This is a genomic window from Chitinophagaceae bacterium, from assembly GCA_007695095.1.
Lineage (GTDB): Bacteria > Bacteroidota > Bacteroidia > Chitinophagales > REEL01 > REEL01.
Genome location: REEL01000112.1, coordinates 1 through 56734, shown reverse-complemented (window position 1 = coordinate 56734; position 56734 = coordinate 1). Strand labels below are relative to the sequence as shown.

41 protein-coding genes are annotated in these 56734 nt (G+C 36.0%); 24 read left to right on the top strand and 17 right to left on the bottom strand.

Annotated elements, in window-relative coordinates; genetic code table 11:
- Nucleotides 1–307: 307 nt before the first annotated feature.
- Both EA412_07610 and EA412_07605 read left to right on the top strand, forming a co-directional pair.
- Nucleotides 308–2056 carry a T9SS C-terminal target domain-containing protein gene (locus EA412_07610; protein ID TVR78950.1) on the top strand — a complete coding sequence of 583 codons (1749 nt, stop codon included), beginning with the start codon at nucleotides 308–310 and terminating at the stop codon, nucleotides 2054–2056.
- Between the two features lie 72 nt (nucleotides 2057–2128).
- A complete protein-coding gene (locus tag EA412_07605; GenBank protein ID TVR78949.1) occupies nucleotides 2129–2743 on the top strand; it encodes a PorT family protein in 615 nt (204 codons plus the stop codon).
- 2 nt (nucleotides 2744–2745) lie between these two features.
- Here the strand turns inward: EA412_07605 and ruvB are convergent, their stop codons facing one another.
- Entirely contained in the window at nucleotides 2746–3786 is a 1041-nt protein-coding gene (gene ruvB / locus EA412_07600; GenBank protein ID TVR78948.1) for a Holliday junction branch migration DNA helicase RuvB, read from the bottom strand.
- 148 nt (nucleotides 3787–3934) lie between these two features.
- Between ruvB and EA412_07595 the strand changes: the two genes are divergently transcribed.
- Together EA412_07595 and EA412_07590 are read left to right on the top strand one after the other, a co-directional pair.
- Entirely contained in the window at nucleotides 3935–5203 is a 1269-nt protein-coding gene (locus tag EA412_07595; GenBank protein TVR78947.1) for an NADP-dependent isocitrate dehydrogenase, read from the top strand.
- A complete protein-coding gene (locus EA412_07590) occupies nucleotides 5181–7379 on the top strand; it encodes a hypothetical protein (GenBank protein TVR78946.1) in 2199 nt (732 codons plus the stop codon). Before EA412_07595 ends, EA412_07590 begins: the two co-directional genes overlap by 23 nt.
- A gap of 5 nt (nucleotides 7380–7384) precedes the next feature.
- On the opposite strand, the gene EA412_07585 is transcribed toward EA412_07590, so the two are convergent.
- The 8 genes from EA412_07585 to EA412_07550 form a co-directional block, all read right to left on the bottom strand.
- Entirely contained in the window at nucleotides 7385–8338 is a 954-nt protein-coding gene (locus tag EA412_07585; protein TVR78945.1) for an L-histidine N(alpha)-methyltransferase, read from the bottom strand.
- A 9-nt stretch (nucleotides 8339–8347) separates the two neighbouring features.
- Entirely contained in the window at nucleotides 8348–9550 is a 1203-nt protein-coding gene (locus EA412_07580) for an ergothioneine biosynthesis protein EgtB (protein ID TVR78944.1), read from the bottom strand.
- A 21-nt stretch (nucleotides 9551–9571) separates the two neighbouring features.
- On the bottom strand, nucleotides 9572–11092 hold the full coding sequence (locus EA412_07575; GenBank protein TVR78943.1) for an aldehyde dehydrogenase family protein: 1521 nt from the start codon (nucleotides 11090–11092) through the stop codon (nucleotides 9572–9574).
- A gap of 128 nt (nucleotides 11093–11220) precedes the next feature.
- Nucleotides 11221–12360, bottom strand: a complete 1140-nt coding sequence (locus tag EA412_07570) for an acyl-CoA dehydrogenase (protein TVR78942.1) — start codon at nucleotides 12358–12360, stop codon at nucleotides 11221–11223.
- A gap of 35 nt (nucleotides 12361–12395) precedes the next feature.
- Complete coding sequence (rfaE2, locus tag EA412_07565) at nucleotides 12396–12896, bottom strand: D-glycero-beta-D-manno-heptose 1-phosphate adenylyltransferase (GenBank protein ID TVR78941.1); 501 nt, start codon at nucleotides 12894–12896, stop codon at nucleotides 12396–12398.
- A 44-nt stretch (nucleotides 12897–12940) separates the two neighbouring features.
- Nucleotides 12941–13879, bottom strand: coding sequence for a UPF0104 family protein (locus EA412_07560; protein ID TVR78940.1), 939 nt, complete (start codon nucleotides 13877–13879; stop codon nucleotides 12941–12943).
- Between the two features lie 81 nt (nucleotides 13880–13960).
- Nucleotides 13961–14308: an aspartate 1-decarboxylase gene (locus EA412_07555; GenBank protein ID TVR78939.1), complete on the bottom strand. Its 348-nt coding sequence runs from the start codon at nucleotides 14306–14308 to the stop codon at nucleotides 13961–13963.
- A 10-nt stretch (nucleotides 14309–14318) separates the two neighbouring features.
- Nucleotides 14319–15164 (bottom strand): pantoate--beta-alanine ligase, encoded by an 846-nt coding sequence (locus tag EA412_07550; protein ID TVR78938.1) that lies wholly within the window; start codon nucleotides 15162–15164, stop codon nucleotides 14319–14321.
- A 348-nt stretch (nucleotides 15165–15512) separates the two neighbouring features.
- Between EA412_07550 and EA412_07545 the strand changes: the two genes are divergently transcribed.
- From EA412_07545 to glmS, 3 genes are read left to right on the top strand one after another with little or no spacing between them, the layout of a single operon-like run.
- Nucleotides 15513–16325: a starch synthase gene (locus tag EA412_07545; protein TVR78937.1), complete on the top strand. Its 813-nt coding sequence runs from the start codon at nucleotides 15513–15515 to the stop codon at nucleotides 16323–16325.
- Between the two features lie 14 nt (nucleotides 16326–16339).
- Nucleotides 16340–17665 (top strand): DUF4270 family protein, encoded by a 1326-nt coding sequence (locus tag EA412_07540; protein ID TVR78936.1) that lies wholly within the window; start codon nucleotides 16340–16342, stop codon nucleotides 17663–17665.
- Between the two features lies 1 nt (nucleotide 17666).
- Nucleotides 17667–19505 (top strand): glutamine--fructose-6-phosphate transaminase (isomerizing), encoded by a 1839-nt coding sequence (glmS, locus tag EA412_07535; protein ID TVR78935.1) that lies wholly within the window; start codon nucleotides 17667–17669, stop codon nucleotides 19503–19505.
- Between the two features lie 3 nt (nucleotides 19506–19508).
- On the opposite strand, the gene glpK is transcribed toward glmS, so the two are convergent.
- Complete coding sequence (glpK, locus tag EA412_07530; GenBank protein ID TVR78934.1) at nucleotides 19509–20990, bottom strand: glycerol kinase; 1482 nt, start codon at nucleotides 20988–20990, stop codon at nucleotides 19509–19511.
- A gap of 254 nt (nucleotides 20991–21244) precedes the next feature.
- On the opposite strand from glpK, the gene EA412_07525 reads away from it, so the two are divergent.
- Complete coding sequence (locus EA412_07525) at nucleotides 21245–22114, top strand: RNA polymerase sigma factor RpoD/SigA (GenBank protein ID TVR78933.1); 870 nt, start codon at nucleotides 21245–21247, stop codon at nucleotides 22112–22114.
- Nucleotides 22115–22137: 23 nt separating this feature from the next.
- On the opposite strand, the gene EA412_07520 is transcribed toward EA412_07525, so the two are convergent.
- Together EA412_07520 and EA412_07515 are read right to left on the bottom strand one after the other, a co-directional pair.
- A complete protein-coding gene (locus EA412_07520) occupies nucleotides 22138–22665 on the bottom strand; it encodes a shikimate kinase (GenBank protein ID TVR78932.1) in 528 nt (175 codons plus the stop codon).
- A gap of 105 nt (nucleotides 22666–22770) precedes the next feature.
- Complete coding sequence (locus EA412_07515) at nucleotides 22771–23676, bottom strand: hypothetical protein (GenBank protein ID TVR78931.1); 906 nt, start codon at nucleotides 23674–23676, stop codon at nucleotides 22771–22773.
- 116 nt (nucleotides 23677–23792) lie between these two features.
- Between EA412_07515 and EA412_07510 the strand changes: the two genes are divergently transcribed.
- The 3 genes from EA412_07510 to EA412_07500 all read left to right on the top strand — a co-directional run bounded on the left by EA412_07510 (nucleotide 23793) and on the right by EA412_07500 (nucleotide 29013).
- Complete coding sequence (locus EA412_07510; protein ID TVR78930.1) at nucleotides 23793–25487, top strand: M3 family oligoendopeptidase; 1695 nt, start codon at nucleotides 23793–23795, stop codon at nucleotides 25485–25487.
- 64 nt (nucleotides 25488–25551) lie between these two features.
- A complete protein-coding gene (htpG, locus tag EA412_07505) occupies nucleotides 25552–27366 on the top strand; it encodes a molecular chaperone HtpG (protein TVR78929.1) in 1815 nt (604 codons plus the stop codon).
- Entirely contained in the window at nucleotides 27367–29013 is a 1647-nt protein-coding gene (locus EA412_07500; protein ID TVR78928.1) for a mechanosensitive ion channel family protein, read from the top strand. It begins immediately after the preceding gene.
- 55 nt (nucleotides 29014–29068) lie between these two features.
- Here EA412_07500 and EA412_07495 read toward each other — a convergent pair whose 3' ends face one another.
- The 5 genes from EA412_07495 to EA412_07475 form a co-directional block, all read right to left on the bottom strand.
- Nucleotides 29069–31624, bottom strand: coding sequence for an ATP-dependent Clp protease ATP-binding subunit (locus EA412_07495; GenBank protein ID TVR78927.1), 2556 nt, complete (start codon nucleotides 31622–31624; stop codon nucleotides 29069–29071).
- 134 nt (nucleotides 31625–31758) lie between these two features.
- On the bottom strand, nucleotides 31759–32112 hold the full coding sequence (locus EA412_07490) for a heavy-metal-associated domain-containing protein (protein TVR78926.1): 354 nt from the start codon (nucleotides 32110–32112) through the stop codon (nucleotides 31759–31761).
- Nucleotides 32113–32126: 14 nt separating this feature from the next.
- Complete coding sequence (locus EA412_07485; GenBank protein ID TVR78925.1) at nucleotides 32127–34361, bottom strand: TonB-dependent receptor; 2235 nt, start codon at nucleotides 34359–34361, stop codon at nucleotides 32127–32129.
- A 144-nt stretch (nucleotides 34362–34505) separates the two neighbouring features.
- Nucleotides 34506–34958 (bottom strand): hypothetical protein, encoded by a 453-nt coding sequence (locus tag EA412_07480; GenBank protein ID TVR78924.1) that lies wholly within the window; start codon nucleotides 34956–34958, stop codon nucleotides 34506–34508.
- Between the two features lie 114 nt (nucleotides 34959–35072).
- Entirely contained in the window at nucleotides 35073–40778 is a 5706-nt protein-coding gene (locus EA412_07475) for a PKD domain-containing protein (GenBank protein TVR78923.1), read from the bottom strand.
- 464 nt (nucleotides 40779–41242) lie between these two features.
- On the opposite strand from EA412_07475, the gene mraZ reads away from it, so the two are divergent.
- Genes mraZ through ftsZ form a run of 13 tightly spaced genes read left to right on the top strand, consistent with a single transcriptional unit; the run spans nucleotide 41243 to nucleotide 56457 of the window.
- Nucleotides 41243–41710 carry a division/cell wall cluster transcriptional repressor MraZ gene (gene mraZ / locus EA412_07470; GenBank protein ID TVR78922.1) on the top strand — a complete coding sequence of 156 codons (468 nt, stop codon included), beginning with the start codon at nucleotides 41243–41245 and terminating at the stop codon, nucleotides 41708–41710.
- Entirely contained in the window at nucleotides 41697–42641 is a 945-nt protein-coding gene (gene rsmH / locus EA412_07465) for a 16S rRNA (cytosine(1402)-N(4))-methyltransferase RsmH (GenBank protein TVR78951.1), read from the top strand. Before mraZ ends, rsmH begins: the two co-directional genes overlap by 14 nt.
- A gap of 3 nt (nucleotides 42642–42644) precedes the next feature.
- Complete coding sequence (locus EA412_07460) at nucleotides 42645–42980, top strand: hypothetical protein (protein ID TVR78921.1); 336 nt, start codon at nucleotides 42645–42647, stop codon at nucleotides 42978–42980.
- Nucleotides 42970–45066: a PASTA domain-containing protein gene (locus EA412_07455; GenBank protein TVR78920.1), complete on the top strand. Its 2097-nt coding sequence runs from the start codon at nucleotides 42970–42972 to the stop codon at nucleotides 45064–45066. Before EA412_07460 ends, EA412_07455 begins: the two co-directional genes overlap by 11 nt.
- Nucleotides 45063–46532: a UDP-N-acetylmuramoyl-L-alanyl-D-glutamate--2,6-diaminopimelate ligase gene (locus EA412_07450; protein ID TVR78919.1), complete on the top strand. Its 1470-nt coding sequence runs from the start codon at nucleotides 45063–45065 to the stop codon at nucleotides 46530–46532. Before EA412_07455 ends, EA412_07450 begins: the two co-directional genes overlap by 4 nt.
- Entirely contained in the window at nucleotides 46532–47797 is a 1266-nt protein-coding gene (locus EA412_07445) for a phospho-N-acetylmuramoyl-pentapeptide-transferase (GenBank protein ID TVR78918.1), read from the top strand. The genes EA412_07450 and EA412_07445 overlap by 1 nt, the downstream gene beginning before the upstream one ends.
- Entirely contained in the window at nucleotides 47798–49138 is a 1341-nt protein-coding gene (gene murD, locus EA412_07440; GenBank protein TVR78917.1) for a UDP-N-acetylmuramoyl-L-alanine--D-glutamate ligase, read from the top strand. It abuts the gene before it with no gap.
- Nucleotides 49139–49141: 3 nt separating this feature from the next.
- Nucleotides 49142–50296, top strand: a complete 1155-nt coding sequence (locus tag EA412_07435; protein TVR78916.1) for a cell division protein FtsW — start codon at nucleotides 49142–49144, stop codon at nucleotides 50294–50296.
- Complete coding sequence (murG, locus tag EA412_07430) at nucleotides 50277–51383, top strand: undecaprenyldiphospho-muramoylpentapeptide beta-N-acetylglucosaminyltransferase (GenBank protein TVR78915.1); 1107 nt, start codon at nucleotides 50277–50279, stop codon at nucleotides 51381–51383. The genes EA412_07435 and murG overlap by 20 nt, the downstream gene beginning before the upstream one ends.
- Nucleotides 51383–52777, top strand: a complete 1395-nt coding sequence (locus EA412_07425; protein TVR78914.1) for a UDP-N-acetylmuramate--L-alanine ligase — start codon at nucleotides 51383–51385, stop codon at nucleotides 52775–52777. The genes murG and EA412_07425 overlap by 1 nt, the downstream gene beginning before the upstream one ends.
- Nucleotides 52764–53540 carry a hypothetical protein gene (locus tag EA412_07420; GenBank protein ID TVR78913.1) on the top strand — a complete coding sequence of 259 codons (777 nt, stop codon included), beginning with the start codon at nucleotides 52764–52766 and terminating at the stop codon, nucleotides 53538–53540. Before EA412_07425 ends, EA412_07420 begins: the two co-directional genes overlap by 14 nt.
- 10 nt (nucleotides 53541–53550) lie before the next feature.
- Nucleotides 53551–54870, top strand: a complete 1320-nt coding sequence (ftsA, locus tag EA412_07415) for a cell division protein FtsA (protein ID TVR78912.1) — start codon at nucleotides 53551–53553, stop codon at nucleotides 54868–54870.
- A 27-nt stretch (nucleotides 54871–54897) separates the two neighbouring features.
- Entirely contained in the window at nucleotides 54898–56457 is a 1560-nt protein-coding gene (gene ftsZ / locus EA412_07410) for a cell division protein FtsZ (GenBank protein ID TVR78911.1), read from the top strand.
- The last annotated feature ends 277 nt before the right edge of the window (nucleotides 56458–56734 follow it).

Sequence of the window (56734 nt, the reverse complement as noted above, 5' to 3'; positions counted from 1 at the left end):
CCTTTAGAGAAGGCAAATAGAGACTAAGCAGGAAAGTTTGACCGAAACTGCTGAAAAACGTCAATAAAATTCCAAAGGCTAAAACTTCTTTATTTTTCCTAAACAGTTCAAGGTACTCTTTCATCAGATTATCTATCAATTTTGATTTGAAATGCAAAACTACTTTTATAATTCAACAATTTTATTTTTTTAATGAGTAGTTAACATTCACATAAAATAGTATTTTTGAATACCAATGATAATTACATTAATTTTGTTGCTTAAATCAAACTAAATAAAACATTCTCACTCTGATTAAACTACACCTATGAAAAAACTAATTTTATTATTTGTATTGGCTTTTACTATAAATTCTTCATCTTTTTCACAAAGCAGCCCTACCCCATTTGATTTATCTACCGGCAGCTACAACTTTACATTTTGGGATTCACTGGCTTTTGCCGGCACCTATCCTGCAAATATGATTTTTCATCAGTTTTTAAATGTCTCTAATCCCGGATTTACTGACGAGCCGGACTCAGATTGGGCATGTGTATATAATTTAAAAAACAGATCCAGAATTATTGGTTTAGGTGCAAATGGTTTTGTTTTCATAAACACAAATACAGCTCAGGATCCTTCAGATTGTGGAAATGCTGTTACCGGACAAAATTTGGGTGCAGCAGTTTTAGCGTTAAACACTACAGACAGGGAAAATATAGAAGTAAGTTTTGAAGTTTTTTTGGATCAACAAGGCTTAGGTACACCAACACCCAGAGAATATCATCTAAGGTTTCAATATAGATTAGGTGCTTCAGGAAGCTGGCAGGATTTAAGCACTCCTGTGATTTATACAAGTAGTGGAAAGAATGATGGAGATACGGAAAACTTCAATGTTACCTTACCGGGTGATGCTGAAAACTTTCCAACAGTTGAATTAAGATGGTTTTACTATCAGGAAGCCGCAAATGACGGAGGAGCCAGACCAAGAATTGGTATAAACCAAATTCAGGTAAACTCACAAAGCCTTAGCGGACCATCTATAACTGCATTACCATTAAGTGTACCTACATTCAATACAGAAGCAGGAACACCTTCTGACCCGTCAACCATAAGTGTTAGCGGTACTTTATTAACAGATAATGTAAATTTAACGGTCAATGCTCCTTTTGAAATTAGTGAAAATGCCGGTGGCCCTTACTCAAATTCACTTGTTTTAGACGAAACAGCAGGTTCTGTCGGTCCCCTTGATATTTTTGTAAGATACTCACCTGTAAGTTCCGGTACTCATTCTGAAGTTCTGCTTATTGAAAGTGCATCTGCTACTCCGGTTCAAATAACTTTAAACGGACAGTCATTCTCTGTTACTACATTTCCTAATCTCTTTGTTAATGAGTTTATGGCATCTAACAACAATACAATAGCTGATGTGACAGGCGAATATGAAGACTGGATAGAAATTTATAATGCTGAAGATACGGCTGTGAATATCGGTGGATTTTATTTAACTGATGACCTAAGTGAGCCGGATATGCATCAGCTTCCAATAGGAATTCAGGAAACAATTATTCCGGCCGGTGGTTTTTTATTAATTTGGGCAAGTGGAGATGTATCAAGAGGTCCATTACATACAAATTTCAGGCTTTCTGCCGGGGGTGAGCAAGTTGGAATTTATGCACCGGATGGTCTCACTCCAATAGATACACTAACTTTTGGTCCGCAAGCAACAGATATCTCTCAGGGACGATTACCGGATGGTGGTCCAACATGGGTATTTTTTAGCGAGCCGACTCCCGGAACAACGAATACTCCTACCGGTATATCTGAATTTTCTTCTTTTAAAAATTTAAACGTTTTTCCCAATCCATTTACAAATCATATTTCAATTAGTGGTTTGCAAGGAAGTGATTATCTTGTGGAATGGTTTAATCTGACCGGACAAACTTTGTTTAATAAACATCTTAGTGGAGAAAATACCGTACTGGATGTTTCTAATATGTCAGCTGGAGTTTATATTTTAAAAATTACCGACAAACAAAACGGAGAGTTTTACTTAAAAAAGTTAATTGCTGAATAATATTTTTCGATTCCTTTCTTTGTATATTAAATCTTATTTAACTGATTTAATTTTAAAGCAGTCCATTCCACTATGTTTAAAAACCTAATAATATTCATCCTATTCATATCATTTTCAAACTCTGCCTTTACTGATAATAACAGCATTTTCAGGGCAGGTTTTGTAGCCGGTTTTAATGCCAGCCAGGTAGATGGTGACCGAATAAGAGGGTATAATAAGTTTGGCTTTAATGGCGGAATTACTTCTATGATAAACCTAAGTGAAAAATTCTCCCTGAATATTGACATTGCATATTCACAAAAAGGTGCAAAAAGCACATTGGAAAACACAGCTCCGGACAAATCTTATTTTCTTCAATTGGATTACATTGATGTGCCTGTTGTTTTTCAATACCATGACTTTGAAAGGGTTCTCTTAGGTGCAGGATTATCAGTTAATGCACAAGTCCGGTATCGGGAGATAATAAATGATTTTCCGGTTCATGAAGTTGAATCGACACCTTATTCCAGATTTGACTTAAATGCACTTGCGAGTGCAGGTTTTTTATTTACAGAAGATTTTGGGGCACAACTACGCTTTGCCTATTCAATAATTCCGGTTAGGCCGGCACCACCTTCTCAACAAGATTTCTGGAGAAGTATACAATTCAATAACTTATTTTCTTTGAGAGTCTTTTATTTTCTTTAAACTCAAAGCAGTTCATCATCAAACAGAGATCCCGGTTTGCCGGGTATTTTTTTTCCAAGATGCTTATATGCTTTTGGAGTAGCGGTTCTTCCCCTTGGAGTTCTTTGGAGATAGCCTTCCATGATTAAATAGGGTTCATAAACCTCTTCCAGCGTCCCAGCTTCTTCACCTACAGCTGTAGCAATAGTTGTGATACCTACCGGTCCACCGGCAAACTTATCAATAATGGAGACTAAAATCTTATTATCCATCTGATCCAAACCATTTTCATCTACATTTAAAGCTGTAAGGGCAATCTGAGCAATTTCCTTATCTATGGTTCCATTTCCTTTTATTTGAGCAAAATCGCGAACTCTTTTCAGCAATAAGTTTGCAATTCTTGGAGTACCTCTGCTTCTTCTGGCAATTTCTTCGGCTCCGGCATCTTCAATAGGTGTTTTTAAAATTTTAGAAGAACGAATAATTATTCTTTTTAAAACATCTGCACTATAATATTCCAGACGGCAGGTAATACCAAAACGAGAGCGCAAAGGAGCTGTCAATAAACCGGAACGAGTGGTTGCTCCTACTAGAGTAAAAGGATTGATTTGAATTTGTACCGATCGCGCACTAGGACCGGACTCAATCATAATATCAATCTTATAATCTTCCATTGCCGCATATAAATACTCTTCAACTACCGGACTCAAACGATGAATTTCATCAATAAATAAAACATCTCTGTTCTCTAATCCTGTAAGTAAGCCGGCTAAATCACCCGGTTTTTCAAGTACCGGACCGGAAGTAATCTTAATTCCTACGCCCAGTTCATTAGAAATTATATGTGATAAAGTAGTTTTACCTAAACCCGGAGGGCCATGCAAAAGCACATGGTCTAAAGCTTCAGCTCTTTGTTTGGCAGCAGCGATAAAAATTTTAATATTATCAATTATTTGCCCCTGCCCCCTGAATTCATCAAGCTGATCGGGTCGCAAAACATTTTCAAATTCTTTTTCCTGTGGATCCAGGTTATTTTTTTCAGCATCTGTAATTTGATCACGCATGAAATTGATTTATGACAAAATTATACTAAAAAGTTTGAAAGCAGGCAACTTAATTTTATAAGTGAAGATATTTTAGAGTGTGCAGTCAAAAAATTCTTTAATTAATCTTAAATTTGCACACAATTCTAACAACAAAATAAAATTTAACATGTCTCAAGCTTCTAAAATTACCATTAAAGACGGAATATTAAACGTTCCTTCTAATCCGATTATTCCATTTATTGAAGGAGATGGAACAGGTCCTGATATTTGGGCATCCTCCAAAAAAGTGATTGATGCCGCAGTAAATAAAGCTTACAACGGCGAAAAAAAGATTGAATGGAAAGAAGTTTTAGCAGGAGAAAAGGCTTTCAAACAAAGCGGAAGCTGGTTGCCGGATGAAACATTAGATTCTATTAAAGAATATTTAGTGGCTATCAAAGGTCCTTTAACCACACCGGTTGGTGGCGGAATACGCTCACTAAATGTCGCATTAAGACAGCAATTAGATTTGTACGCTTGCATCAGACCGGTAAGATGGTTTGAAGGCGTTCCTTCTCCTATGATCAATCCGGGTTGGATAGATATGGTAATTTTCAGAGAAAATACGGAAGATATTTACGCTGGCATTGAGTGGATGGCAGGAACTCCGGAAGTAAAAAAAGTGATTAAATTCTTTCAGGATGAGATGGGCGTTAATCAAATTCGCTTTCCTGAAACCTCATCCATTGGTGTAAAACCGGTTTCAATTGAAGGAAGTGAGCGCTTAATCAGATCAGCAATTAACTATGCAATTTTAAAAGGAAGAAAGAGCGTAACACTCGTACACAAAGGCAACATCATGAAATTCACCGAGGGAGCTTTCAAAAGCTGGGGTTATGAACTGGCTGAACGCGAATATGGTGATAAAGTATTTACCTGGGCTCAATATGACAGGATTAAGGATGCAGAAGGTGAAGCTGCTGCAAATAATGCACAAAGCAAAGCAGAGTCTGAAGGAAAAATAATTATAAAAGATTCTATCGCAGATGCTTTTTTACAGCAAATACAGTTACGACCAAAAGAATACGATGTTATTGCTACACTAAACTTAAATGGAGATTACGTTTCTGATGCTCTTGCAGCTTCTGTTGGTGGAATAGGAATCGCTCCCGGTGCAAATATTAATTATCAAACCGGCCACGCTATTTTTGAAGCTACACATGGAACAGCTCCTAAATATGCGAATCAGGATAAAGTAAATCCGAGTTCAGTTATTTTAAGTGCGGCAATGATGATGGAATACTTAGGTTGGGACGAAGCCGGAGAATTGATTCAGAAAGGACTTTCCGGAGCAATTGCTTCTAAAAAAGTTACTTATGACTTTCACCGCTTGATGGAAGGCGCCGAACTAAAAAAATGCAGTGAATTTGGTGATGAGATCATCAAAAATATGTAATAATTATTTCATAATATTTTACAAAGGGTTGCCCAAAAGCAACCCTTTTTTTATATTTTTAATTATGAACCGCACCATCTTTTTTTTGCTTTGCTTTTTAATTTTGTTTTTAAATAAAGCAAATAGTCAAAACACTCATGCTCATAACGGATATTGGCTGCCGGTACAAGATACGCTCAGAATTTTACTCATTTATGCAGAACTTGATAACTATGATGGTGACTTAAGAGGTAATCCCAATTGGCCAAAAGGACAATTACCGTCAAATCCGGATGTTTATCTTTCTCCATTTGCTGATACTACTGAAAATGCCGGTTTTTTGACCCGGTACTTTTATCAGGCATCATTTGGAAACTACTTTGTTTTAGGCGATTACATAGATACCATTGTCACCTTAGATTACAGCAAAGGTCAAACCCGGGACGATGATGTTATCAGATTTCTGCAAAACCTTCCGGGTGATGATATAATTACTGCAAATGGTTTTAGTTTAAATAGTAATGCTTTTGACAAAATAACGGCCACAGACAGAAATGTAAAAGGAATACAAAAAGAATTTGCTCCCGATGGCATGATAGATCTGGCAATGATTATATGGAGAAAAAATCCTACTATCAGTCGTTCTGATAATAGTGGGAGTATCAGTTTATGGGCCAGGAAATTACCTTTGAAAGAAATGAAAGGCTTTGTCTCTATGTCCCGCTTTGTCAGCTCCAGAAATAATGGTCTCAGAATTATACGCCACGAGTTTGCACATGCTTTAGTCGGAGGAAATAATTTCCATACTCAAGGCGGAGCAGGTAACAGAAAAGTTTTACCAATTCCCGGAGGTTATGGAATATTGAGTAGCCATGCTTCCATATCAGGCAGCTTTAATGCTTATGACAGATACCGTTTAGGATGGGTAAATGAAGCAGAACACTCATCTCCGGTCAGCGGTTTAAACCCGGAAAACAGGACTTCAGTAAATACTGATTTTACATTAGACAATTACCCTGAACAAGATACTATAGAAATTTTATTAAGAGACTTTGTCACTTACGGAGATGCTTTAAGAATTGAATTACCCCACCTTCAAAAGGTTGATTCAACAGTTGACAGGCAATTTCTTTGGTTAGAAAACAGACAAATAGTAGACCGGGTTGTTGACCATGGTGGGAGCTCTTCCAAAGGAATATATGCATACCTGCAAATCGGCAAAGAAAATCTAAAAACTTTTGATGAAGCCAATAATTACATATGGTTTCTAAATGCTAAAGGCAATTTCGATATAGATTTTCAAAATGAAGAAAGTATTCTTTCAATCGACACCTGGAAACAAAACCCATTGACGGGATATAATATGTCTAAAGAATACGCACTTCCACAGGAAGGAATGAATGTAATCAGAGGTGAAGATCATTTTCTTGCTCAAAAGGTCTATATAGATGGAACTGAAGTTGATGAGTCTAAATTTAGATACAGACAGTATACTATATTTGGAAATGACTGGGACACCTTTCAAAATGGAAGAGTAATCAGCATGGGAAGCAATCCCTCTTCTTCACCTATTCTTACATACGAAATGCCCAGAAGAGGTCTACCCCGAAATACAGCCCGAACTTTTGATAACAGACATATACATTTAAACGGCATAAAAGTAGAAGTAAAAGATGTTATAGAAAACAATCAGAGTAAAGGAAGTGAGGTTTTAATCAGAATCATCTTTAACAATACTTTTTTAAATGAAAATGTAAGATGGTGCGGGCCGATTTTACTTCATGATAGTCTTATTGCTCATAATTTTGACAGAATTTCTCTGGAAAGAGGATTTACTCCTACCCGTCCTGTTGAACCGGACAGTTTTAACTATCAAAAGGTTTTTAGCAGTCCCACATTTCTGCAACTTACCGAAGATGCTTATTGTGCATTCAAAGATGACAGCCGTTTGCACATAAGAGATGATTCAGAGTTTATTATCAGCGAACATTCATCAGCTGAAGTTCAGGATTATGCAAAAATCATCATTGAAGATAATGCCAAAATGATAATAAGAGGGAATATTACTTTCGGTAAATTTTCTGAAGTTCTGGTTAAAAACAACGGAAAACTCATCATTGAACCAAGTGCAGAAGTAATTTTACAACCCGGTGCTATCTGGTCTTTTGAAGATAACGGGAAAATTGAAACAAATTAATAGAATCACTTCTTCCAAAGAGCATCACAGAAATAAGATTTCGAATCAAAAAAGTTTTTCACTTCCCTGAATTTTGATTTTTTAGCCATTACAGATATATCCTGTAAATTGAATTTCCTGGAAACCTCTGTAAAAATAGTCTCTCCGGTATAAAAATAAAATGTTTCATCATATTCTTTAATGTAAACATTTTGGTCTGTCAGACTCACTAAAAAACTTTTAGCTGTTTTTTCAATAGGATCATATACCGGGTAATGGTCAAAGTTTTCAACTATAAAATTTGCCTGTAACTCTCGGTTCAACCTTTTTAACAAATTTAAATTAAATTCTCTTGTAATTCCTTTAGAATCATTATAAGCATTATAAATCAACCAGGGGTTTTTCACAAGGTCAAATCCTGTAAATAAGTAGTCTCCTTTTTCAATAAAGGAATTTATTTTTTTTAAGAATTTGTTGTTAACCTCCGCACTAAAATTACCGATATTTCCACCTAAAAATAAAATCAATTTAGTCCCCTCTATCTCTGTCAATCTATTTAAACCTTCAAAATACTCACCCACCTGCGGATTCATTTCAAGATCAGGAAATTTCGATTCCATACGTTTTGTTATAAAATCTATAGCATTATTTGAAATATCAATAGGGATAAAAACCGGTTTCAAATCGGATTTTATAAATGCATCTAATAAATATTGAGTCTTTGCTCCGTCTCCGGCACCTAGTTCAATGATATTTACCTTTCCGTCAGGTGCATCTATGTTAGAAACGATTTCCTTACTTTGTTTTTTTAAGATTTCTGATTCACAATTAGTCAGGTAGTATTCAGGCAAATTCATAATTTGCTGAAAGAGTATATCTCCTGATTTATCATAAAAATACTTTGAATTGAAATATCTCGGCTGAGATGTTAATCCTTCCAGGATTCCCTGCTTAAAACTATCTTTATTTTTTTTATTCATGACATGCAATTATTTAGCCAGGCGGATTCCACTCATTTGCCAGGAAAGATAAGGGTGAAAAAAATTTCTGTACGTATCACGTGAGTGTCCTTCAGGAGTAAACTTTGAGGCACCTCTCAAAACCATTTGATTAATCATAAACTTACCATTATATTCCCCCAGTGCACCTTTGGCAATTTTGAAGCCGGGATAAGGTAGATAAGCACTATTTGTCCATTCCCAATGACTTCCTTTTTTAAATTTGCCGGAAGCGGCTTCCCATTCAAACTCAGTAGGCAACCTTAATCCTTTCCATGAAGCAAATGCAGATGCCTCATAGTAAGAAATATGCTTTAGTTTATCATTTGGCAAAATGGGATGAATACCTTGTAATGTAAATTGAAACCAACCATTTCTCTCCTTTATCCAATAGAGAGGTGCTTCAATATTATTTTCCTGTACCCATTTCCACCCTTCATCGTGCCAGTGAACAAAATTTTTATACCCTCCCTCACTTATAAACTCAGCAAAGTCCTTATTGGTCACCAAAGCAGAAGATATTTGAAAATCATTTAGATAAACTTTATGCTTCTCCAACTCATTATCATAACAAAATTGATTGCCTGAATGTCCGATATCATAAACCCCTTCTTCCATACTTATCCACTCAACAACTTCTTCATTATTAAAATCCGGCTCATCAACTTTTGATTTGGAGTCGAATACCGGTTTTAGCGGATTATAGAAAAAAGAATACTTAATATCCATATAAAGTAATTCCTGATGCTGCTGCTCATGGTTTAATCCAATTTCCAGCAAATATTTAAGTCTTTTCAAATTGCTGTCATCAATTTGAAACTCGGTAAGTTTCAATAAATGTTTATCCACGTAATCTCTGTATTCATAGACTTCTTTAACAGTAGGTCTGCTTATATTTCCCCTTTTATCACGGGCTACTTTTTCACCGGCAGACAAATAATAGCTGTTAAAGACAAATCCAAATTTGCTGTCAAACTCTTTATATTCAGGATAAAATTCTTTGAGGATAAAAGTTTCAAAAAACCAGCTTGTATGACCCAAATGCCATTTTGCCGGACTGGCAAAATCGCTTACCTGTAAGACATAATCCTCAGTTTTTAGAGGGCGGCAAATTTCTATAGTATCATTTCTGACCTTTAGAACTCTTTCTGTTAGCAATTTAATTAACTTTTCTTCCGGGTATTGAAAAGACATAGGTTTCACTTCTATACGTTCTTAAATATCAAATTTTATTCCCTGAGCAAGTGGTAAATTTTTAGAATAATTGATGGTATTTGTTTGTCGGCGCATATATGCTTTCCATGCATCAGAACCGGCTTCTCTTCCTCCACCTGTTTCTTTTTCTCCACCAAATGCTCCACCAATTTCAGCTCCGGAAGTTCCAATGTTCACATTGGCAATTCCACAGTCAGAACCGGCGTGAGATAGAAAGGTTTCGGCTTCTTGTAAATTATCCGTGAAGATAGCTGATGAAAGGCCTTGCTTAACTCCATTCTGCATTTGTATAGCTTCCTCGAGTTTTTTGTACTTCATAATGTATAAAATCGGAGCAAAAGTTTCTTCCTGAACAATTTCAAAATGATTTTGTGCTTCTGCTATACAAGGTGTTACATAAAACCCATCGTGAGCATTTTCAGCTAACTCACCACCATATAATATTTTCCCACCTTCTGATTTTAAAGTTTTTTGTGCTTTCAAAAATTGATTAACGGCATCTTTATCAATTAAAGGACCTACATGAGTTTTCTCATCTAAAGGGTGACCTATTCTCAATTGTTTGTAAGCTTTTATCAATTTTTCTAAAAAGCTGTCATATACATCCTCCTGTATAAAGACTCTTCTGGTTGAAGTGCATCTTTGTCCGGCAGTTCCAACAGCACCGAATAACACTGCCATTAATGCCAAATCTCTGTTTGATTTATCTGAAATAATTAATGCATTATTTCCTCCCAGCTCAAGTATTGTCTTGCCTAACCTCTCACCAACAGTCTGTGCTACAATTTTACCCATACGGATTGAGCCTGTAGCAGAAATTAAAGCAACCCTCGGGTCTTTTGTCAACCACTCTCCTACTTTATAATCTCCATTTACCAGATTTATAATACCTTCATCTAAATCATTTTTCTTAAGTACCTCTTTCATCAATTTTTGGATAACAACAGCGCATAAGGGTGTTTTCTCAGAGGGTTTCCAAATAACTGTATTGCCACAAACCATCGCAATCATTGCATTCCATGCCCAAACGGCTACCGGAAAGTTAAAGGCAGTAATAATACCTGTTATTCCAAGTGGATGCCATTGTTCATACATCCTGTGAACCGGTCTTTCAGAATGCATAGTGAATCCGTAAAGTTGTCTGGATAAACCAACGGCAAAATCACATATATCAATCATTTCCTGTACTTCGCCAAGACCTTCCTGGTAAATTTTACCCATTTCATAACTGACCAAACTGCCCAGTTCATGTTTGTTTTCACGTAAAACATTTCCAATCTGTCTGACGATTTCTCCTCTCTGAGGAGCCGGCATCAATCTCCATTTCTCAAAGGCTGTTTGACCGGCTGCAACTACTTCATTATATTGTTCATTAGAAGTAATTCCTACTTTACCAATCAATTTTCCGTCTGCCGGCGAGAAAGAACTTATATAATCCTTACTGTCATACCAATCAGAACCGGTTGAAGTTCCTTTATTACTTTCCTCAAGATTCAGTTTTTTTAAAAATGTTGTATCCATATTTTATTAATTTTTCATTTTCCGGCATAAAATCATTCCGGACAGATTATTTATTGAATTTTTTCTAAAATTAAGCAAAAAAAAGCCACCCTTTAAAGGTGGCTTACAAATTATAAAAACTTTTTAGATTATTTTAGAAGAGCCCTTGAAATTACAATTCTTTGTACCTCGGAAGTGCCTTCATAAATTTGCGTAATTTTTGCATCACGCATTAATCTTTCCACATGATATTCTTTCACATAGCCATAACCGCCATGTACCTGGACTGCTTCAGTAGAAACTTTCATAGCTGTTTCAGAAGCAAAAACCTTAGCCATAGCGCTGGCTGTAGTATAATCTTCTCCATTGTCTTTCAGCCAGGCAGCTTTTAAACAAAGCAAACGCGAAATCTCAACCTCAGTAGCCATATCTGCCAGTTTAAACTGTATAGCCTGATGATTAGCAATTTCGGTTCCAAAAGCTTTTCTCTCTTTGGAGTAAGCTATACTTAATTCCATAGCTCCTGATGCGATACCTAAAGCTTGTGCCGCAATTCCGATACGACCTCCGGAAAGAGTTTTCATGGCAAATTTAAAACCGAAACCGTCTTCGCCGATGCGATTTTCAACCGGTACTTTTACATCAGAAAAGTTTATTGAGTGCGTATCAGATGCCCTGATTCCCATTTTATTTTCCTTTGGATTAACCGTTACGCCATCCCAATTTTTTTCCACTATAAAGGCATTTATACCTTTATGCTTTAATCCTCTGTCACTTTGGGCAATTACTAAATATACAGAAGCTGTACTCCCGTTTGTAATCCAATTTTTTGTACCATTTAATACATAATGATCTCCATTCAAAATAGCCTCAGTAGATTGCTGAGTTGCGTCTGAACCTGCCTCAGGCTCAGAAAGGCAGAATGCTCCGATTATTTCTCCGGTTGCTAAACGTTTAAGATATTTTTCCTTTTGCTCTTCTGTTCCAAAAGTTTCTATACCCCAGCAAACAAGGGAGTTGTTAACAGACATCATAACAGATGCTGAGTTGTCCACTTTAGAAATCTCTTCCATCGCCAAAACATAAGAAATGGTATCCATACCACCTCCGTTATATTTGGGATCTACCATCATGCCCATAAAACCCAATTCACCCATTCTTCTCTTTAGTGAATCGGGGAATTCCATTTTCTCATCTCTTTCTATAGCTCCCTGCTTCAACTCATTTTGAGCAAAGTCTCTGGCAGCTTTTTGTATCATAAAGTGTTCTTCCTGTAGTTGAAAATTCATTTCTCTTTTTTTTTATTTCAAAATTAATAGGTTTCTCAAGATTCTGAAGCATTTCTAATTTTTTCTTCAATACTGGATGTAGCAAACCCTTCCAGTAAATCAATTATTCTGACCTCACCATTATATTCCTTTATAAAATCGGCACCAACAACGTCTTCTTCCTTATAGTCTCCACCTTTGACTATAAAATCCGGTTTGATAAGTTTTATTAACTCTAAGGGAGTATCTTCTTCAAATAATATCACTGCATCCACGTAAGATAATGAGGCAACCAATAACAGTCTGCTTTCTTCATCCATTATTGGCCGGCTTGAGCCTTTTAATTTGCGAACCGACTTATCTGAATTAATGGCAACAATCAATTTTTCATCAGAATTTGTTGCATTTAAAAGTAAATGTAAATGACCTTTATGTAACAAATCAAAACAGCCATTAGTAAATACAATTTTATTAGATTGAAATCGCCAAACATTTATTAGTCTCATTAATGCATCCGCATCGGCAATCTTGCTTTTTACAAAATCAATTTTAGGCATGTTTATTTTTTTAATGAACAAAAAAAAGCAGGAATAGTTAAAGCTTATTTAACGATTTTGCGATTTATCAATGGCAAATATAAAAAAGATATTAATCCTAAAACTAAAATACTTACTGTTTGTGCTGTCCATAATATCCAACCAAAAGCAAAACCGGAAGCCGAAGATAAGCCATAAAGATGGAGAGTTTCCATTACCAAGACAGGGTAAGCCCCTATTCCACCGGGTGCTGCAATAATTCCAAAAGTTCCAAATACTAAAGAAGCTAAAGCAGGCATAAGCCCAAAAGATGATAATTCTTCAAGTGCCTGAAAAGCAATTAAAACTGAAGCTATATATAAGGCCCAGATAAGTACAGAATGAAAAAGAAATAATCCGGGTTTTTTCATTTTTTTAAAGGACTGAATACCCTCCCAAAAACCAACTAAGATCATTTTAACCTTGTTTCCAAACTTACTTTTTCGCTTACTGTGAATATATATACCTACCAGAAAAGTTATAATCAAACCTGCAAATACAATTAACCAAAAAGAAAAATTTCCGGTTAAATTTCCGAACTTCTCACTTAAAGGAATAAATACTTTTTGAGTGGCATAGTTGCTTAACAAGCTAAACTGTGTGATTAATACTATGCAAAATAAAATAAAAAGAGTTGCCGTATCAGCTACTCTTTCAGCAACTACAGTACCCAAAGATTTGTTAACAGGAATATCTTCGTATTTTTTTAAAATAGTACATCTCACAACTTCTCCCAGCCTGGGCAATGCAAGATTAGCAACATAGCTTATCATTATAGCTGCAAAGGTATTCCAAAAGCCAACTTTCTTTCCTAAAGGTTCCAAAAGGATTTGCCATCTGATAGTCCTGCTGACGTGACTGAAAACACCCAGAATTATGCAGACTAAAACCCAAAAGTAATTGGCCTGAACAAAGGAATCTCTTATCTTTTGATAATCCGATTCATCCATCGGTCTCAAAGCCAACCAAATCAGAAGTGCTGCTATCCCTAAAAAGAATGAAATACGTAGAAATGTATATAGATTTTTTTTCAAGGCTGGCTGGTCTTAACTTAAACGGTTATCCTCATCGGGAAAAACAGCTGAGGGTTTAAATTTTTTCGCTTCTTCGATTTCCATTAAAGCGTAAGAAATTATAATTACCAAATCTCCCTTGCAGGCTAATCTTGCAGCAGCTCCATTTAAGCCTATAACACCACTGCCTTTTTCACCTTTTATCACATAAGTCTCAAAACGTTCCCCGTTGTTAATATTAACCACTTGTACTTTCTCGTTCTCTATTAAATGAGCAGCATCCATTAACTCTTCATCAATGGTAATACTTCCAACATAGTGCAGTTCACACTGAGTTACAGTAGCTCTGTGAATTTTTGATTTAAATACTTCAATCATCATAAATGCAAAATTACGAAATAATGAGATTATCTATCAACCTGACATCTCCAACTTTAACAGCTACACAAACAATAGCTTGTTTTCCGGGTTTATAATCAATCATTTTATTTTTTAGTTCCAAATCATAAACTTCCAGATACTCAACCTCACCGGCTGTCTTCTCCTCTATCAACTGTATAGCTTTTTTTTCAGAAACATTCAAAGGCTCGTATTCTAAACTTTCAATTAAAGCTTTTAGTGCCTCATATATATAAGAAGCATTAACTTTCTCACTTTCAGAAAGTCTGGTATTTCTGGAACTTTTCGCTAAACCGTTAGAATTTCTAACCGTTGGACACATATAAACTTTTGTCTGTAAAGTAGTTTGATTAATTAAAGATTCAATAACTTTGACTTGCTGGTAATCTTTTTGACCTAAAAAAAGTTTGTGAGGCTTTAGTAAATCTAAAAAACGATAAACAACCTTAGCTACACCTTCAAAGTGACCCGGACGGTAAGATCCCTCCATTATTTTATCTAAATGTGCCAAATCAAACTCCGGAAATGTTAAATCAGATGGATAAACCTCTTCCACATCCGGTATAAAAACTATATTACAACCTACTTTTTCAAGTAAAATCAAGTCATTTGAAATAGTTCTCGGATAATTTTTTAAATCATCAGAATTATTAAACTGAGCAGGGTTTACAAAAATACTTGTCACAACTATGTCACTAAGTTTTTGAGCTTCCTGAACTAACGACAAATGACCCTGATGTAACGCTCCCATAGTTGGAACAAATCCAATAGTCATTTTTTGATTTGTATAAAAACGACATATTTCTATTAATCTATCTGATTTTTTTATAACCTGCATATATCTGCTTGAATTTTAGCAAAGTGTGCTCAAAATTAAACTATTTTAATCTTTACATAAAAGGCTAAATTAGACAATACTTCAAGCAAAAACAATACAACTAGTAGTAAATCAATATTTTAAGATTAAAAATAGACTTGAAACTAATTTTTTAAAATAATTATTTTATTTTTAGTAACTGTATTATATAATTATTTTAGTGTATTTGTATTTTTCTGTATTATAGCAATTTAAAAGATAGAGGTTTCGATTTGTTCAAAACAATTTCTTTTATTTCTCCTTTTTTTTTACTATTTTTGTATTTGGAATTTATTTTGAATTTCAGTATTTCTAACACAAAGTTAAAGTATGGAAAAAAATCGCGTTCTTTTCGTAACACAAGAAATGAATCCTTATCTAAGTTTGACTAAAATTGCAAATGTTGCAAGAGCTCTTCCACAGCACATGCAAGACGCAGGAATGGAAATAAGAGTTTTAATGCCAAGATTCGGAACTATTAATGAAAGAAGACACAGACTCCACGAAGTTGTTCGTTTATCCGGTATCAATATAGTCATGGCAGATGATGACTACCCTTTGATGATAAAAGTAGCTAGTATGCCGGGTACAAGAATGCAGGTTTACTTTTTAGACAATGAAGACTTTTTTAAAAGAAAAACGGTTTTTAGGGACGAAGAAAAGAATTTCCACCCTGATAATGCCGAAAGAATGATTTTTTTCTGCAAAGGTGTGTTGGAAACCGTTAAAAAATTTGGATGGGCTCCGGACATCGTTCACCTTCACGGATGGATGACAAGTATACTCCCTCTTTATTTGAAAACAGCCTATAAAAATGACCCGATTTTTATGAATAGTAAGGTCGTTTACTCTCTTTATGATAATGATTTTTCAGAAAAATTAAATGAATCTTTCTTACTGAAAGCGCCGGTTTCCGATTCAATTGATGTAAATGCGTTGAACTTATATAAGAATGCAGATTGTTCTGCGTTAAATTGCGGGGCTATTCAATACTCTGACGGAGTAATTCTTGGTTCGCCTTCTTTACATAATGATGTTACCAGTTTGCTGAAAAAGCATAACAAACCAACATTAGATTACCGTGAAGATGAAGCTTTGATTGAAGCATGTCCCGAATTTTATGAATCTTTGTTAAAAGTTTAACTATTTTAAATTCTATGAATCTTACTTATTTGCATCGACTACTACCGATGCTGTGTTTAATATTGTTATTTTCTTGTAAAAAAACAATAATTGAAGATGATAGCTTATTGGGTGATGATGAAAATTTAAAGTTCAATCTTACTGATACCTTAACGATTAATGCAACAACTGTAAAATCGAATCCCCTAAGAACAGACAATCTATCTTCTTATACTCTTGGAAGGATAGATGAAAATGTTTTCGGAAGTACAAATTCTTCGATTTACACGCATTTAAGACTACCTTTTAACAATGTTGACATTGGTAATAACCTCTCGCTTGATTCTGTTGTATTAATGCTTAGAGTAACCGGTGCTTATGGAGATATATCTGCGCCTTCCACCTTTGTAGTTAAAGAGATGACTGAATCTATGCTATCCGGAGAAGAATATTTTTCAAATAAAACTTTCAGTACCGGATCTACAGAAATCGGGATGTTGGAAAATACCATTATCAATTTTGAAGACAGTATCAGTATTAATGGAGAGCTTAAACCTCCTCATATTAGAATTCCTCTTAGTCAGAGCTTCGGAAATAATATCCTAAGTCAGTCAGGGACATCTAACATGACAGGTAATACAAACTTTTTAAACTTTCTAAACGGCATACACATATCAGCCGACTCAAATACAGTAAACAGCGCTATTTATTACATAAATCTGGTATCACCTTTTTCAAAAGTTGTGTTTTATTACAGAGACAGTAATAATGAACCTGAGACATTCGAACTTCAAATTTCAAATGAATCAGTTAAGGTAAATAACCATAAGCATAACTTTCAAAATGCTGTGATAAATGATTTTATTCAAGAAAGTGTGGAAGGGCAAAATGATTCAGTTCTATTTTTAAAACCATTGACAGGAACTGTTGGAATGTTGAAATTTCCACATTTAGGAGAATTAAAGGGCAAGGCTGTTAACAGAGCAGAACTAATTGTAGAACTAAAATCTGACCCTCTTGGACTTGACTCTTTATATACCGCACCGGACAGAATGTCTTTAAATGCAGTAAATGAGGATGGCAGCAATGATTTCATTTTAGATCAATTCCTTAGTGTTGATTACTTTGGAGGATTTAAAGAAGAAACAGAGGTTGATGGCGTAAATAAAATAATTTATCGGTTTAACGTAGGCAGACACATTCAGGAACTTTTACGTAAAGATAACCTTGAAACTCATGAAAAATACTTGTATTTATTTAATTTTCCGGGTGAAAGAACGGCTAACAGAGCATTAGTGGGAGGAGGATCTGAGTTTTCAAGTGCAATACGCTTAAAAATTACTTATACAAATATAGATTAACATGTGTGGAATAGTAGCTTATATAGGTGAAAGAGAAGCATATCCAATTTTAATAAAAGGCCTAAAAAGGTTGGAATACAGAGGATATGACAGTGCAGGTATAGCTTTATTAAAAGACCAACTTAATGTATATAAATGTGTTGGAAAAGTAACCGAACTGGAAGAGTTTACAAAAAGTAGTGACATAAGAGGCACTATAGGTATCGGGCATACTCGCTGGGCAACTCACGGTGAACCTAACGATATAAATGCTCACCCACATTTGTCTCAATCCGGGAGCCTGGCAATTATCCACAATGGTATTATAGAAAATTATGCTGTACTCAAGGAAGAATTAATAAATCGGGGGCATAAATTCTCAACACAAACAGATACTGAAGTTTTGATTCACCTTATCGAGGATATCAAACTAAATGAAAACCTGGATTTGCGAGAAGCTGTAAGAGTTGCTCTAAATCAAGTTATTGGTGCTTATGCCATTGTAATACTATCCGAAGACAATCCTGATATGTTGATTGCTGCAAAAAAAGGCAGCCCTCTGGTAATTGGTATTGGAGAAAAAGAATTTTTTATTGCATCAGATGCAACCCCAATCATTGAGTTTACAAAAAAAGTAGTTTATCTGAATGATGAGGAGATTGTTTATGTCAACAGAAACGGCGACATGTCTATTAAGACTGTGCAAAATAAAGCAAAAACACCCTATGTTCAAAAATTAGAAATGCAGTTGGAAATGCTTGAGAAAGGCGGTTATGAGCATTTTATGTTAAAAGAAATTTATGAACAACCGAGCTCAATCAGAGACAGCCTCAGAGGAAGATTGCTTTTAAACAAAGGGATAGTTGCCCTGGGTGGTTTAGTTGATTACAAACAAAAACTGGCAAATTCAAAAAGAATTATAATAATTGGCTGCGGAACTTCATGGCATGCCGGCATAGTTGGTGAATACCTTTTAGAAGATTTAGCAAGAGTTAATGTAGAAGTTGAATACGCTTCAGAATTCCGTTACAGAAATCCTGTTATCACTGAAAACGATATAGTTTTAGCCATTTCTCAATCCGGAGAAACAGCTGATACTTTGGCTGCTCTGGAATTGGCAAAAAGTAAAGGTGCTACTATATTGGGTATTTGCAATGTAGTTGGTTCAAGTATTTCAAGATTAACAGATGCCGGATCCTATACGCATGCCGGTCCCGAAATTGGTGTTGCTTCAACAAAAGCATTTACAGCTCAGGTAACTTTACTTACATTACTGGCTCTTTCAATAGCTCAAAGTAAAGGCACATTATCTGAATCCAGATTTCAGCAGATAATCAATGCGCTGGATAAAATTCCTCAAAAGATTTCAGAGGTTTTAAAAACCAATGATCAAATAAAATACATTTCAGAAATTTTTAAAGACTCTACAAACTTTTTATATCTGGGTAGAGGTTATAATTTCCCGGTTGCTTTGGAAGGTGCCTTAAAATTAAAAGAAATTTCTTACATACATGCTGAGGGTTATCCTGCTGCTGAAATGAAACACGGCCCTATTGCGCTAATAGATGAGGAAATGCCAGTCGTTTTCTTAGCTACGAACAAAAGTGCTTATGACAAGATTTTAAGTAATATTCAGGAAGTAAAAGCCAGAAAAGGAAGAGTTATAGCTATAGTTTCTGAAGGGGATACCATTATCAAAGATTTAGCTGATTTCACCATAGAAATTCCGGAAACTGAAGAACCTTTATCGCCATTATTGAGCGTGATTCCTTTACAGCTTCTTTCATACCATATTGCGGTAATGAGAGGATGTAATGTTGATCAGCCAAGAAATCTGGCAAAATCAGTTACAGTAGAATAAAATTTACCCCCTGATTCGGGATAATGCTTTTTTCCAGCCTGAATAGAGTTTTTCTCTTTTTTCACTACTCATTTGGGGATGAAACTTATTCATATTTTTACTTTCTTTAATCAGCTTATCAAAAGCATTTCTGTCAACATACATTAGTGCTAACAAAGCTGCTCCATAAGCTGTTATTTCAATGTTTTCAGGTCTTTCTACTACTGCATTTAACATGTCTGACTGAAACTGCATCAAAAAATTATTGGCAGATGAACCGCCGTCAACTCTGAGGCTTTTCAAAGCTATTCCTGATTCTTTTTCCATAATTGAAACCACATCTTTAGTCTGATATGCTATAGCTTCAAGCGTTGCTCTAACTATATGCGCATCTTCCACTCCCCTTGTAAGTCCGATTATTGCTCCTTTTGCATCCATATCCCAGTAAGGAGCTCCCAAACCGGAAAATGCAGGCACAAAAAAGACTTCCTTTGTATCCTCAACCGAATTAGCAATCGATTCCGTTTCTTCAGCATTTGAAATAATCTTAAGGCCATCTCTCAGCCATTGAACAGCCGCGCCTGTAATAAATACGCTCCCTTCAAGGGCATAAGTAACTTTACCGTCTAATTTCCAGGCTATAGTAGTCAGCAAGCCGTTTTTAGAAAAAATAGGCTTTTTACCGGTATTCATAAGCAAAAAACAGCCGGTACCATAGGTGTTTTTTCCCATGCCCTTTTTCAGGCAAGCCTGCCCAAACAATGCAGATTGCTGATCTCCGGCGACACCGTTAATAGGAATGGAAACCCCACCGGTAAGTCCCGGCAATGTTTGCCCGAAATTGTCAGAGCTTTCTTTCACAAGAGGCAGCATTTTTTCAGGAATATTAAAATACTCAAGCAATTCCCGATCCCATTTTAAGGTATTAATATTGAACAACATCGTTCTGGATGCATTGGAAAAATCCGTTAAATGTGCTGCACCTCCGGTTAAATTCCAAATCAGCCAACTGTCTATTGTTCCTGTTAGCAGCTGACCTTTTTCAGCCATTTTTGCATATGCAGGATTTTGTTGTAAAATCCATTCAATCTTGGTTGCAGAAAAATAAGAATCTGTCACTAAGCCTGTTTTTAAAAAAATATCTTTAGAGTAACCACTCTTTTTAATTTCATTACATCTTTGACCGGTACGCTTATCCTGCCACACTATGGCATTGTAAACCGGCTTTCCACTATGTTTATCCCAGACAACTACAGTCTCCCTCTGATTCGTAATTCCTATGGTAAGAATGTCTTTAGATGCGATTTTGCTTTCCCTAAGTACCTGAAGAATAACATCAAGCTGCGTTTGCCATATTTCCATGGCATCATGCTCTACCCATCCTGTTTTAGGATAAAATTGCGTAAACTCTTTTTGAGCTACTTTTACGATTTCTCCTGATGTGTTAAACAAAATAGCTCTGGAGCTAGTCGTTCCCTGATCTATTGATAAGATATATTTAGACATAATTAAGTCTTTTTTTGATTCACAAAAATAATTTTTTTAAAAAAACATGCCGGTTAGGAAACTAAAATCATGAAATATAAGTTTCTAATTCTGTGTGCGTTAAAAATACAAATTTCAATATCCCCAAATCAATCAGTTGGTTAATTTTAAACCAAAATTTTAATTATTTTATAAAATAAAGTGGATTTTATTTAACGCGGATGTTAATTTGCAGTTAATATCTGAAAGATTATTTTTTTCATCTAATAAAAAACATGAGACAGTTAAAAATTACCCAATCAATTACGAACAGAGAAAGTCAGTCAATTGAAAAGTATTTGCAAGAAATCGCTAAAGTCGATTTAATCACACCCGAGGAAGAAGTAGAGTTAGCTAAAAGAATTAAACAAGGCGATCAGATTGCTTTGGAAAGATTAGTTAGCGCAAACTTAAGATTTGTTGTTTCCGTAGCAAAACAATATCAAAACAGAAACCTTTCATTGAATGATTTAATCAATGAAGGAAACTTAGGCTTAGTAAAAGCAGCACAACGTTTTGACGAAACAAAAGGTTTTAAGTTTATTTCTTATGCAGTATGGTGGATTCGTCAATCTATTATGCAGGCACTTGCAGAACAAAGCAGAATGGTTCGTTTACCTCTTAACAAAATCGGAGCTCTTTCTAAAGTTCATAAGGCTTTCGCCGAATTGGAACAAAAGTTTGAACGTGAACCTTCTGCTGAAGAGATAGCTAAAATGCTTGACATTACTGTTGAAGAGGTGAATAACTTAATGAGTTCATCCGGAAACCACGTTTCAGTAGATGCACCGTTTCAGGAAGACGAGAGCTCATCGCTTTTAGATGTCTTGTCTGATAAAGAAGGTGGCTCTACCGATGAAAAAGTGAGTTATGGTGATTCACTAAGGGTTGAAACAGAAAGAACTTTATCTGTATTGTCTGACAAACAAAAAGAAGTTATCAAATTGTATTTTGGTATTGGTGTTGCTCATCCAATGAGTCTTGAAGACATTGGTGCGAGAATGGGTCTTACCCGTGAAAGAGTTCGCCAAATCAAAGACAAAGCGATTGAAAAATTAAGAAGAAGCGGAAATACCAAAGCCTTAAAAACATATTTAGGCCATTAAAATTTAATTGACCGCTCAATTTTTTAGCCCTCAGCAGAAATGATTTTTATTATTTGGCTGAGGGTTTTTTCTGTTACGTCTATCTGTAAATCTGCCTTTTCATAAAAACCTCTTCGTTGTTCAAATAAATCATGAAGCTTTTGAATTCCATCACTTTCAGAATCCGGGCTTGAAAGAAGAGGCCGCTTAGCCTGTCCGGCTTTTTCCAAATTTTGATAAATAAAGTCAATATCTGCTTTTAAATAAACAACCAAGCCGGAATCCTTCATCAAATCCAGATTGTTAAAAAAACAAGGCGTTCCCCCACCCGTTGCTATCACTGCCTTTTCACTTTGTAACAAAATCACTTTAAGTATCTTATGTTCCTTATCTCTAAAATAATCTTCACCAAAACTTTCAAACATATCGGAAATCTTCAAACCGCTTATCTTCTCAATTTCAGCATCCAAATCAATAAACTTCAGATTATATGCCTCTGCAATTTGTTTACCCCAATAGCTTTTACCTATGGAAGGCATACCAATTAAAATAATTTTTTTTCTTTCAGACATACAAATACTTGAATTACAAATCTATGACTGACGTAGCAAAACAGGAAATTTTAAACTTCAAAATTTGTAGCTACACATATTAAAACCTACGTGCTCGACACTATTCTACTCTACTGAACTGATTTGAGTTTCAGAAATATTTTTAAAATGGAGTACTTCCAAATCAAAGTCTGTATTTGCATAAAAAGCAATCATTTGATCGAAATCGTTAGTAAAAGTGATTGAGTTTACATAACCCTCCACTTCAAATTCATCAATTTTCAAAGGAGTGGGGAATGGTTTTTCCATATCTTCTCTAACGCTATAATACAGATTCTGACCGGAAAGAACGAATATTTCTTTCTCATCCCCACTTAGCTGAGCACTCAAATTGTTACTGATTTTATCAAAACCATCAACTACCGGTCCTCTTTCTAAAAAATTATCTCTCGTCGAATTTCTCTCTGCATAGCGAAGCTCAAGAAAACTACCTGACTGAATGGTATAATACAACCTGAGTCCATCTGCTGAAATCCATGGATATTTGAAAGCATATCCCGAACTATGTAATTCATTCAGCGGTCTGATATCATTAAATGATTGCAGTGGATTTGTTCTGGAAGCCAAATACAATCTGTTATCAGCTTCTCTATTGGTAGCGCTATGGACAAAAACTATTTGATTATTGTCATAATTTACAGTAGCCATTAGTGGATTGAAACGCTCGTTTATCTGGCCGTTTATCAATTTCATTCCTGAAAATCTACCAAAATTTGAACTTCTCTTCATTTGTACTAAACGATGAGAGCCCTGATTATCTAATGCACAAATATACATATGCAGACCATCTCTGGACAATTGTCCGGTCAACGGCTTCCAATTGTCTTTAAAGTCAACTTTTTCTATAAATTTATAATCGTAAGATTCACTCTTTATTAAAAAATTAGGAAAAAAAGAATCCTGAATAGAGCCCAGAAGAACAGTAAAAGAGAAAATAAGAGATAATAGAGCTAAAAGATAGATTTTTTTCATCTGAAGTTTTAAACTCTTTACGCTTAAGCTTAATTTTGGTTTCACTTTTAGATACATTTATTAATACTTTTTTTAACCACTTTTAGTGCACTATCACTATTCTAAAATTTATTTCTATGAAACTTACAGATAAAAAATATACCCGAATTGATAAAGCTGCTTTAACTAAAGAATTTAATGAGCTTTTAGAGTCTTTTAGCAATTCAGAAAATCCTGAAAAAGAAATAGAAATACTGCATAAAATAAATGCACTGAGAAACACTTTCTCAAATACAGCAAACTTAGCCAGCATAAGACATTCAATTAACACAAAGGATGCTTTTTACAATGATGAAAAAGATTTTTATGATGAGTTTTACCCGGAATATCAGTCGTTGGAGTTTAGACTCAACAAGCTCTTGTTAAAGACTAAAAATAGAATATCTTTAGAAGAAAAATTCGGGAAACATTTATTTGACATAGCAGAAACCAGTGTAAAGTGTTTTTCTGATAAAATAATTCCTTTACTTCAGGAAGAAAACAGACTTAGTACACAGTATGACAAATTACTTTCAGGCGCAGAAATTGAATTTCAGGGAAAAACGCTAAACCTTTCCCAAATGACACCTTATGAAATGGATAAAGACAGAAAAGTCAGAAAAGCAGCTTCTGAAGCAAAGTATAAATTCTTTGAAAAAAATAAAAAGGAGTTAGATACATTTTATGACAAACTGGTTAAAACCCGGCATAAAATAGCCTTAGACTTAGGTTTTAAAAACTTTACGGAAGTTGGATACCTTCGTATGGGCAGAACAGACTATGGCCCAAAAGAAGTGGCTGCATTTCGCAAAGAGGTTCTGGATAAGGTCGTTCCATTGTCAAAATGGTTAAAAGACAAACAACGCAAAAGACTGGAGCTTGACAAACTGTATTTTTATGATGAAAGCATCCACTTTCTAAGTGGTAATCCAAAGCCAAAAGGGGACCCTGAATGGATTTTAAAACAGGCCGACAAAATGTATCAGGAGCTTTCAACCGAAACTTCTGAATTTTTCAATTTTATGGTTGAGAATGACTTAATGGATGTTTTAACTAAAGACGGAAAGTCTCCCGGAGGTTATTGTAACTATTTGCCGGACTTCAAATTTCCATTTATTTTCGCAAATTTCAATGGTACCTCCGGTGATATTGATGTTATGACTCATGAAGCCGGTCACGCTTTTCAATGCTACGAAAGCCGGCATTTTGACATACCGGAGTACTATTTCCCTACAGCAGAGGCAGCGGAAATCCACTCCATGAGTATGGAATATTTTACATGGCCATACATGGATTTATTTTTTGAGGATGAAGTCCTAAAGTATAAGTTTTTGCACCTTGAGCAATCTTTTAACTTCTTACCTTATGGAGTTGCTGTAGATGAATTTCAGCATTTAGTTTATGAAAATCCGGACGCTACACCTGAAGAAAGAAATCAGTTTTGGAAGCAAATGGAAGAAAAATATTTACCGGGTAGAAATTACGACAATATTCCTTTTTTAGAAAATGGCGGGTTTTGGCAAAAACAAAAACATATCTATCAGGTTCCCTTTTATTACATTGATTACACCTTGGCCGGAGTTTGCGCACTACAATTTTGGGTAAAAGATTCAAAAAATCATGAAAAAGCCTGGGCAGACTATCTGGACCTTTGTAAAAGAGGTGGCAGTTTACCTTTCTTAAAACTTGTTGAAACAGCCGGATTGAAATCCCCTTTTAAAGAAGGCAGTCTGGCAGAAGTATCGGAAAAAGCAGAAAAATGGTTGGAATCTGTCAATGATTCAGAGCTATAAGTGCCAATTTGGCAAATGTTTATAACGGTACAGAATTTGAAACGCACATCAAAAAAACAAAGAAATGGAAAAAGGTAAAATCGGTGTACAAACGGAAAATATATTTCCCATCATTAAGAAATTTCTATATTCAGAACAGGAAATTTTTATCAGAGAGCTGGTATCAAACGCTGTTGATGCATCAAAAAAATTAAAAAAACTTGCTTCACTGGGTACATTCAAAGGTGAGTTAGGAGATTTAAGCATTGAAGTAATTGCAAATCCTGAAAAAAATGAGTTGACCATTAAAGACCGAGGTGTGGGTATGTCTGCAACTGAAGTCAAAAAGTATATCAATCAGATAGCTTTTTCCGGTGCCAAAGAATTTGTCGAAAAGTTTCAGAAAGAAGACGATAAAGAGCAATTAATCGGAAACTTTGGATTGGGATTTTATTCTGCCTTTATGGTTTCTTCTGAAGTTACCATACTTTCAAAATCTTTTAATCCAAAAGCAAAAGGTGTAAAGTGGGTTTGCGACGGAACTACAGAGTTTAGCATGGAGGAGTATGATAAAGAAGACAGAGGTACAGAGATAATCCTGAAGTTAAATGATGATGCTAAAGAATTTACTGAGAAAACCAGATTGCAAAATATCTTAAACAGGTTTTGCCGGTTTTTACCCATTCCTGTAAAATTGGAAGGGGAGCAAATAAATGAAACTGACCCGATATGGATTAAGCAACCGACTGATTTAAAAGATACCGATTATCAGGAATTTTATAAAAAGATTTATCCTTTTTCCGAGCCTCCGCTTTTTTGGATACACCTGAATGTGGATTATCCATTTAATTTAACCGGTATATTGTATTTTCCTAAGCTGAAAAGCAATTTCGAACCATCAAAAAATAAAATTCAGCTTTACAGCAGACAAGTTTTTGTAACTGATCATGTAGAGGGAGTTGTGCCTGATTTTCTGACATACCTCCACGGTGTTATTGACTCTCCGGATATCCCATTAAATGTTTCCAGAAGTTATCTGCAGGGAGATCCGAATGTTAAAAAAATCAATAATCACATTACAAAAAAAGTCGCCGATAAACTTTCGGAATTATTCAAAGCAGACAGAAAAGCTTATGAAGAAAAATGGTCTGACATAGGAGTTTTTGTGAAGTATGGAATAATCTCTGAGCCTAAATTTGAAGAAAGAGCCAAAAACATTGTTTTACTAAAAAATATAGAAGGGGCTCACTTTACCACGGAAGAGCTTAAAACCAAAATAGCTGATATTCAAACAGACAAAAACAAGAAGCTGATTTTTATCTATACGGATAATCCGGAGGGGCAGCACACTTATATTGAGGCAGCAAAAAAATATAATTACGAAGTGATTGAAGTCGACAGAATAATCGATCAACACTTTATCAGTCATTTGGAAAGGAAAGAAGAAAATGTGTCCTTTGTCAGAGTAGATGCTGACACACCGGACAAATTAGTTGAAAAAGAAGATAATGCCGAATCAGTACTAAATAAAGACGAGGAAGAAAAGTTAAAGAAAATATTTGAAGATAACATTCAGGAAAAGGAAATGAACGCAAGTGTACGTTCGCTAAGTCCTGAAGATGAACCGGTTAAATTAGTAAAACCCGAATGGGAACGCAGAATGAAAGAAATGGCTGCACAGCAAGGTGGCATGGATGTTTTGGGTGGCATGCCTGATAAAAATCATCTGGTAATAAATGCAAATCACCCGATTATGGGAAAAGTTCTTGTAGAACCTTCTGCAGAAAAGCAAAAAGAAATAATTTCATATTTATATGATTTAGCCTTACTTTCGCAAAACGAGCTTAAAGGAGAAAAGCTTTCTTCATTTTTGAAGAAAAGTCTGAATCTTATAAAATAAATGTATATGCTGAAATTGAAATCTTTTTGTCTGTATTTAGTTTTTTTATTTCTTTCATTACTTTCATTACCAACAATTGCTCAGGACACTTTGGTTATTGACCGGGCAGAGCTAAACACTCCCTATCACACTATATATACTCATTTGTATTTCTTGATGCCCGAAAACTATGATGCTGAAATAGCTGCCAGAGTATTCAGACCGGAAGATGTGGCAGACAAGGATGCAGAGCGGCTGGCTATAATGCTGAAGCAATTCTATGACGGTAAGGGTTATTATATAGATATGGATATTATTCCCCGTGAGTCTGACTATATAGACACGGCAACCAACCGTAACCGGTATTATCTTTTTAAAAACTACGATGAAATCTATGTAGAGAAAGTAGGCGATAATTGGTATTACTCATCACGAACCGTAAATGAAATACCCAATCTACACCGCCAGGTTTATCCCTTTGGCAGCGATTTATTAATGAATCTGATTCCAAGATACGGGCAAAAAGAATTTTTCGGACTCCAGGTCTGGCAGCATTTAGGTATTTTATTGATTATAATAATCGCCTTTATTCTCCACAAAATCTTAACCTTACTTATTGAGTTTGTAATTAATAGGCTTACTAAAAGATATAAAGAAGGTAAAGATCACGTAAAAATTGTACATAGGATTGCAATACCTGTTAGCTATTTAATATTAACCCTGGTCGTCGCTGCTCTGGTTCCTCTCGTTCAATTACCTATTACAACCGGCAGATACATTATTCTAACACTAAATGCGCTCACGCCTCTCTTTGGAGCAATAGCGCTATACAGAGGAGTTGACTTAGTTTCCTTGTATTTTGAAAGACAGGCCTCAAAAACAGCAAATACCCTTGATGATATGTTGGTTCCTCTTTTGAGAAAATCACTTAAAGTATTTGTTGTAATCACAGGAGTATTATTTATTCTCCAAAATTTAAACTTTAATATTACTGCTTTACTTGCAGGACTTTCCATAGGTGGTCTTGCATTTGCATTAGCCGCTCAGGATATGATTAAGAACTTTTTCGGTTCACTAATGATTTTTGCAGATAAACCCTTTCAAATAGGTGATTGGATAAATTTTCAGGGGGTTGACGGTATGGTTGAAGAAGTGGGGTTTCGCTCTACCAGAGTCCGGACATTTGCAAACACACTAGTGAGTGTACCAAATGGCCGAATTGTTGACATGGTTGTAGATAACTTTGGAAAAAGAAATTACAGAAGGTTCTTTACAACAATTGCTATTACATATGATACCCCTCCGGCAGTTATTCAAACTTTTGTAGACGGATTGAGGAAAATAATTGAAAAACACCCGAATACACGAAAAGACTTTTATGAAATTCATTTGAATAATCTGGGAAGTCACTCTTTAGATATCATGTTTTATGTTTTCTTTAAAGTACCGACATGGTCTCTGGAGTTAAAAGCCAGACATGAAATAATAATGGAAACGATTTCTCTCGCAAAAACATTAGGTGTTCGCTTTGCCTTTCCTACAGAAACTATTCACATTGAAGATTTTCCTGAAAAGACTAGTTCTACTCCTGAATACAATCTTGAGGAGCAGCACCTTAAAAGCCAGTTAGCTGCTTATGTTCAGAAAAGTAAACTGATGAATAAATAAAAAAAAGGGAGATGTGAAATCACATCTCCCTTTAAAATCATTATCTAAAAGGTCTTTACTTACTATCCGAAGGTTTTTGAGTTTTCTTTCTCGTAGCCTTGGCAGAAATGATAAGACTTTCCTGTTTTTTATCATACTCTATATGAAAAACATGTCCTTCTTTTATTTTGGCATGTAAAATTTCTTCTGCCAAAGGATCTTCCAGGTATTTTTGAATTGCTCTATGTAAAGGTCTGGCGCCATACTGCGGATCATAACCTTTTCTAACTAAAAACTTTTTAGCTTCATCAGAAATTTTCAATTTGTAGCCGATAGACTCAATTCTCTTATAAACATCTTTAAGAACGATATCTATAACTTGCAAAATGTGTCCTTCATCTAGTGAATTAAAGATTACTACATCATCAATTCTATTTAAAAATTCCGGTGCAAAAGTCCGTTTCAGGGCTTTTTCAATAATACCTCTTGAAACATCTTCTGTACTGGTAACCTGAGCAGATGTTGTAAATCCAACACCGGTTCCAAAATCCTTAAGTTGTCTTACTCCAATATTTGAAGTCATAATTATCAAGGTATTTTTGAAATCTACTTTTCTACCTAACCCGTCTGTAAGCATACCATCGTCCAATACTTGCAATAAGATATTGTAAACATCCGGGTGTGCTTTTTCAATTTCATCCAATAATATTACTGAGTAAGGTTTTCTACGAACTTTTTCCGTTAATTGTCCGCCTTCTTCATAACCAACATATCCCGGAGGAGCTCCAATTAATCTTGAAATTGAAAATTTCTCCATATACTCACTCATATCAATTCTGATAAGAGAATCTTCTGAATCAAATAAATATCTGGATAATGCTCTGGCTAACTCTGTTTTCCCAACACCGGTTGGTCCGAGAAAAATAAAGCTACCGATAGGTTTTTTTGGATCTTTTAATCCAACTCTGTTACGCTGTATAGCTTTAGTAACTTTCTGAATAGCGTCATCCTGTCCGATGACTTCAGCTTTCAAATCATCTTTCATGTGCAACAACTTCGCACTTTCACTTTGAGCCACACGCTTAACAGGTATACCTGTCATCATTGCAATTACTTCTGCAATATCTTCTTCACTTACCGGATACTTCTTAGTCTTAGCCTCTTCTTCCCATTCTTTCTTAGCATTGGTGAGCTCTTCAAGCAGTTTTTTCTCCTTATCTCTTAGTTCTGCCGCTTCTTCATAGCGCTGACTTTTTACCACTTTTGTTTTTTCCACTTTCACGTCCTCAATCTTTGCTTCCAATTCTACAATATTCTTGGGAACGTGAATATTTTTTAGATGCACTCTGGCACCCGCTTCATCCATAACATCAATAGCCTTATCCGGTAAAAATCGATCGGTAATGTAGCGGTTACTCAATGAAACACAATTTTTAATCGATTCCGGAGAGTAAGTTACATTATGATAATCTTCATACTTATTTTGAATATTGGTAAGTATATGTTCCGTTTCTTCCGGAGAAGGCGGATCTACAATAACCTTTTGGAATCTACGATCTAAAGCACCATCTTTTTCTATGTATTGACGATATTCATCCAAGGTTGAAGCTCCTATGCATTGTAAATCTCCACGGGCCAAAGCCGGTTTGAAAATATTAGAAGCATCCAGTGAACCGGTAGCTCCACCTGCACCTACTATCGTATGAATCTCATCTATAAAAAGAATTACATCCTTGTTTTTCTCCAACTCATTCATGATAGCTTTCATGCGCTCTTCAAACTGTCCTCTGTATTTCGTTCCGGCTACTAATGCAGCTAAATCGAGCATAACAATTCGCTTATCAAAAAGTACTCTTGAAACCTTTCTCTGAACTATTCTTAGTGCAAGGCCTTCGACAATTGCCGTTTTACCAACACCCGGCTCACCAATTAATATTGGATTATTCTTTTTTCTTCTACTCAATATCTGAGAAACTCTTTCTATTTCAGTCTCCCGTCCAACAATAGGATCTAAATTGTCATCTTCTGCCAACTTGGTAACATCTCTGCCAAAATTATCTAAAACCGGAGTCCGGGACTTAGCACCACCTTTACGTGGCTCACTACTTCCAAACCCACCAGGCTTTCTGGATTTTGATTCTTCATCAAAAGGATCGTCATCCGGCGGATCATTAGACATGCTATCCGTAAAGTCATCTTTCAGAAAATCTAACTCCTCCTTGAATTCATCGTAGCCAATACTTTGATTATCCATAATTTGTACCGCTACGTTATCCTTATTTTTTAAAATAGATAAAAACAAATGTTCGGTTCCAATCAACTCACTTTTCATAACTTTTGCTTCCAGCACCGTAATTTTCAATACTTTTTCAGCTTGCTTTGTTAGTGGCAAACTGCTGGCGTTATAAACAGATTTTGATATCTTACCGTTTATTGCATTTTCTATATCTCTTCTAAGTTTAACCAAGTCTTTATCAAGATTTTTCAGAATCCTTATTGCTAAGCATTCTCCTTCCCTGATTAATCCCAACACCAGGTGCTCAATGCCAATATAGTCATGACCAAGCCTGAGTGCTTCCTCCCTGCTATAGGTTATTACTTCTTTAACCTTTGGTGAAAATTTTGCTTCCATAAAATAATTGTCCTTTTAATACTAAATTCTTTCCATTACTAAATGCAACAGACGCTAAATTTATAACAAATTAGCAGAATTTAAGTTCTTTCCAAAAAATATCTTTACACATTCTATCAGACACTATTGTCAATTTAGTGTACACCACTTTCTATTTTGCAACAAAAAGGTAAATTTTTATATGCCTCAGCATCAGCCTTTACATGGTCGGCATCATAACCGACTTTAGAAATGGCTTCTCTAATCTGATCAATATCTGTTCTGCGTTCATTATAACGTACAGTAATAATTTTATTTTCAATATCAACTTCTGCTGAACGAACTCCCCGTTCAAAAGCCAATGCTTCTAATATAATTTTTTCACAAGTTTTGCATAATACAGAACTCTTTATATCTACTTCTGCAACATTTCTCTGCGCTTGTAAACTTGTAGAGTACATAATAATAAAAAATAATGTAAAAGCCGAATATTTTAATAATTTTTTCATAATTTTTTTTAATTTTAAAGTGTTAAGCGAATACCCGCATAAATTTTTGCTCCGAATACAGGACCCCACACTTGTGTAGCATCAAAATCCTTACCAAAAGGCTCTTCATATCCAATAACCGGATCTTTTTGCTTAAAATTACCTATATTTTCTGCTCCAACATAAATATCTAACTTTCTCAAGCGATGGGTAATCTGAGAATTAAAGGTAGTAAATACCGGTGAATAGTTTTGGTAGGCAGCAACATCTGATTCTTCATCCCAATCAGGTAATCTCATAGAGCCATTGAGTTTTGTAGTGAAATCAAACTGCCAGCGATCAAATGCAGTACTATAAGAAAGATTAAAAAGCCCCTGATGCTTAGGAACAAAAGTTTCTGCTACATAGCTATCATCCAACTTTACTTTTACATCATCCCATTTGTAGGCTATCTTCAACTCCAGATTTTCAATTGGTTCAAAGAAAAGCTCAGCCTGAAAACTATTCGCATATGAAGCATTTTCAAGTGGCGTAAAAACTAGTTTGTCAGGATCTTCATCCCAGTTTGTCAACCATCTGAAGTCAAAATCAGTCCTGTAGAAATCTACAGAAAAATAGGCCGGTCTTTCCAACATATTAAACGATTGATGAAGGCTGATACCATAATTTCTGCTTTCTTCAGGTCTCAACACTCCCGGAAGTTCAATTATTTTAGAGGTAGCCATAAAGTTTAAATTTTCAGGAATAAAATATGGGATTCTCCAACCAGTACCTGCTGATAACCTGATAGTTGTTCTTTCTAATGGCTGATATCTTAAATGAATCCTTGGAGTCGGTTTTATTCCTTGCTGCTCAAAATAATCAGCTCTCAAGCCTGCCACCAAACTAAACTGATCTAAAAAAGTATAGGTATACTCTGCAAATACGCCCGGAATAATATACGAGTTATCATATTCAAACTCATTTTCATTCAATCTGTCCGCATAACTCTCATTATAAAAGTCAGCCTGTAAAGATGTTCCGGTACGTATAACATGATTTGTATTGGAAATTATACTTTGATAGACTAAATTTTGATACAGACTTATCTGCTCACCATTATGCTCTTTTAATCCAAAAACCGAATTCTGCTTCAAATAATTTGCCCGGGCAATCCAGCCTATGCTTTTATAAGGTTTCTCCGGAAATAAATAAGCCAATTTGGAAAATGCACTATATTTTTGGTGATCGATTACAATACCATAATATTCATCTGTTCCAAGATGTTCATCTTTTCTAAAGTCCATCTCTCCACCCTGTCTGTCTTCAATTACACCGGAAACACCAAATTGCCATAAAATCCTGTCATGTGAATCATAAGTCCAGCGATTCATTATATTAAGCTGTCTGTTTAAAGGCATATCCATGAAGTTGTTTCCATTCATGTCCATTCTCAGAAAATTGTAATTTCCATGAAACAAAACCAAACCGGACCATTTATGTCCAAAGTTACGGTGTAGCAAGACATTCGCTTCTGTTCTGCTGGAATGATCTACATACGCATTAAAGTATAAAGGGTCTTCTACTCGCTCAGGTCTTTTAAAATCCAGCATAATCTGACCGGTCATGGCATTAAATCCATGATAAACCGAGCCCGCCCCTTTGGTAATGTGAATATTATCCAACCAGGGACCGGGTATATGTGTTAAACCATAAGTATAGTTAAGCCCGTCTCCTATAGGAATATTTTCAAAACCAATCTGAACATACTTCCCATCCAAACCTAACATTTGAATTTTGCGTGCTCCAGAAACTGCATCACTGTAGCTGATATCTACTGTTGGATTGGTCTCAAAACTTTCAGCCAAATTGCAACAAGCTGCTTTTTGCAACTCCCTTTCGCTGATTGTTACTCTGTTAATTGGTCTGTATACTGCCGTAAAAGTAGGTGGAGTGCTCGTTCTGACGGTAACCTCAGCAATGGAAGTAGATTTATCCAATAAAATCTCGTAAAATTTATCTTTTTCCAATGCAAAAGTATCGTTTTCAAAACCGATAAAACTTACGATAAAAAATTCGGGAACAGAGGTTTTTGGTAACTCTAATTTAAAATTACCCTCATCATCAGCTGCTGTTCCTCTGCTTAAATCCGGTAAAAAAATATTTGCACCGGTTGCCGGGGACTGCTCTCCGGCATCAACCACTTTTATATTACCCGTAATCTGCTGACTACTCACCTCCAGGGTTACAATGGTTGCTAAAAAAATTAATAAATATTTATACGTCTTCATTTTCTGTTTTTATGATTAACACGCTTATCTAGCGTATCAAAATATTAAATTTAATAAAATGCATTTAAATAGCTTAATTACCTGTAGTGTTTTCCTTTACATAAAAAAGATTACTACACAGTACTTTAACTTATAAATACTTTATCAAATAAGCAGAACTGAAGTTAATTGTAAAATATCCCTGCTGTTGACGTATAGCAGAGGTCCATGGTAAGTGGTAGAAATATTTTTCTCTGAATGCTTGTTCTCGGAAAGAATATTTAAAACAAAACCGAATTTAATCGGCATATCATCTGAAGATAAATGTGATTTTTTAGTAATCAAAAACTCTGAATCAACTTTTACGAAGTTTAGATTGTGTTCGCAGCATTGTTGATTACTTATATTTTCTGTAGAGTCATGTGTTTCGGATTCAGAACAGCAACTAATTGCTTTATGCTGACTATGAGAGGTACCGCAACATTTAGCTTCCTGAAATAAATTGGCAGTAGCGGTATTTTTTGCATTACAATAATGCGTATAAATTGCTAAACCCGTAGTTGAAAAAATCAACATAAAGGCCAAAAACAACACAGATATGCTTTGGGCAATTTTCATAACACCTTTAACTTTATATGCTTAAAAAAAGTTCAAAAAGAAGAAAAGCAGGCTTGAAATTTCAAGCCTGCCTTACTTAACCAAAACTACTATCAACCAAAATAGTATCTTGAGTTACCTGAGTAAGGTAACATTACCTTCTTTTTGAATTATAATTCCATTTGTACAAAGTGCTTCAAGCTGAAAAACATAAACTCCTGTATTCATCATCTGTCCATTGAAGCGACCATCCCATCCCTGATTCAAATCTTTTGTTTCGAAAACAAGTCTTCCCCAGCGGTCATAAATTCTAAAGAATTTAATTTCTTCAACAGCTAAACTTCGCACATATAACTTATCATTTATTTCATTTCCATCAGGAGTGAACGTATTTGGAATGAAGATATCAGCTCCGCAATTTTCAATAACTTTAATGGTTTTGCTATCCTGAGATATACATCCAAATTCATTTACGGCCGTTGTGGTATAAGTAGTTTGCACATCAACAGTCACCCACTCTCCATTACAATCCTCACATGACCAGAAAACTCCGTCAGACCAGCCAATACTTACATTTTCTGAGTCTGAAGTAGCGTCTAATGTGATTTGAGTTCCGGAAACAACATGTCTGTCTTCACCAGCGCTTACATAAGGTAACGGGTTTGCAATTACTTCATACATAACTGTATCAGGTACGCAAGCTCCACCTTCAACAATTAATGTATATTCTTTATCATAGTCTGCTAAAACCGTAAGACTCTCATTATTGCTAATTATTTGCCCATCTGCATCAACCCATGTAAAAGTCACTTCAGACAAATCTGAATATTGTAGCAATGTAACCTCTAACTCAACTATATCTTTTTCACATACAGCATGCGAATTAACTGAATTTGTGGCTATGTTATTTATTACATCAACGAAAACACTATCTGAAGATGTACAATTATTTTCATTTTCAACTTCTATTATAAATAGTGTCGGAACCTCCGGGAATAATTCAGTATTTGCAATTCCGTTTCCACTCATGTAATCATTCGGATTCCAGTTCCATGAGGTTATATCTGAAGAAAAGTCAACCGTAGGAGCAAATACTTCTCCTGCACAAATAGTTGCACCACTTTCAATATTAACAAATGGATTATCATTTACGACTACATTTACTTCCTTTTGAACACTGCAATTGAACTGGTTGAATACCTCCACATAATAATCAGTAGTGCCTTGTGGTGTAACCATAGGATTTTCACAATCATAGCAACTCAATCCGCTAACTGTTGTATCCCACTGATAAGATGTTCCTCCACTTACTGTTAATTCAACTGATTCACCAAAACAAATAGCAGTATCAGCTATTATGCTTGCCTCCGGTAAAGGATTCACGGCAATTGCAATGTCAGTAAGACTACTGCAACCAAATTCATTTATCGTTTCCAGAAAATATTGTGTAGAAACCTGTGGCTGTGCAATCGGATCAGGACAAGTAGTGCAGGACAATCCGTTTGTATTTTGCCAGTTATAAGTTATTCCGCCAACCACTTCAATCTCAACACTTTCACCTATACAAATCGTTTGGTTATCTGTTACTATTCCTTCAGGAATCGGATTCACGTTTACAGTAACTGAATCTTCCATTTGACAGCCATTTAAATCTGTGCCTTTAACTACATAAGTAGTAGTAGAAGTTGGAGAAGCAATTACTTTTTGACAATTTTCACAATCCAGAGAAGATGAAGGCGTCCATAAATAGGTATTAGCTCCGCTTACCATCAACTCAGTAGTTTCTCCCAAACAAACAGCAGTATCCTGACTAACTGTTATCGTTGGCAATGGCATTACTATCACATTTACATGAGTTGAGCTTTGACATCCGTTTTGATCCGTTACCGTTAAATTATATGTCGAACTTTGTTGAGGGAATGCTACCGGATTCTGAATATTTGGATCAGACATTCCACCTGTTGAAGACCATTCATAAATTATTCCACCGCTTCCGTTCAGCTCAATTGAATCTCCAAAGCATATTTGCTGATCATTACCGGCAGATGCTACCGGCAAACTATGAATAATTATATCTATAAATTCTGTATTGCTGCAGCCTGTTTCAGAAGTAACTGTCAAAGAAACAGTATACACACCTGTATCAGAAAAGAAAACCTGAGGGTTAGGTATGCTATCAATAGTACCATTATCAAAATCCCACTCCCAGCTTTGAATAGCATAAGCTGATATTGTTAAATCAGTAAACTGAACCATCATAGGGTCACAGGAAACAGTATCAGATGCTGAAAATGATACATTAGGTCCCGGATCTACCTCTATTAAATTTTGTTTGATGATAGTATCTGCGCAAAATCCATTGTCTACAATAAGACTAACGGTATAAATTCCCGGAGTGCTGTAGAAGTTAATTGGATTTGCATCTGTAGAAGTATTTCCATCTCCAAAATCCCACAAATAATCTATTTGAGAATGAGAAGATTGTATTATACTTCCAAAATGCACCTCACCTTCTTTACATAAATATTCTGTACTTGCTGCAAAATCTGATGTCAGACTACCGGTTTTTACCGTATCAGTAGTTTCCACTGAAAATAAGCAACCTAAACCATCGTCAAGTATCATAACAGGGCTGTAATTCCCAACACTCTGATAGGTATGCTGAATTACAGAATCAGTATCATAAATCACTGTCCCATCTCCAAAATCCCAAGTCCAGCTTACGGTGTTCGTAGTTGATGAAATAAAATCTACTACCAAATCGGTACATCCCTGCTGAGGGTTGAAATCAAATGTACCATAAGGTCCCAAAACCACAGTATGGTCAGTAACATGAATAGTGTCTTTACATCCATGAATACTTGTTACCACAAGCGTTACATCAAAATTTCCGGGTGTTAAATATACATGAGTCGGATTTTCCAGATTGGAAGTTTTGCCATCCCCAAAGTTCCAATTCCATGCAACTATATCACCGGTACTTTGATCCTCAAAATTAACTAAAAGAGGCGGACAAGGTGAAAAGGTGGTGTCGGCAGTAAAAGATGCAATTGGATTGCTGATATTTATTGCATTTTGGATTGTAAGTGTGCTGTCACATCCATTCACATCTGTAACTGTTAATGATACAGAATATATTCCTTCAACTGAGTAAAGGTGTGTCGGATTTGTATCTGTAGATGTATTCCCGTCTCCAAAATTCCAGAAATAACTCAGGCCGGTACCATTTGACGTATTTTGAAATGAAACTGGTGTAGCCGTGCATGAAGTATTATCAAAAGTAAAATCAGGCTCCGGAAATGTCGGCTCTATAAAATAATTTTTTGTACTTGTATGACTGCAACCATTATCATCCACAACAGTTAATGAAACCGTGTAACTGCCACTATTTTGATAAGTATGCAAAGGGAATGGGCCTGTACCGGTATTACCGTCTCCAAAATCCCAACCCCATTGGGTAATATTACCCATATATGGAGTAGAATTATCTTCAAACTGAACATCTAATGGAGCACAACCCTGAGTTGGGGTAGCTGTAAAATCAGCAACAGGTCCATTTACAACTATATATTCATTTTTAACAATAGTGTCCTTGCAACCATTTATATCTTCTATTATAAGGCGTACATCATACGAACCGGGTGTAGAAATTGTAAATTGTGGGTTTTGCTGAGTTGATGTCATTCCATCTACTAACCAAAGCCAGGAAACTGCATCCTGAGAATCATCCTGTAAATCAAAATTAAAAGGGGCACAGCCTTCAGTTTCTATAGCATGAAAATCAGCTATGGGTTCAGCAATTGTAATATTATAGCTTATTTGGTCCATACATCCGCTTGGGCTATGTCCGGTCTCTAACGTTATAGTGTATGTACCTGTATTGAAAAAAGTATGAACCGGACTTATATCTGTTGAAACACTTCCGTCACCGAATGACCAATTCCAGCTATCCGGAGCAAATGAATTATCCGTAAACACTACGGTATAAGGGTCTGAACAATTCAGTGTGTATGAAAAATCAGCTAATGGAGGATAAATGTAAATATAATCCTCCAGAATCAAAGTATCTGGACATCCATTATTTAAGGCTATTAAGGTAACATCGAAATATCCGGTATCACTATATGTATAAACTGGTTCAATCAGATTCGAAAATCCACCGTCACCAAAACCCCAAAAATAAATATTTGCACTGTCTGACAAATTCGTAAACGAAATTGGTGAATTAATACAAGAGACTAGAGGTGTAGCCTCAAAATTTGCTGTTGGCTGATTCCCTGCCCTCACATAATTATTCTTTACAATTGTATCACTGCAACCATTATCATTTGTAATAATTAAACTTACATGAAAAATACCTTCAGTAGCATAAGTATGTACCGGATGTTCATCTGTTGAGGTATTACCATCCCCAAAATCCCATTCCCAGCTTGTAATATCAGGCACAGCAGTTGTAGTACTTGTGAAGTTAACATCCAGCGGGACACAACCCATAGTTGTATCTGCTACAAAATCTCCCACCGGAGCAGTAATTACAACCGGGGTATCATAATTTACTAAGACACTACAATTGTTTGGATTGGTAACTTCTAATGATACATCAAATTCTCCATATTGAGTATAAGTGTGTACCGGGTTAAGATCATTACTGGTTGTTCCATCACCAAAATCCCAGTTTAACTGAGAACCAGCCGGTGCATCTGAAGTAAAGTTTACAGTTAATGGAGTTTGACAACTAAAAATATCTGACAACGAAATATTAATCGCCTGAGGTGCGCTGACTTCTATGTAGTTTGCATAAACAATAGTATCTATACATCCACCCGGAGTTGTAGCTATCATGCTTACTGTATAGGTTCCCGGTAAATTATATACGATTTGAGGGTTTTCTGCGGTGGAAGTTTCACCATTTCCAAAATCCCATATAAAGTCATTGGCAGGCAAATTACTTAAATTGGTAAATGAAACCGTTTCACCAATACAAACATTCGTTAAATCAGATTCAAAATCAGCGGTAAACTCTTCTATATTTATAAAATTACTTTTTGAAACTGAAGATATGCAACCATCACTATCAGTTACAGTAAGATTTACTGTATAATTTCCTTGTTGATTATAAGTCATTGAAGGAGTTTCCACAGATGTGGTTTGCCCATTCCCAAAATCCCAATGATATGTTAAATTGTTACCTGTCGATAAATTAGTAAAATTAACACTCAGGGGAGCTATGCATGAATTATTTATATCAGAAACAAAATCCGCTACAGGCTCCGGATTTACAGTTATATAATCTGTATATGTTACCGAATGCTGACAACCATTTGCATCAAAAACCATTAATGTCACATCATAAGTTCCGGGCTGCGTAAAAGTATGTGTTGGGTTTTGACTATAACTATCTCCACCATCACTAAAATTCCATGCCCAGTTTTGAATATTTGATGACCCTGCAACACTTAAATCCTGAAAATTAACTGTCATCGGAGCACATCCACTTAGTGCATCAACTGTAAATTCAGTCTGAGGTGGATAATAAACAGAAATAAAGTCAGTCTTAACAATAGTATCTGACACATTTCCATCTGATACAATCAGCGTCACATGATAATCCCCGGATTGTATATAAATAGCACCGGGATTCTGTTGCGTAGATGTATTTCCGTTTCCGAAATTCCAAAACCAGGAGGTAATATTCCCCTGAGAATTATCAGTAAACTGAACGACTAACGGACTACAAGCCGCTGATTTGTTTGCGGTAAAATCTGCAACTACCTGTGCTTGTAAGCTTATAGTTGAGACAGAAAAAAGTAACATTACCGCATAAATAGTTATGCGTATCATGATTAAATATTTTGGTTGAAAAATTTGGTTATAACGGTTAAGTTGTGCTTGTATACGGAGTTGATTTTCAAAAGTTTTATTTTTTTTGAAATAAAGAAGAATATGGGCAACCTAAAGCTTTAGCCCCCTTGCTATACATGAATAAAAAAACATTTAAGTTTTTAAACAAGCATTTTAAAAACTTACCATAGCATAAAATTTGAATTAAAAGAAATTGGACAAAACTTTTAACTGACCGCTTCATGATTGATTGTGGATAACTTTTTCTTTTCAGATGCTTTTCTGTACCAATTGCTACTCCTGAATCTCAGCTAAACACCCCGTCTCAAATTGCTTCAAATTACTTTTTTCAGCAGGATATCTTTCATTCCACTATGTACTAGTAATTTTTTTTGTATAATTTTGTGGGAGAAAGTGGGAAATTGTGGGAAAAATATTATAAATTTACTCTTAAACGATAAAAAATGACCAGGTTTCTTGGGGAATATGAATGCAAAGTAGATGCCAAAGGGCGTCTCATGATTCCCTCCGGACTGAACAAACAGTTGCTTCCGGAGGCCCGGGATCGGTTTGTTGTAAATCGTGGCTTTGAGAAACATTTGGTTCTTTATCCTTTTAACGAGTGGGAAAAAATAAGTTCTGAAATTAACAGACTCAACCTGTACGTAAAGAAAAACAGGCAATTTGTAAGATATTTCTACAGGGGAGCTACAGAATTATCTCCGGATTCCAACAACAGAATACTTTTTCCAAAATCACTAATGGAATATGCAAACTTAAAAAAAGATGTAGTGCTATTTGCCTACTCAAACAGAATAGAGATTTGGAACAAAGAAGAATACGAAGGATTGCTGGATGATGAACCGGCAGACTTTTCAGACCTGGCAGAAGATGTAATGGGTGATCTGTCAAAAGAGGATAACGATGAATAGTTATCACAGGCCCGTTCTTTTAAATAAATGTATAGAGGGATTAGCTGTAAAAGAAGATGGTATTTATGTAGATGTAACTTTTGGTGGCGGCGGTCATTCAAAAGCAATCTTAGACAACCTTGGTGAAAATGGAAAACTTATTGGCTTTGACCAGGATGAAGATGCTCTAAGAAACATTCCTGAAGACCCCCGGTTCATTTTTATACAACAAAACTTCAGGCATTTAAAAAGATTTTTAAGGCTGAACGGTATAAAAAAAGTAGATGGAATTTTAGCTGACTTAGGTGTTTCTTCTCATCAAATAGATACCCCGGAAAGAGGTTTTTCGACCAGATATGACGATACGCTCGATATGCGAATGTCAAAAGACTTACCTCATAGTGCCGCTGATATACTAAACAGCTACTCATTTGCTAACCTGAAGAATATATTCAGACTGTATGGTGAGATAAATAATGCAAGCGCACTTACATCAGGTATAGTAAATACAAGAGAGGGTTTTCCTCTCACCGAAGGGAAGGCTTTCAGAGAGCTTACAGTTAAATATGCCGGAAAAAAACCTTCGCAGTATTTGGCAAAAGTGTATCAGGCCTTAAGAATTGAAGTGAATGATGAAATGGGGAGTCTGAGAGATTTACTAGAACAATCAGCAGAGGTGTTAGCTGAAAATGGAAGACTGGTAGTTATGTCATACCATTCCCTGGAAGACCGGCTTGTTAAAAACTTTATAAAGTCTGGCAATTTTGAAGGGACAGTTTCAAAAGACCTTTATGGTAATCCTTATAAAATATTTAAAGAAATAACTAAAAAACCTATTACAGCAACTGAAGAAGAAACAAATGAAAATAAAAGAGCAAGAAGTGCAAAACTCAGAATAGCTGAGAGAACTGCACAAAATTTAGATAAAACAGCATTTGTATTAAAAGAGTAGAAGATGGAAAAAATGAACATTAAATCGTGGCTAAAAAGATGGGATGGAAAATCAATTTTCCAGCCTGACAAGCTATTGCTTAATTTACCTTTTGTCCTGTTCTGTTCATTGCTTGCGATAGTATACATAGGAAATACGCACATGGCTGAAAAGAAAATGCGCCACCTGAACACATTACAACCAAAACTAAAAGAATTGAGGTGGGAGTATATGACCACAAAAGCTGAGCTAATGTATAAAAGCAAGCAAACAGAAGTAGCTAAGGAAGTTGCTCCTTATGGTTTAAAAGAAATTCAATCACCACCTTATAAAATTATTGTAAGAGGAAATGAATATTAAAAAAGAAATATTATGGCGAATCTGGGTGGCATTTATATTTATATGCCTTCTTGGGGGAGCTGTCTTTGTAAAAGCTGTTCAAATTCAGGTATCTGAAGGTGAGTACTGGAAATCTTTTGCAGACAGTTTAACCACAGCCTATATTTCTATTGAAGCGGAAAGAGGAAATGTCTTATCTGCTGATGGTCGTTTATTAGCTACTTCTTTGCCTTTTTTTGAAGTTCGTTTTGACCCAAACACCGAATCCATTACAGATGAATTATTCTATTCAAAAGTTGACAGTCTCGCATTTAATATGTCTGCTTTTTTTGGTGATGCTTCAGAAATTGAATATAAAAGAAGGCTGGTAAATGCAAGACTAAACGGCAATCGCTATTTATTAATAAAGCAAAATGCCAATTACCACGAATTAATGGAAATGAGGAGCTGGCCCATATTCCGAAAAGGCCGGTTCAGAGGAGGCATGATTGTTATTCAGCAAAACAGAAGGGTAACTCCTTTTCGCCTACTCGCTCACAGAACTATTGGTTACGTAAGACCGGATGTGCAACCCGTTGGCTTAGAAGGCGCATTCGATGAATATTTATCCGGTGTTGAAGGCAAAAGACTTATGCAAAGAATATCAGGAGGCACATGGGTTCCTATCAATGACGAAGATGAAATCAAGCCTCAACATGGTAAAGATATAGTTACGACCATAGATGTAAACCTTCAGGATGTTGTAGAAAATGCACTTTTAAAAGCAATAAAAACACATGGAGCAAGTCACGGAACAGCAGTTCTAATGGAAGTAAGTACAGGGCAAATAAAGGCAATTGCCAACTTAGGTGAAATTGAAAAAGGGCGCTACTGGGAAAAATACAATTATGCTATCGGTGAAGGAACCGAGCCGGGTTCTACATTCAAAACCGCTGCGATGATTGCCCTTTTGGAAGACGGGTATATACATATTAATGACAGTGTTGACCTAAACCGGGGCAGGTATAACTTTTTTGATTTGGTAATGAGAGATGCCGAGCAACATGATAACAGAAGAGTTACCATACAAAGAGCCTTTGACATGTCTTCCAATGTAGGCATTTCAAGATTGATTCAACAACATTACGGAAGTCAGCCTCACAAATTTATAAATCATCTGAAAAAAATGGACTTGGACAAGCCCGTTGGAATAGAGATAAGAGGGGAAGCTACACCATTTATAAAGGACCCGTCAAATCCTGACTGGAGCGGAACAACATTGCCCTGGATGGCTGTAGGTTATGAATTACAACTGGCTCCTATTCAAATTTTAGCATTTTATAATGCCATTGCTAATAACGGAAAAATGATGAAACCATATCTGGTTCAATCTATTCAACAATACGGAAATGTAATAGAAAGCTTTGAACCGGAAGTTTTAAATAGTTCTATCACTTCACAAAAAACATTGGAAGATATCCGTTTACTTTTGGAGAGCGTAGTAGAAAACGGTACCGGCAGGGTTATCCGTTCTGATTCTTATAAAATTGCCGGAAAAACCGGTACCACACAAATAGCAGATGCAGGCACTTATAGCGATAAATATCAATCATCATTTGTTGGATATTTCCCGGCTGACAATCCGGAGTATTCCTGTATAGTAGTAATTCAAAAACCAACATCCGGAATTTACTATGGCGGACATGTTGCCGGCCCCGTTTTTAAAGAAATAGCAGACCATGTTTACTCAATGAGTATACCAATGCATTTGCCGGTAAACCTATATGTACAGGAGGAGACCGTGTCCGTTCCAATTTTACGACCCGGAAGTGCCTATGATGCTCGCTTTCTGTTAAAAAATCTGGGATTACTGTATGAAGATTATTCTGATACAGAATGGATATCCTCCAGAATTACCAATAACAAAATACACCTGTCTAATCTATCCGTCAATAAAGAAAATATACCTGACGTAAGAGGGATGGGTCTGAAAGATGCAATTTATTTACTGGAAAATATGGGTCTAACAGTAGAAATCATTGGAAGTCGCGGGAGAGTAATCAGGCAATCACTAACTCCCGGACAAATGTTAAATAACTCGACTCAAATTACTATTGAACTGGGATGAAAAAGTTTTTAAAAGACATATTATACACGGTGCCATTAGATGAAGTATATGGCAACACAGCTTGTGAAATCAATGCCCTTGAATTTGATTCCCGCAAACTGGCCGATAATGATGTCTTTTTTGCAATTAAAGGCTTGAAATCAGATGGCCACGACTTCATACCGGAAGCTGAAAAGAAAAATGTCAGAGCTATTGTACACTCTGATCAAGTTAAAAATTACAAGGAAAACATCACCTATATCAAAGTAGCAGATGTGCAAGCTGCTATGGGTATAATGGCAGCAAATTACTTTGGGCAACCCGCAAACAAGCTAAAACTCATAGGTGTTACCGGCACGAACGGAAAAACAACAGTTGTAAGTCTGCTTTTTCAATTATTTACAAAGCTGGGCTTTAAAGTAGGTTTGATTTCTACTGTGGAATATAAAATTGCAAATAAAACCTATCCTTCAAGCTTTACTACACCTGATACACTTCAACTAAATAAACTTTTCCATGAAATGGTTGAAAATGGTTGTGAGTATGTTTTTATGGAAGTAAGCTCACATGCCATTGAACAAAAAAGAATAGCCGGTTTAAAATTTACCGGTGCAGTTTTCACAAATATCTCTCATGATCATTTGGACTATCACCTGAATTTTCAAAACTATATAACGGCTAAAAAGAAACTCTTTGATAGCCTCGGTTCTATGTCTTTTGCATTGGTAAATGTAGATGATAAAAGAGGCACGGTAATGCTCCAAAACACCAAAGCCAGAAAAAGAACTTTCAGTTTATACACCATGGCAGATTACAAAGGCAAACTACTGGAGCAAAGCTTTGAGGGAATGCTGGTAAACATAAATAGTAAGGAAGTTTTCTCTCTACTTTTAGGTGAACATAATGCCTGGAATCTACTAACGGTTTTTGCTGTAGCCATTGAGCTTGGTATTCCGGAAGAAGAAATTTTTGAACCGCTGTCTGCCCTTAAAGCTCCTGAAGGAAGATTTGATTATATAAAAATTAGTAAAAACGGAATTACCGGAATTGTTGATTTTGCCCATACACCGGATGCACTTAAAAACACTCTGGCGGCAATAAACAATATGAAAAATCAAAAACAGCAAGTAATTACAGTCATTGGCTGCGGAGGCAACAGAGACAAAGAAAAAAGACCGCTAATGGCCAGAATTGCTGCTGAAATGAGCGACAGAGTAATCCTAACCAGTGATAATCCCAGAAATGAAGATCCACAGGCAATTATAAAAGAAATGAAAGCCGGCCTTCATCCTGCTTTAGAAAAAAAAGCACTAAGTATTCCCGATCGAAAGGAAGCGATACAACTGGCTTGCTCACTTTCAAAAGATCAGGATATTATACTGGTAGCCGGCAAAGGACATGAAAAATATCAGGAAATAAATGGCGAAAAGCATCCATTTGATGATAAGCTGATTTTAATACACGAACTAAAAATTTTAAATACATAATGTTATATTATCTGTTTAACATGTTGGATGAACAATTTGGAATACCCGGAGCCGGGGTATTTCAGTTTATCTCATTCAGAGCAGGTATGGCCATTATCTTCTCTTTACTGATAACGCTTGTGTTCGGAGGCCGTTTGGTTGCCTTTCTTCATAGAAAACAGGTTGGAGAATCAGTGAGAGATTTAGGTCTCAAAGGTCAAAAAGAAAAAGAAGGAACTCCCACTATGGGCGGACTCATCATCCTGGCAGCTATCATTATTCCTACCTTACTTTTTGCCAAACTTGATAATATTTACATCTTACTAATGCTTCTGGTAACTGTATGGATGGGTTTAATCGGATTTCTCGACGACTACATCAAAGTTTTCAAAAAAAATAAAAAAGGTTTAGCCGGAAAGTTTAAAATTTTCGGGCAAATCAGTTTGGGCTTAATTGTCGGTTCTGTTTTATTCTTCCATGAGGATGTTATCGTCAGGGTAAATATTGCCACTATAGAGGAAGTAGAAAGCAATGAAATTCTTCAAAATGGTGATGTAATTACCATCAGCGATTTCATGGGAGATCAGCATACCATGGTAGATGTCAAAAAACCGGTAACGACTATTCCATTCCTCAAAAATCATGAAATAGACTATTCTGCCCCACTTAAATTTCTGGGCCCGGGTTACGAAAAATGGGCATTTCTCATTTTTATTCCGGTTGTCATATTCATTGTTACAGCTGTTTCTAACGGAGCTAATATGACTGATGGACTTGACGGACTGGCAACCGGCACCTCTGCAATCATAGGGGCGACTCTGGGAGTTTTTGCCTACGTTTCCGGTAATATCATTTTTGCGAACTATCTAAATATAATGTATATCCCGTTTACGGGAGAGCTGGTAATCTTCACCGCTGCCTTTATAGGAGCCTGTATAGGCTTTTTATGGCATAATGCATATCCGGCACAGGTATTCATGGGCGACACAGGAAGTCTGGCAATTGGAGGCATCATAGCTGCCCTTGCTATTATCATGAGAAAAGAATTACTGCTACCTATTCTCTGCGGCATTTTCCTGTTAGAAAATTTAAGCGTAATCATACAGGTCTTTTATTTCAAATATACCCGTATGGTTTACGGAGAAGGAAAACGCTTTTTTCTGATGGCACCTATTCATCATCATTTTCAAAAGAAAGGAATGCATGAATCTAAGATTGTCAGCAGATTCTGGATTATAGGGCTACTATTGGCTGTCATGACTATTATAACATTAAAACTGAGGTAAATGGAAAAAAGATGTACCATTTTAGGAGCAGGTGAAAGCGGGGTTTGGGCAGCAGTTTTAGCAAGCCTCAAAGGCTGGAATGCTTTTGTTTCAGACAGCAAAAATATTACGGCCGAGTACAAAGCTATACTGAACCAATATAAAATTGATTTTGAAGAGGGAGAGCACAGTCTTGATAAAATTTGTGATTCTGAACTGATAATTAAAAGTCCGGGAGTACCCGAATCAACAAAAATAGTTCAAACCATAAGAAAACAAAAAATCGAGTTGATTTCTGAAATAGAATGGGCCTTCAGATATACAGACAAACCGGTGATTGCTATCACAGGAACAAACGGAAAATCAACAACGACCAGGCTGATTGGACACATTTTGGATAAAGCTTCCTTAAAAGTTTCTGTGGGAGGAAATCTCGGGGATGCATTTTCTAAACTGGTGATAAATGCTGAAGAAGATACGGATTACTATGTACTGGAAGTCAGCAGTTTTCAATTAGACGATTGCAAAACATTTAAACCAAAAATCAGCATAATCTTAAACATTACCGAAGACCATTTGGACAGATACCAGGATAAATTTGAAAACTATATACAGTCTAAACTTAGCATAGCTAGGCTAATGGATAAAGAAGATACACTAATCCTCAATTTTGATGATAAGGTTCTGCTTGAACACATCAACAAAAAGCAATTGAATACCAGAAAGCTTTGGTTTGGTATGGAAGAAAAAAAAGAACTCACAGCCTTTACCAGAAACAACAAATTAATAATTGCCGAAGAAAACCCTTTCGAAATGGAACTTACAGACTTAAAAATTAAAGGCAAACACAACATTTACAACTCTATGGCTGCCGGAATTTCAGCCAGAGTGCTTGACCTCAGAAAAGAAGTCATCCGGGAGAGTTTTATGGACTTTAAAGGACTGGAACACCGTCTGGAGTTTGTAGCAAGAATCGGGGGTGTGGAATATATTAATGACTCAAAAGCTACAAATGTAAATTCCGCCTGGTATGCTTTGGAATCAATGAATAAACCGACAGTTTGGATAGCCGGAGGAGTTGACAAAGGCAATGACTATGCTTCAATCATTCCATTAATCAGAAAAAAAGTGAAAGCAATCATTTGTTTGGGCGCTAATAATGTCCCCTTACACAATGCATTCTCAAAGCATGTGGATGTGATGATGAATACAGATAATATGAGAGAGGCGGTGGAAATGGCTGCTGCGATTTCTACAAATGGAGATGCCGTTTTGTTGTCTCCGGCATGCGCGAGTTTTGATTTGTTTGAAAATTATAAAAAACGTGGTGAACACTTTAAAAAACATGTAATAGAGCTATAAAAAATGCAGGCATTATTTAAAAACATAAAGGGAGATCGGTACATTTGGATGGTAGTAATTATACTATCCATAGGATCCCTGTTGGCTGTTTACAGCTCTACAGGAACCTTAGCTTATAGGTATCAGACAGGTAACACGGAGTTTTACCTGATGCGCCAGCTTGTGCTTGTTTTCCTAAGCCTTGGGGTTATGTTTTTAGCACATTTGCTTCACTATAAATACTATGCAAGAATTGGTGATTTAATCATGCTGATATCCATACCACTATTGATTTTCACCTTGTTCATGGGAACTGATTTAAACCAGGCTAAAAGGTGGATTACACTACCCGTAATTAACCTTTCTTTTCAAACCTCAGATTTAGCTAAGTTGGGACTGATTATGTATGTAGCCAAAATTCTATCGATCAAACAAAATGAAATTAAAGACTTTCAAAAAGGGTTTTTGCCCATTTTCATACCCTTAATAATTATTACACTCTTAATTGCTCCGGCAGATTTATCAACAGCTTTGCTTTTATTTTTAACCTGTTTTATACTCATGTTTATTGGCAGGGTTAAAATTTTATATCTGGCCGGATTATCACTTACCGGTGGTGTGATAATAGGTTTACTTGTTCTTACACTTTCATTTTCAGATAATCAGGGAAGATTAGGAACCTGGCAAAGCAGAGTCGACAGCTTTATGACCGGTAGTCAGGATACGTATCAGGTTCAACAGGCAAAAATAGCCATTTCAAAAGGGGGAATTTTCGGTAGTTTACCGGGTAAAAGTACTCAAAGAAACTTTTTGCCTCACCCCTACTCAGATTTTATTTACGCCATAATTATTGAAGAATACGGACTGATGGGCGGGGGCATCTTGATTTTGCTCTACATCCTGCTGTTATACCGGTGTATTATGATTGTCTTAAAGGTGCCAAATGCTTTCGGGGCCTTACTCGCATTTGGACTGAGTTTGAGCCTTGTTTTACAGGCAATGATAAATATGGCTGTCACAGTAAACTTACTGCCTGTTACAGGTTTAACACTTCCATTTTTAAGCATGGGAGGAACATCTTTACTGTTCACAAGTCTGTCGGTAGGAATTATTTTAAGTATAAGTAGAAATATTGAAGAACTAGAAGGAAAAAAAATTGATGCAACAAAAGCCATATAAAATCCTGATATCAGGGGGTGGCACAGGAGGCCACATCTATCCGGCAATAGCTATTGCAAACGGACTCAAAGAGCAATTACCTGCTGCCGACTTTCTGTTCGTAGGTGCTGAAGGCCGTATGGAGATGGAAAAAATCCCTGAAAGCGGTTTTAAAATCATTGGTTTACCTATAAAAGGACTTCAAAGAAAAGCTATTTTTAAAAATCTACTGCTGCCTTTTCATGTCATCAGATCTTTATTAAAAGCGGGTAAAATTATATCTGATTTTAAGCCTGACCTGGCAATAGGCGTAGGAGGATATGCCAGCGGACCGGTTTTATATATGGCAGGTAAAAAGAAAGTCCCTTATGTTTTGCAGGAACAAAATTCCTATGCCGGACTCACAAATAAAATTCTGGCCAAAAAAGCTAAAAAAGTGTTTGTGGCATATGATGGTATGGATAAATACTTTCCAAAAGAAAATATCATTTTCACAGGTAATCCGGTAAGAAAAAATATATCAGGAAAAAATATTACTAAATCTCAGGCAGCTGCATTTTTCGGTTTGGATGAAAACAAAACTATTATACTTTCAATCGGTGGCAGCCTTGGTGCATTAACAATAAATAAAGCTCTTTACAATAATCATGATGAATTATTAGACAAAAACCTTCAGCTAATCTGGCAAACCGGGAAAGGTTTTTATCCCAAAGCAGAAAAGTTTAACAAAAAAGGCTTGTTCGTCACTGACTTTATAAAAGAGATGGACATGGCTTATGCTGCTGCCGATATAATTATCTCAAGAGCCGGAGCGCTCAGTATATCAGAATTATGCATGGTGGGCAAAGCTGTTGTTTTGGTTCCTTCACCAAATGTGGCAGAAAATCATCAGTATAAAAATGCAATGGCATTGGTTAAAAAAAATGCCGCCTTATTAGTTGAAGATCATATTGCTGAAGAAAAACTTATAAAAGAAGTTATTTCACTAAGTGAAAACAAAGCAGCACAACAATCGCTAAGTGAAGCTTCGAAAACTATGGCAAAGGAAAATGCAGTTCAGGATATCGTAAACAATTGTATTCAAATTTTAGAAAAAAAGGATTCCTAATGTCAATATTATTATCAAACATATCAAAAGTGTACTTTGCCGGAATCGGTGGAATCGGGATGAGTGCCCTTGCCCATTATTTTCTTGAAAACAATATTAGTGTTAGCGGCTATGATCAAAATTCATCTGCCATCACTCGTAAGCTGGAAGAAAGAGGGGTTCAGATAGCGTATGATATAAAACCGGAAAACATAAATGACAATTTGGATTTGGTTGTTTACACACCAGCCATTCCATCGGATCATCCTTTGCTTATCTTTTTTAAACAAAAAGGAATACAAGTGCTCAAAAGAGCCGAGGTTTTGGGGATGATAACTCAAAGATTAAACACTATTGCCGTTGCCGGTTCTCACGGAAAAACGACAATATCGTCCCTGCTAACACATCTGTTTCACAATTCATCCATAAATCCCTATGCCTTTTTAGGAGGTATTTCCAACAATATTGGCAGTAATTTCAAAACCGGAAAAGACTGGGCTGTAGTGGAAGCAGATGAGTTTGACTATTCTTTTCTGAAACTTTATCCTAAAATGATTATCCTGTCATCAATTGACAGTGACCACATGGATATTTACAAATCCATGGACAACTTATACGACAGTTTCAAAAGTTTTGTCAGAAAGCTGCCTAAAGAAGGTAAACTGATAGTACACGAAAAAGCTAACCGCAACTCGGATTTCGATTGCCCGGAGATTATCACTTACTCTTTGGATAATACAGCAGATATATATCCGGCAGATATAGAAAAAAAGGACACTTTTCTCCATTTTTCACTAAACTATAAAGGAAGAAAAATAAGCGGATTTCAAATGCCTGCCCTGGGGCTTCATAATCTTGAAAATGCAATTGCAGCAATTACAGCTGCATTAGAAAGTGGTTTGGATGAAAATACAATTAAGGTTAACCTGCAAAGCTTTAGCGGCGTGAAGAGAAGGTTTGAATATGTATTTGCCTCTGAAAATATTTTATACATAGATGACTACGCACATCACCCAACAGAAATTAATGCTTTGCTTAAATCTGTAAAAGAACAGTATCCCAAAAGACATACCACTATTATTTTTCAGCCACATTTATACAGCAGGACAAGGGATTTGGCAGAAGAATTTGGGAAGAGCCTCTCAAATGCAGACAAAGTAATTTTACTTGATATTTATCCGGCCCGGGAAGCACCAATAGAAAACGTGAATGCCGCTCTGATAGCTAAGTATATCAGTCATGGTAACCATAAACTAATGACCAAAGAAGAGTTAACTGCTCAAATAGACTTAATGCAGCTTGACATTTTAATCACAGCCGGGGCAGGTGATATTGACAAATTAGTTGAACCGATTAAAAATACTTTAGAAAATAAAAACAAAAATCTGATAGCAGATAGTTATGAAGATAAATAAGAAAATATTACAAACCCTAAAAGGAGTAGGCTACATAGGTGTAATTGCACTTTGGGTCGTTCTGATTGCAGCTTCTCAAAACAAGCAGCAGGATTTTGTATGTAAAGAGTTAGTGGTAAATATTGACCATCATACGGGTTTATTTTTTATACAGGAAGATGAAGTTTTTGAAATATTAAATCATGAAACCAGCAATGGTATTTTAAATGAAAAGATAAGAACTCTGCCATTAAATACCATGGAAAGAAGATTAAATGCAAATCCTTTCATAAAAAATGCGCAAATTTTTGCTCAGCCCAATGGAAGATTAGTCGTCGATATTAAGCAGAGAAAGCCACTAATCAGAGTTATCAACAAAAACAATGTGAGTTATTATCTTGATATGAATGGAAATCCTATGCCTATATCTTATAATTTTACTCCAAGAGTTCCCGTAGTCAATGGATTTATTTATCAAAACCAATATAAACACGAAAGAGACAGCCTGATACAGCTGGAAATATATGAATTAGGGCAATTTATACACGAATCTGATTTTTGGTCTGCTTTTATACAACAGATATATGTGAATGAAAATCGTGAATTTGAACTGATACCCAGATTAGGAAATCAGTACATAATATTCGGAAACATAGAAAGTATGGAAGAAAAGTTCACTAAACTATACATTTTTTACAGAGAAGGACTTAAGACCGGAAGCTGGGATAAATACAAAAGCATAAACCTAAAGTATAAAAATCAGATTATTTGTTCAAAAATATAAATTTCAATACATGGAAAAGAAAAAAGAAACAATAGTAGCAATTGATATTGGCACAACAAAAATTTGTGCCGTAGCCGGAAGACTGAACGAATATGGCAAACTGGAAATATTAGGAATTGGAAAAAGTCTTTCCAAAGGGGTTAGTCGTGGTATGGTAGCAAATATAGATAAAACAGTAGAATCTATTAAACTGGCTGTTGAGCAACTCAAGAGCCAGGTGGATATTGATTTCAAAAAAGTATATGTAGGAATTGCCGGCGAACATATTCGTTGCCAACAACAAAGAGGAAACATTGTCAGAAATAATACAGAGGATGAAATTTCCAGAAAAGATATAGAGGAAATGATCAAACAGATGAAAAAGATGCCGGTTCCGCAGGGGAATCTCATCATTCATGTGTTACCTCAGGAATTTATAGTAGATGGTGAACACTTTATCAAAGATCCTGAGGGATATCCGGGCACTAACCTGGAAGCTAATTTTCATATCATTACCGGAAAAGCTACGGCAGCCAAAAACATACAGCGTTGTATCGTCAAAAGCGGACTTGAAGTTGAAGATATCATCTTAGAACCAATTGCATCTGCTGAGGCAGTACTAAGCGAAGAAGAGAAAGAAGCAGGGGTAGTTCTTGTTGATATTGGAGGCGGCTCAACTGACATTACAATTTTTAAGGAAAACATCATTCGGTATACTGCGGTGATTCCCTTTGGTGGAGAAATAGTTACGTCCGACATACAACAAGGATGCAAGCTGCTGAAAGAGCATGCAGAAAAACTAAAACTGAAATTCGGATCTTCCCTGCCGGTAGAAAGTTTTGAAAACAAAGTAGTAAGTATACCTTCCCTGAAAGGGCGTCCGGCAAAGGAAATTTCCTTAAAAAATCTGGCCGGCATTATTAATGCGCGTATGGAAGAAATCATACATGATGTCTTGTTTCACATAGAAACAGCTAATAAAGATTACCCTAAAACACTTATCGGTGGGATTGTCCTTACCGGTGGAGGTGCAATGCTAAAAAATGTAAAACCACATTTTGAATATATCACAGGCATGGATGCCAGAATTGGTTTACCAAACGAACATTTGGCAAAATCAGAAGTACCTAATTTACAAAATCCGATTTATTCAACAGGCATAGGATTAGTCTTAAAAGGTTTCGAAGAAAACAAATCAGAACTTGAAGAAGAAGAATCAGAAGAGACTTTAAAGACAACGGAAAATGAAACGATAGAACCTAATGTGGTTCTAAAAGAAAAAAAAGGTTTGGCCAAGTTTTGGAAAAGCATAAAAAAATGGTTTGAGGACGGCATCGAAAACGATTTTTAATTTTATTAAAAGCAAAAAAGTACAATTATGGAATTCAATTTACCAAAAGACCAATCGTCGATCATCAAAGTAATAGGTGTTGGTGGAGGCGGATGTAACGCAGTCAACTACATGTATAATCAGGGAATACAGGGAGTAAACTTTGTTATTTGCAATACAGACGCACAATCACTTGAAGATAGTCCAATACCAAACCAAATTCAACTGGGTCCTGAACTCACTGAAGGTCTTGGTGCCGGCTCCAGGCCGGAAGTCGGCAGAAAAGCAGCCGAAGAATCAATTCGTGAGATAAAGGACATACTTGAAAAGAAAACAAAAATGGTTTTTATAACCACCGGACTGGGTGGCGGAACGGGAACAGGTGCGGCACCCGTAATAGCGCAAACAGCTAAGGACATGGGCATACTGACTGTCAGTATAGTCACCACTCCTTTTAAATTTGAAGGGAAAAGAAAATTAGAACAGGCAATGGAAGGGCTGGAAGAGCTGAAGAGAAATTCTGATGCACATATCATTATTTCCAATGAAAGATTGAAGGAAATCTACAACAAAATGACGCGCTCAGAGGCCTTTTCACAAGCTGATAATATATTGGCTATAGCCGCTAAATCTATTTCTGAAATCATTACCATAAAAGGAAATATAAATGTCGATTTCGCCGATGTTGAATATGTAATGCGTGATAGCGGACTGGCCATAATGGGTTCTGCTATAGCAGAGGGCGAAAACAGAGCAATAGAAGCCGTTGAAAAGGCATTATCCTCCCCTCTTTTGAGTGAAAACAACATCAAGGGTGCTAAGAATATTTTATTAAATATTACTACGGGAAGTCAACAGGAAAAACTGGAGGAAATCGATCAGATTACGGAGTATATTGAAAAACTAACAGGCTCTTCTGATTTTATAATGGGGCTTTGCACTGACGAAAACATGGGTGATCAACTAAGTGTAACTGTTATTGCAACAGGTTTTGCCGAAAACAGAAATGTAAAAACCAAAAAACCAGTAGAAAATGAAAAAGTTATTTTGGATTTAGAAGATGAAGATGAAAATCAAAATGAAAACAGGTATTCCCCTAAAAAAAGAACCAAATCAGAAGCAGATGAAAGTCAGATCAAACTTGATTTAGATATAGAAAATGACGCTCATGATTTTTCTACAAGTGATGATGATGAAAATGACTTTAACGAAAGAAACATGTTTGGAGATGATGATGAAAATGAATCGGAATCTGACGACCTGTTTAAGGTAAAAGAAGTTGAAAACACCGAAAAAACGGAAGAAGAGGAAAGCCCGGAACCGGAACATTCAGAAGCAAAACCTGAAGAAAGATATTCGGGTCTAAGTGGAATATCAGAAAGAAAGAGCAAACTTAAGAGTTTGAGCATGAAACTGATGTCAAATGAAGCCAAAGTGGAAGATTATGAAACGGAGCCTGCTTTCAAGCGAAAAAAAATGAATTTTGACGATGAAAGCTACAAATCTTCTCAAAATGATTATTCCAAGTTTTCAATTGATCAGGACGATGATGAAAACGGACCTTCTTTAGATAAAAGAAATTCATTTTTGCATGACAATATAGATTAGTTTAGTTTAGTTTAGGTTGGGTCATTAAGCCGGAGTGTATAGCAGTTTATCTGCTCTTATACTCCGGCTTATTTATTTTAACCGGAATCTAATAGTGAGCTTCAAAAGGGGAGCTGGTTCTAACCCCTTTATTAAAAAGCAAAACCCTCCCCCTACCTGTCATGCTGACGTCAGGAAGCATCTCCGAATTAATGGGTAGAACTTTCACAACTTTGCCATTTTCCATCATAATTTTTCCATTTCCAGCTCTTTCTATTCAGGAGATTATTACACGCGA

Coding starts and splice junctions, on each gene's coding strand:
- EA412_07610 (TVR78950.1), top strand. CDS start 308: ATGAAAAAACTAATTTTATTATTTGTATTGGCTTTTACTATAAATTCT.
- EA412_07590 (TVR78946.1), top strand. CDS start 5,181: ATGAGATCATCAAAAATATGTAATAATTATTTCATAATATTTTACAAA.
- EA412_07455 (TVR78920.1), top strand. CDS start 42,970: ATGAATATTAAAAAAGAAATATTATGGCGAATCTGGGTGGCATTTATA.
- EA412_07515 (TVR78931.1), bottom strand. CDS start 23,676: ATGAAAAAAATCTATCTTTTAGCTCTATTATCTCTTATTTTCTCTTTT.
- EA412_07555 (TVR78939.1), bottom strand. CDS start 14,308: ATGATGATTGAAGTATTTAAATCAAAAATTCACAGAGCTACTGTAACT.
- EA412_07480 (TVR78924.1), bottom strand. CDS start 34,958: ATGAAAATTGCCCAAAGCATATCTGTGTTGTTTTTGGCCTTTATGTTG.
- EA412_07500 (TVR78928.1), top strand. CDS start 27,367: ATGTATATGCTGAAATTGAAATCTTTTTGTCTGTATTTAGTTTTTTTA.
- EA412_07575 (TVR78943.1), bottom strand. CDS start 11,092: ATGGATACAACATTTTTAAAAAAACTGAATCTTGAGGAAAGTAATAAA.
- EA412_07425 (TVR78914.1), top strand. CDS start 51,383: ATGTCAATATTATTATCAAACATATCAAAAGTGTACTTTGCCGGAATC.
- EA412_07490 (TVR78926.1), bottom strand. CDS start 32,112: ATGAAAAAATTATTAAAATATTCGGCTTTTACATTATTTTTTATTATT.
- murG (TVR78915.1), top strand. CDS start 50,277: ATGCAACAAAAGCCATATAAAATCCTGATATCAGGGGGTGGCACAGGA.
- mraZ (TVR78922.1), top strand. CDS start 41,243: ATGACCAGGTTTCTTGGGGAATATGAATGCAAAGTAGATGCCAAAGGG.
- EA412_07570 (TVR78942.1), bottom strand. CDS start 12,360: ATGAATTTTCAACTACAGGAAGAACACTTTATGATACAAAAAGCTGCC.
- ftsA (TVR78912.1), top strand. CDS start 53,551: ATGGAAAAGAAAAAAGAAACAATAGTAGCAATTGATATTGGCACAACA.
- htpG (TVR78929.1), top strand. CDS start 25,552: ATGGAAAAAGGTAAAATCGGTGTACAAACGGAAAATATATTTCCCATC.
- EA412_07525 (TVR78933.1), top strand. CDS start 21,245: ATGAGACAGTTAAAAATTACCCAATCAATTACGAACAGAGAAAGTCAG.
- EA412_07450 (TVR78919.1), top strand. CDS start 45,063: ATGAAAAAGTTTTTAAAAGACATATTATACACGGTGCCATTAGATGAA.
- EA412_07540 (TVR78936.1), top strand. CDS start 16,340: ATGAATCTTACTTATTTGCATCGACTACTACCGATGCTGTGTTTAATA.
- murD (TVR78917.1), top strand. CDS start 47,798: ATGGAAAAAAGATGTACCATTTTAGGAGCAGGTGAAAGCGGGGTTTGG.
- EA412_07580 (TVR78944.1), bottom strand. CDS start 9,550: ATGTCTTTTCAATACCCGGAAGAAAAGTTAATTAAATTGCTAACAGAA.
- EA412_07605 (TVR78949.1), top strand. CDS start 2,129: ATGTTTAAAAACCTAATAATATTCATCCTATTCATATCATTTTCAAAC.
- EA412_07495 (TVR78927.1), bottom strand. CDS start 31,624: ATGGAAGCAAAATTTTCACCAAAGGTTAAAGAAGTAATAACCTATAGC.
- EA412_07545 (TVR78937.1), top strand. CDS start 15,513: ATGGAAAAAAATCGCGTTCTTTTCGTAACACAAGAAATGAATCCTTAT.
- glpK (TVR78934.1), bottom strand. CDS start 20,990: ATGTCTAAATATATCTTATCAATAGATCAGGGAACGACTAGCTCCAGA.
- EA412_07550 (TVR78938.1), bottom strand. CDS start 15,164: ATGCAGGTTATAAAAAAATCAGATAGATTAATAGAAATATGTCGTTTT.
- rfaE2 (TVR78941.1), bottom strand. CDS start 12,896: ATGCCTAAAATTGATTTTGTAAAAAGCAAGATTGCCGATGCGGATGCA.
- EA412_07445 (TVR78918.1), top strand. CDS start 46,532: ATGTTATATTATCTGTTTAACATGTTGGATGAACAATTTGGAATACCC.
- EA412_07595 (TVR78947.1), top strand. CDS start 3,935: ATGTCTCAAGCTTCTAAAATTACCATTAAAGACGGAATATTAAACGTT.
- EA412_07520 (TVR78932.1), bottom strand. CDS start 22,665: ATGTCTGAAAGAAAAAAAATTATTTTAATTGGTATGCCTTCCATAGGT.
- ftsZ (TVR78911.1), top strand. CDS start 54,898: ATGGAATTCAATTTACCAAAAGACCAATCGTCGATCATCAAAGTAATA.
- EA412_07510 (TVR78930.1), top strand. CDS start 23,793: ATGAAACTTACAGATAAAAAATATACCCGAATTGATAAAGCTGCTTTA.
- EA412_07585 (TVR78945.1), bottom strand. CDS start 8,338: ATGAATAAAAAAAATAAAGATAGTTTTAAGCAGGGAATCCTGGAAGGA.
- EA412_07475 (TVR78923.1), bottom strand. CDS start 40,778: ATGATACGCATAACTATTTATGCGGTAATGTTACTTTTTTCTGTCTCA.
- ruvB (TVR78948.1), bottom strand. CDS start 3,786: ATGCGTGATCAAATTACAGATGCTGAAAAAAATAACCTGGATCCACAG.
- EA412_07485 (TVR78925.1), bottom strand. CDS start 34,361: ATGAAGACGTATAAATATTTATTAATTTTTTTAGCAACCATTGTAACC.
- EA412_07460 (TVR78921.1), top strand. CDS start 42,645: ATGGAAAAAATGAACATTAAATCGTGGCTAAAAAGATGGGATGGAAAA.
- EA412_07420 (TVR78913.1), top strand. CDS start 52,764: ATGAAGATAAATAAGAAAATATTACAAACCCTAAAAGGAGTAGGCTAC.
- EA412_07435 (TVR78916.1), top strand. CDS start 49,142: ATGCAGGCATTATTTAAAAACATAAAGGGAGATCGGTACATTTGGATG.
- glmS (TVR78935.1), top strand. CDS start 17,667: ATGTGTGGAATAGTAGCTTATATAGGTGAAAGAGAAGCATATCCAATT.